The sequence below is a fragment of the Microbacterium sp. NPDC077663 genome (assembly GCF_044542795.1).
Lineage (GTDB): Bacteria > Actinomycetota > Actinomycetes > Actinomycetales > Microbacteriaceae > Microbacterium.
The window spans coordinates 562,450-618,210 of the sequence record NZ_JBITVE010000003.1 but is presented as its reverse complement, the minus strand read 5'-3'; the positions used below and the strand labels follow the sequence as shown (position 1 = coordinate 618,210).

The 55,761-nt window shown below is 70.1% G+C and carries 56 protein-coding genes and 1 tRNA gene (2 of these 57 cut by a window edge); 37 read left to right on the top strand and 20 right to left on the bottom strand.

Annotated elements, in window-relative coordinates; all coding sequences use genetic code 11:
- The 6 genes in view from ACIGEP_RS15640 to ACIGEP_RS15615 are tightly spaced (at most 37 nt apart) and all read right to left on the bottom strand, a layout consistent with a single transcriptional unit that may run on beyond the window.
- A protein-coding gene (locus ACIGEP_RS15640) for an NAD(P)/FAD-dependent oxidoreductase (RefSeq protein ID WP_396662548.1) crosses the window boundary here: on the bottom strand, positions 1-661 show its start. 776 nt of this gene lie to the left of the window's left edge; the window shows 661 of its 1,437 coding nt (coding positions 1-661); its start codon is at positions 659-661; its stop codon lies off the left edge, out of view.
- Entirely contained in the window at positions 658-2,316 is a 1,659-nt protein-coding gene (locus tag ACIGEP_RS15635) for an amidohydrolase (protein WP_396662547.1), read from the bottom strand. The genes ACIGEP_RS15640 and ACIGEP_RS15635 overlap by 4 nt, the downstream gene beginning before the upstream one ends.
- Positions 2,313-3,224, bottom strand: a complete 912-nt coding sequence (locus tag ACIGEP_RS15630) for an ABC transporter permease (RefSeq protein ID WP_396662546.1) — start codon at positions 3,222-3,224, stop codon at positions 2,313-2,315. Before ACIGEP_RS15630 ends, ACIGEP_RS15635 begins: the two co-directional genes overlap by 4 nt.
- On the bottom strand, positions 3,221-4,105 hold the full coding sequence (locus ACIGEP_RS15625; RefSeq protein ID WP_396662545.1) for an ABC transporter permease: 885 nt from the start codon (positions 4,103-4,105) through the stop codon (positions 3,221-3,223). The genes ACIGEP_RS15630 and ACIGEP_RS15625 overlap by 4 nt, the downstream gene beginning before the upstream one ends.
- Positions 4,098-5,285: a spermidine/putrescine ABC transporter substrate-binding protein gene (locus tag ACIGEP_RS15620; protein ID WP_396662544.1), complete on the bottom strand. Its 1,188-nt coding sequence runs from the start codon at positions 5,283-5,285 to the stop codon at positions 4,098-4,100. Before ACIGEP_RS15620 ends, ACIGEP_RS15625 begins: the two co-directional genes overlap by 8 nt.
- A 37-nt stretch (positions 5,286-5,322) precedes the next feature.
- Positions 5,323-6,474, bottom strand: coding sequence for an ABC transporter ATP-binding protein (locus tag ACIGEP_RS15615; RefSeq protein ID WP_396662543.1), 1,152 nt, complete (start codon positions 6,472-6,474; stop codon positions 5,323-5,325).
- A gap of 406 nt (positions 6,475-6,880) precedes the next feature.
- Between ACIGEP_RS15615 and ACIGEP_RS15610 the strand changes: the two genes are divergently transcribed.
- Complete coding sequence (locus ACIGEP_RS15610) at positions 6,881-7,489, top strand: hypothetical protein (RefSeq protein ID WP_396662542.1); 609 nt, start codon at positions 6,881-6,883, stop codon at positions 7,487-7,489.
- 132 nt (positions 7,490-7,621) lie between these two features.
- Entirely contained in the window at positions 7,622-8,464 is an 843-nt protein-coding gene (locus ACIGEP_RS15605; protein ID WP_396662541.1) for a sulfurtransferase, read from the top strand.
- Between the two features lie 3 nt (positions 8,465-8,467).
- On the opposite strand, the gene ACIGEP_RS15600 is transcribed toward ACIGEP_RS15605, so the two are convergent.
- On the bottom strand, positions 8,468-9,712 hold the full coding sequence (locus tag ACIGEP_RS15600) for an NAD(P)/FAD-dependent oxidoreductase (protein WP_396662540.1): 1,245 nt from the start codon (positions 9,710-9,712) through the stop codon (positions 8,468-8,470).
- Between the two features lie 52 nt (positions 9,713-9,764).
- Here ACIGEP_RS15600 and ACIGEP_RS15595 point away from each other — a divergent pair, with 52 nt between their 5' ends.
- From ACIGEP_RS15595 to ACIGEP_RS15575, 5 genes are all read left to right on the top strand, one after another.
- Positions 9,765-10,799: a zinc-binding dehydrogenase gene (locus ACIGEP_RS15595; RefSeq protein ID WP_396662539.1), complete on the top strand. Its 1,035-nt coding sequence runs from the start codon at positions 9,765-9,767 to the stop codon at positions 10,797-10,799.
- The gene (locus tag ACIGEP_RS15590) at positions 10,796-11,749 is read left to right on the top strand and encodes an aldose 1-epimerase family protein (protein WP_396662538.1); all 954 of its coding nucleotides are present in this window, start codon (positions 10,796-10,798) and stop codon (positions 11,747-11,749) included. The genes ACIGEP_RS15595 and ACIGEP_RS15590 overlap by 4 nt, the downstream gene beginning before the upstream one ends.
- A 29-nt stretch (positions 11,750-11,778) precedes the next feature.
- Positions 11,779-13,254: a serine hydrolase domain-containing protein gene (locus ACIGEP_RS15585; RefSeq protein WP_396662537.1), complete on the top strand. Its 1,476-nt coding sequence runs from the start codon at positions 11,779-11,781 to the stop codon at positions 13,252-13,254.
- A 39-nt stretch (positions 13,255-13,293) separates the two neighbouring features.
- Complete coding sequence (locus ACIGEP_RS15580) at positions 13,294-13,938, top strand: asparagine synthase (protein WP_396662536.1); 645 nt, start codon at positions 13,294-13,296, stop codon at positions 13,936-13,938.
- A 61-nt stretch (positions 13,939-13,999) separates the two neighbouring features.
- Positions 14,000-14,072 (top strand) — tRNA-Arg (locus ACIGEP_RS15575).
- Here ACIGEP_RS15575 and ACIGEP_RS15570 read toward each other — a convergent pair.
- Positions 14,038-14,349 (bottom strand): helix-turn-helix domain-containing protein, encoded by a 312-nt coding sequence (locus ACIGEP_RS15570; RefSeq protein ID WP_396662535.1) that lies wholly within the window; start codon positions 14,347-14,349, stop codon positions 14,038-14,040. The genes ACIGEP_RS15575 and ACIGEP_RS15570 overlap by 35 nt on opposite strands.
- A gap of 662 nt (positions 14,350-15,011) precedes the next feature.
- On the opposite strand from ACIGEP_RS15570, the gene ACIGEP_RS15565 reads away from it, so the two are divergent.
- From ACIGEP_RS15565 to ACIGEP_RS15485, 17 genes are all read left to right on the top strand, one after another.
- Positions 15,012-15,365, top strand: a complete 354-nt coding sequence (locus ACIGEP_RS15565) for a hypothetical protein (protein ID WP_396662534.1) — start codon at positions 15,012-15,014, stop codon at positions 15,363-15,365.
- Entirely contained in the window at positions 15,362-15,682 is a 321-nt protein-coding gene (locus ACIGEP_RS15560; RefSeq protein ID WP_396662533.1) for a hypothetical protein, read from the top strand. The genes ACIGEP_RS15565 and ACIGEP_RS15560 overlap by 4 nt, the downstream gene beginning before the upstream one ends.
- Before the next feature lie 481 nt (positions 15,683-16,163).
- Positions 16,164-17,807 (top strand): hypothetical protein, encoded by a 1,644-nt coding sequence (locus tag ACIGEP_RS15555; RefSeq protein WP_396662532.1) that lies wholly within the window; start codon positions 16,164-16,166, stop codon positions 17,805-17,807.
- Positions 17,808-17,863: 56 nt separating this feature from the next.
- Positions 17,864-18,943 (top strand): phage portal protein, encoded by a 1,080-nt coding sequence (locus ACIGEP_RS15550; protein ID WP_396662531.1) that lies wholly within the window; start codon positions 17,864-17,866, stop codon positions 18,941-18,943.
- Entirely contained in the window at positions 18,940-20,577 is a 1,638-nt protein-coding gene (locus ACIGEP_RS15545) for a hypothetical protein (RefSeq protein WP_396662529.1), read from the top strand. Before ACIGEP_RS15550 ends, ACIGEP_RS15545 begins: the two co-directional genes overlap by 4 nt.
- 18 nt (positions 20,578-20,595) lie before the next feature.
- Positions 20,596-20,940, top strand: coding sequence for a hypothetical protein (locus ACIGEP_RS15540; protein ID WP_396662528.1), 345 nt, complete (start codon positions 20,596-20,598; stop codon positions 20,938-20,940).
- A complete protein-coding gene (locus ACIGEP_RS15535; RefSeq protein ID WP_396662527.1) occupies positions 20,937-21,314 on the top strand; it encodes a hypothetical protein in 378 nt (125 codons plus the stop codon). Before ACIGEP_RS15540 ends, ACIGEP_RS15535 begins: the two co-directional genes overlap by 4 nt.
- A 1-nt stretch (position 21,315) precedes the next feature.
- Complete coding sequence (locus ACIGEP_RS15530; protein WP_396662526.1) at positions 21,316-21,729, top strand: hypothetical protein; 414 nt, start codon at positions 21,316-21,318, stop codon at positions 21,727-21,729.
- A 13-nt stretch (positions 21,730-21,742) separates the two neighbouring features.
- Positions 21,743-22,252 (top strand): hypothetical protein, encoded by a 510-nt coding sequence (locus ACIGEP_RS15525; RefSeq protein WP_396662525.1) that lies wholly within the window; start codon positions 21,743-21,745, stop codon positions 22,250-22,252.
- The gene (locus ACIGEP_RS15520; protein WP_396662524.1) at positions 22,252-23,487 is read left to right on the top strand and encodes a hypothetical protein; all 1,236 of its coding nucleotides are present in this window, start codon (positions 22,252-22,254) and stop codon (positions 23,485-23,487) included. The genes ACIGEP_RS15525 and ACIGEP_RS15520 overlap by 1 nt, the downstream gene beginning before the upstream one ends.
- Positions 23,484-23,852: a hypothetical protein gene (locus ACIGEP_RS15515; protein ID WP_396662523.1), complete on the top strand. Its 369-nt coding sequence runs from the start codon at positions 23,484-23,486 to the stop codon at positions 23,850-23,852. The genes ACIGEP_RS15520 and ACIGEP_RS15515 overlap by 4 nt, the downstream gene beginning before the upstream one ends.
- A complete protein-coding gene (locus ACIGEP_RS15510; protein WP_396662522.1) occupies positions 23,852-24,991 on the top strand; it encodes a hypothetical protein in 1,140 nt (379 codons plus the stop codon). Before ACIGEP_RS15515 ends, ACIGEP_RS15510 begins: the two co-directional genes overlap by 1 nt.
- On the top strand, positions 24,991-26,268 hold the full coding sequence (locus ACIGEP_RS15505) for a hypothetical protein (RefSeq protein ID WP_396662521.1): 1,278 nt from the start codon (positions 24,991-24,993) through the stop codon (positions 26,266-26,268). Before ACIGEP_RS15510 ends, ACIGEP_RS15505 begins: the two co-directional genes overlap by 1 nt.
- 5 nt (positions 26,269-26,273) lie before the next feature.
- The gene (locus tag ACIGEP_RS15500) at positions 26,274-26,822 is read left to right on the top strand and encodes a hypothetical protein (RefSeq protein WP_396662520.1); all 549 of its coding nucleotides are present in this window, start codon (positions 26,274-26,276) and stop codon (positions 26,820-26,822) included.
- 22 nt (positions 26,823-26,844) lie between these two features.
- A complete protein-coding gene (locus ACIGEP_RS15495) occupies positions 26,845-27,495 on the top strand; it encodes a hypothetical protein (protein ID WP_396662519.1) in 651 nt (216 codons plus the stop codon).
- Positions 27,492-27,803 carry a hypothetical protein gene (locus ACIGEP_RS15490; protein WP_396662518.1) on the top strand — a complete coding sequence of 104 codons (312 nt, stop codon included), beginning with the start codon at positions 27,492-27,494 and terminating at the stop codon, positions 27,801-27,803. Before ACIGEP_RS15495 ends, ACIGEP_RS15490 begins: the two co-directional genes overlap by 4 nt.
- Positions 27,800-28,066: a hypothetical protein gene (locus ACIGEP_RS15485; RefSeq protein WP_396662517.1), complete on the top strand. Its 267-nt coding sequence runs from the start codon at positions 27,800-27,802 to the stop codon at positions 28,064-28,066. Before ACIGEP_RS15490 ends, ACIGEP_RS15485 begins: the two co-directional genes overlap by 4 nt.
- On the opposite strand, the gene ACIGEP_RS15480 is transcribed toward ACIGEP_RS15485, so the two are convergent.
- The 3 genes from ACIGEP_RS15480 to ACIGEP_RS15470 all read right to left on the bottom strand — a co-directional run bounded on the left by ACIGEP_RS15480 (position 28,063) and on the right by ACIGEP_RS15470 (position 29,637).
- Positions 28,063-28,428: a hypothetical protein gene (locus ACIGEP_RS15480; RefSeq protein WP_396662516.1), complete on the bottom strand. Its 366-nt coding sequence runs from the start codon at positions 28,426-28,428 to the stop codon at positions 28,063-28,065. The two genes, ACIGEP_RS15485 and ACIGEP_RS15480, sit on opposite strands and share 4 nt — an antisense overlap.
- Positions 28,429-28,437: 9 nt before the next feature.
- Positions 28,438-29,277, bottom strand: coding sequence for a tyrosine-type recombinase/integrase (locus ACIGEP_RS15475; protein ID WP_396662515.1), 840 nt, complete (start codon positions 29,275-29,277; stop codon positions 28,438-28,440).
- Between the two features lie 81 nt (positions 29,278-29,358).
- Entirely contained in the window at positions 29,359-29,637 is a 279-nt protein-coding gene (locus ACIGEP_RS15470) for a hypothetical protein (protein ID WP_396662514.1), read from the bottom strand.
- Between the two features lie 313 nt (positions 29,638-29,950).
- Between ACIGEP_RS15470 and ACIGEP_RS15465 the strand changes: the two genes are divergently transcribed.
- The 4 genes from ACIGEP_RS15465 to ACIGEP_RS15450 all read left to right on the top strand — a co-directional run bounded on the left by ACIGEP_RS15465 (position 29,951) and on the right by ACIGEP_RS15450 (position 32,016).
- Entirely contained in the window at positions 29,951-30,358 is a 408-nt protein-coding gene (locus ACIGEP_RS15465; protein ID WP_396662513.1) for an ACT domain-containing protein, read from the top strand.
- Between the two features lie 215 nt (positions 30,359-30,573).
- On the top strand, positions 30,574-31,071 hold the full coding sequence (locus ACIGEP_RS15460; protein WP_396662512.1) for a DUF1990 family protein: 498 nt from the start codon (positions 30,574-30,576) through the stop codon (positions 31,069-31,071).
- 68 nt (positions 31,072-31,139) lie between these two features.
- Positions 31,140-31,580, top strand: coding sequence for a MarR family winged helix-turn-helix transcriptional regulator (locus tag ACIGEP_RS15455; RefSeq protein ID WP_396662511.1), 441 nt, complete (start codon positions 31,140-31,142; stop codon positions 31,578-31,580).
- 13 nt (positions 31,581-31,593) lie between these two features.
- Positions 31,594-32,016 (top strand): organic hydroperoxide resistance protein, encoded by a 423-nt coding sequence (locus ACIGEP_RS15450; protein WP_396662510.1) that lies wholly within the window; start codon positions 31,594-31,596, stop codon positions 32,014-32,016.
- A gap of 12 nt (positions 32,017-32,028) precedes the next feature.
- On the opposite strand, the gene ACIGEP_RS15445 is transcribed toward ACIGEP_RS15450, so the two are convergent.
- Together ACIGEP_RS15445 and ACIGEP_RS15440 are read right to left on the bottom strand one after the other, a co-directional pair.
- The gene (locus ACIGEP_RS15445; RefSeq protein WP_396662509.1) at positions 32,029-33,465 is read right to left on the bottom strand and encodes a DUF3459 domain-containing protein; all 1,437 of its coding nucleotides are present in this window, start codon (positions 33,463-33,465) and stop codon (positions 32,029-32,031) included.
- Between the two features lie 46 nt (positions 33,466-33,511).
- Positions 33,512-35,563 (bottom strand): prolyl oligopeptidase family protein, encoded by a 2,052-nt coding sequence (locus ACIGEP_RS15440; protein ID WP_396662508.1) that lies wholly within the window; start codon positions 35,561-35,563, stop codon positions 33,512-33,514.
- A 139-nt stretch (positions 35,564-35,702) separates the two neighbouring features.
- Between ACIGEP_RS15440 and ACIGEP_RS15435 the strand changes: the two genes are divergently transcribed.
- Positions 35,703-36,152, top strand: coding sequence for an Hsp20/alpha crystallin family protein (locus ACIGEP_RS15435; protein ID WP_396662507.1), 450 nt, complete (start codon positions 35,703-35,705; stop codon positions 36,150-36,152).
- A gap of 74 nt (positions 36,153-36,226) precedes the next feature.
- Here the strand turns inward: ACIGEP_RS15435 and ACIGEP_RS15430 are convergent, their stop codons facing one another.
- Entirely contained in the window at positions 36,227-36,655 is a 429-nt protein-coding gene (locus ACIGEP_RS15430; RefSeq protein ID WP_396662506.1) for a MarR family winged helix-turn-helix transcriptional regulator, read from the bottom strand.
- A gap of 36 nt (positions 36,656-36,691) precedes the next feature.
- On the opposite strand from ACIGEP_RS15430, the gene ACIGEP_RS15425 reads away from it, so the two are divergent.
- The 4 genes from ACIGEP_RS15425 (at position 36,692) to ACIGEP_RS15410 (ending at position 42,032) form a co-directional block, all read left to right on the top strand.
- On the top strand, positions 36,692-38,482 hold the full coding sequence (locus tag ACIGEP_RS15425; RefSeq protein WP_396662505.1) for a DUF2207 family protein: 1,791 nt from the start codon (positions 36,692-36,694) through the stop codon (positions 38,480-38,482).
- Between the two features lie 155 nt (positions 38,483-38,637).
- Entirely contained in the window at positions 38,638-40,443 is a 1,806-nt protein-coding gene (locus tag ACIGEP_RS15420; protein ID WP_396662504.1) for a phosphatase PAP2 family protein, read from the top strand.
- A 267-nt stretch (positions 40,444-40,710) separates the two neighbouring features.
- Entirely contained in the window at positions 40,711-41,451 is a 741-nt protein-coding gene (locus tag ACIGEP_RS15415; RefSeq protein ID WP_396662503.1) for an SDR family oxidoreductase, read from the top strand.
- Complete coding sequence (locus ACIGEP_RS15410) at positions 41,448-42,032, top strand: TetR/AcrR family transcriptional regulator (protein WP_396662502.1); 585 nt, start codon at positions 41,448-41,450, stop codon at positions 42,030-42,032. Before ACIGEP_RS15415 ends, ACIGEP_RS15410 begins: the two co-directional genes overlap by 4 nt.
- Positions 42,033-42,060: 28 nt before the next feature.
- Here the strand turns inward: ACIGEP_RS15410 and ACIGEP_RS15405 are convergent, their stop codons facing one another.
- From ACIGEP_RS15405 to ACIGEP_RS15395, 3 genes are all read right to left on the bottom strand, one after another.
- Complete coding sequence (locus ACIGEP_RS15405; protein WP_396662619.1) at positions 42,061-44,115, bottom strand: PhoX family protein; 2,055 nt, start codon at positions 44,113-44,115, stop codon at positions 42,061-42,063.
- 88 nt (positions 44,116-44,203) lie between these two features.
- Complete coding sequence (locus ACIGEP_RS15400) at positions 44,204-45,271, bottom strand: sodium:calcium antiporter (RefSeq protein ID WP_396662501.1); 1,068 nt, start codon at positions 45,269-45,271, stop codon at positions 44,204-44,206.
- A gap of 46 nt (positions 45,272-45,317) precedes the next feature.
- Positions 45,318-45,842, bottom strand: a complete 525-nt coding sequence (locus ACIGEP_RS15395) for a DUF2087 domain-containing protein (protein WP_396662500.1) — start codon at positions 45,840-45,842, stop codon at positions 45,318-45,320.
- 90 nt (positions 45,843-45,932) lie between these two features.
- On the opposite strand from ACIGEP_RS15395, the gene ACIGEP_RS15390 reads away from it, so the two are divergent.
- Both ACIGEP_RS15390 and ACIGEP_RS15385 read left to right on the top strand, forming a co-directional pair.
- Positions 45,933-47,642, top strand: a complete 1,710-nt coding sequence (locus tag ACIGEP_RS15390) for a long-chain-fatty-acid--CoA ligase (RefSeq protein WP_396662499.1) — start codon at positions 45,933-45,935, stop codon at positions 47,640-47,642.
- A gap of 118 nt (positions 47,643-47,760) precedes the next feature.
- The gene (locus tag ACIGEP_RS15385) at positions 47,761-48,648 is read left to right on the top strand and encodes an aldo/keto reductase (protein ID WP_396662498.1); all 888 of its coding nucleotides are present in this window, start codon (positions 47,761-47,763) and stop codon (positions 48,646-48,648) included.
- 105 nt (positions 48,649-48,753) lie between these two features.
- On the opposite strand, the gene ACIGEP_RS15380 is transcribed toward ACIGEP_RS15385, so the two are convergent.
- Positions 48,754-50,403, bottom strand: coding sequence for a RecQ family ATP-dependent DNA helicase (locus ACIGEP_RS15380; protein WP_396662497.1), 1,650 nt, complete (start codon positions 50,401-50,403; stop codon positions 48,754-48,756).
- A gap of 129 nt (positions 50,404-50,532) precedes the next feature.
- Between ACIGEP_RS15380 and ACIGEP_RS15375 the strand changes: the two genes are divergently transcribed.
- Positions 50,533-51,105: a cysteine hydrolase family protein gene (locus tag ACIGEP_RS15375; protein WP_396662496.1), complete on the top strand. Its 573-nt coding sequence runs from the start codon at positions 50,533-50,535 to the stop codon at positions 51,103-51,105.
- Positions 51,106-51,149: 44 nt separating this feature from the next.
- The gene (locus tag ACIGEP_RS15370; protein ID WP_396662495.1) at positions 51,150-53,234 is read left to right on the top strand and encodes a S9 family peptidase; all 2,085 of its coding nucleotides are present in this window, start codon (positions 51,150-51,152) and stop codon (positions 53,232-53,234) included.
- Between the two features lie 327 nt (positions 53,235-53,561).
- Here the strand turns inward: ACIGEP_RS15370 and ACIGEP_RS15365 are convergent, their stop codons facing one another.
- Both ACIGEP_RS15365 and ACIGEP_RS15360 read right to left on the bottom strand, forming a co-directional pair.
- Positions 53,562-54,461 (bottom strand): DUF1295 domain-containing protein, encoded by a 900-nt coding sequence (locus ACIGEP_RS15365; protein WP_396662494.1) that lies wholly within the window; start codon positions 54,459-54,461, stop codon positions 53,562-53,564.
- 19 nt (positions 54,462-54,480) lie between these two features.
- Positions 54,481-55,761, bottom strand: partial view of an AMP-dependent synthetase/ligase gene (locus ACIGEP_RS15360; protein ID WP_396662493.1) — the 3' portion only. 522 nt of this gene lie beyond the right edge of the window; the window shows 1,281 of its 1,803 coding nt (coding positions 523-1,803); its start codon lies beyond the right edge, outside the window; its stop codon occupies positions 54,481-54,483.

Below are 55,761 nucleotides of genomic sequence, written 5' to 3'. Positions count from 1 at the left end.
CGCCGCGCTCCTCGCACGCGCGGGCGAGTTCGGCCGCCATCAGACCGGGGTGCACGAGCGCCGTCGTGTCCTTCTCCCACACGGCGCCGAGATAGGTCGGCGAGTCGACCTCGCGCCGGGTGGCCGCCTCGTCGAGCAGCGTCACGTGCGGATCGTCGGCGGCCCACTCCTCGAGCCAGGGCAGCTGGTGCTCCTCGACCGCGGGGGCGAGTTGACCGGTGCGCTCGAACTGCACGTCGATGCCGTACTCGCCCTCGGCGGCGGCGATCGCGTCGAGGTTCTCGCGCCCGAGCCGGTCGAGCGTCGGCATCTCGTCGGGCCAGCGCGCCTGTCCGTTCTCGGGACCGTGGGTGAGGCTCGCCTCGCAGAACCCGCCGTTGCGTCCCGAGGCCGCCCACCCGACCCGGTTCGCCTCGAGCACGACCACGCGCAGGCCCGGGTCGCGGGTGACGGCGAGCAGCGCCGTCCACAGGCCCGTGTACCCGGCGCCGACGACCACGAGGTCGGCGCGGTGGGTGCCGCGCAGCGCGGGTCGGTCCGGGCGCAGGGTGCGGGGCACGTCCTCGGTCCAGAACACCGCATGACGGCTGCCGTCGAGGCTGCGGTCGAGGACGGATGCCGCCGGTGGCCGCCGCTCGAAGACCGTCGTGTGGGCGCTCACGCGTCCTCCGACGCGTACACGCGCGAGCCGTCGACGAAGGTCTGCAGGACGCGCGTCGCCCCGATGAGCTCGGGAGGCCCGGCGAACGGGTCGCGGTCGAGGACCGCGAGGTCGGCGGCCTTGCCGACCTCGATCGTCCCGGTCGTCTCGTCGAGGTGGTTCACCCAGGCCGAGCCCGCCGTGTAGGCCGTGAGGGAGGTGGCGAGGTCGATGGCCTGCTCGGGCAGGAACGCCTCGTAGTCGCCCTCCTCGTGGCCCGGTGCGGCCGTGCGGTTCACCGCCGTGTGGATGGCCGCGAGCGGGTCGGGTGTCGAGACCGACCAGTCGCTGCCCGCCGCGAGGACCGCCCCGGCGCGGAGGAGGTCGCCGAACGGGTACTGCCACGCGATCCGCGGGTCGCCGAGGAAGGGGAGGGTCAGATCGATCATCTGCGGCTCGTACGTCGCCCAGAGGGACTGCATGTTCGCGGCGACCCCGAGCTCGCGGAACCGGGCGACGTCGTCGGGATGCACGACCTGCAGGTGCGCGATGTGGTGCCGGCCGTCGCTGCGACCGTTGCGGGCGATCGCGTGCTCCACCGCATCGAGGCACTGCCGCACGGCGCGGTCGCCGATGGCGTGGAAGTGCACCTGGAACCCGAGCGCGTCCAGCTGCGGCACCGCCTCGTTCAGGATCTCGGGGTCGACGAACGAGATGCCCGAATTGTCGGTCGGGTGGCCGTGACCGTCGTGGTAGGGCGCGAGCATCGAGGCGGTGAAGTTCTCGGCCACGCCGTCCTGCATGATCTTGATGCTCGTCGCCTGGAAGCGGCCGTGGCTGAAGCGCTCCCGGCGTTCGACGAGCGAGGGGATCTGCTCGAGCCCCGCCGTTCGGTCCCACCAGAGCGCGCCGACCACCGTGCCCGTGAGCGAGCCGTCACGGGCGGCGTCGCGGTAGGTCTCGCCCTGGTCGACGAGGTCGCTGTAGGTCCCGACGATCGCGTCCTGCCAGGCCGTGATCCCGAACGAGTGCAGGTAGCGCTGGCCGGCCAGGAGCGCCTCGCGCAGGAAAGCGGGGGACGGGTCGTCGATCAGCCGGTTCACGAGCGACATGGCGCCTTCGTGGAGCGTGCCGGTCGGGTGACCGTCGGCATCCCGTTCGATCCGTCCGTCGTCGGGATCGGGGGTGTCGCGGTCGATGCCGGCGAGCCGGAGAGCGGCCGAGTTCACCCAGGCCCCGTGCCCGTCGCGGTTGGGGAGGAAGGCGGGCCGATCCGGCAGGACGCGGTCGAGCACGGCCGCGGTGGGGGTGCCGCCGGGGAAGGCGGACATCGCCCAGCCGCCGCCGAGGATCCACTCCTCATCGGGGTGGGATGCCGCGTACTCCGCGATCGTGGCGAGGTACTCCGCCTCGGCCGTTCCCTCGCCCAGGTCGCAGCGGAGCAGCTCGAGGCCGCCCGAGACGGGGTGCACGTGCGCGTCCTGGAAGCCCGGCACCAGCAGGCGTCCGGCGAGGTCGACCACCTCGGTGCGCGGTCCGATGAGGTCGGAGAGGTCGTGCCCCACCGCGACGATCCGGCTCCCCGAGACGGCGACGGCCGACGCGCGGGATCGGACGGTGTCGGCGGTGAACACGGGGCCGCCCGTAGAGACGAGATCAGCGGATGCCACGGTCATCCTCCTCCCATGGTGCGGGCGATGTCGGTGGCCGAGTCGCCGGCCCGGCGCAGGACGAGCGCGACGACGGCCAGGGCGACGAGGGTGAGCAGCAGCATGACGGTCGAGACCGCCGCGATCTCGGGACGCAGCCCCGACCGCACCGCGCTGAGGACGTACACCGGCCACGGCGTCGACCCCGACACCTGCACGAAGGCGGCGATGACGGTGTTGTCGAGGCCAAGGGTGAACGAGAGCAGGAAGCCGGCGAAGACCGCGGGCGCGGCCAGGGGCAGCGTCACGCGGCGGAAGGTCGTCAGCGGTGAGGCGTACAGGTCGCTCGAGGCCTCCTCGAGATTCGCCTCCTGCCCGACGAGCCGGGCGCGAACGAGGTACGACACCACCGCGGTCGAGAAGAGCGAGGCGCCGATCGACAGCCGCACGATGCCGTCGTTGAAGACGGCCAGGCCGGCATCCTGCCCGAGCATGACGAACCACGGGAGGAGGGCGACGGCGTCGACGATCTCGGGAGTGACCGAGACGAACAGCAGCAGCCCCAGGAACCACCACACCCACTTGCCGGGGTGGCGGGCCATCGCGATGCCCGCGAGGGTCCCGAGGACGGTCGCGATGGCGGCCGAGAAGGCGGCCGTCACGATCGACACCCGCACGGCGTTCTGCACCGCGGGCTTGTCGAGGATCGTCGCGAAGGCGTCGAGCCCGAAGCCGTCCCACGACACGAGCAGGCGACCCGTGTTGAACGAGTAGACGACGATCACGATGATGGGGGCGAACAGGAAGAGCACGACGAGCACGCCCCAGACGTTCAGGGCGACATCGCTCCAGGAGCGGTGGGGTCGGCGGTCGCTGCCGGGCAGCGTGCCCTCGCTGCGGCGGAGGATCGCCTCGGTCTTGGTGGTGACGCTCATGCCGGGATCTCCAGACGATTCCGCAGCCGCATCGGCAGTAGGACGAGCCACACGAGGGCGGCGGCGACGCCGATGCTCAGGGCGATGACGAGCATGAGGACGACGGCCATCGCCGATCCCAACGCCCAGTTCTGGGCGGTCTGGAACTGACTCGCGACGAGCTGGCCGACCATGTTGCCCTGCGCGCCGCCGAGGACGGTCGCGGTGATGTAGTCGCCCATGAGGGGGATGTAGACCAGAAGCACTCCCGCGACGATGCCGGGTCGCGAGAGGGGAAGCGTCACCCGGGCGAAGGTCGCGAACTTGCCGGCGCCGAGGTCCTTCGACGCCTCGCGCACGAGAGGGCCGACACGATCGAAGGCGACGAACAGCGGCAGGATCATGAGCGGCAGGTAGTTGTAGACGACCCCCAGCAGGACCGCACCGCGCGTGTAGAGCAGGTCGAGCGGTCCGTTCAGCAGCCCGAGCTGCTGCAGCGTGGACGAGAGCCATCCCTCCGGCGCGATGATGACCTGCCACCCGATGGTGCGGACGAGGAAGTTCGTCCAGAACGGGATGAGGATCAGGGCGAGCAGGATGCCGCGGCGCTGCGGTCGCACCTTGAAGGCCATCCAGTACGCCACCGGTGCGCCGATGACGAAACACAGCGCGGTGCCGAGCACCCCCACCCAGAGGGTGTTCTGGAAGGTCGTGAAGAACGTCGGCGACAACGCCTCGAGATATCGGTCGAATGAGAGCACGTCGTTCGCGTGCGTCCCGAAGATCCCGGGCTTGTAGCCGAAACTGAACCAGACGACCAGCAAGACGGGGGCGACGAAGAAGGCGACCAGCCATGCCCAGGCGGGCAGGGCGAGCAGGCCGCCGAGCGAGCGTCTACGCACCCGCAGCGGCCTTCATCTCGTTCCAGATCTCGACGCGCGTCGTCTGCGAGTCGTTGAGCTGCTGCTCGTGCATCGTCGCGAGCTGGGCCTCGGTAAAGAAGATGAGGTCGGTCAGCTCCATCCCGGCGCCCTCCGCCTCGGACTGCATGTCCTTGCCGCCGACGTTGTAGCCGATGTAGTCGAGCGACAGCATGAGCGACTCGGGGGTGAGCGAGTAGTTGATGAACGCGTGCGCGGCTTCGGGATGCGGGGCGCCCGCCGCGATCGCCCAGTTGTCCATCCACAGCTCGGTGACGGGGCCGGGGAGGACCCACTGCCAGCGGTCGGGCTCGCTCGATTCGAGCAGCCCCAACCGGGCATCGCCGTTCCACGCCTGCATCAGCACCTGCGTGCCCTGGGGGATGGCGTTCGTGCCGGGGTAGGAGTCGAAGGCCGAGATGTGGGGCGCGATCTCGTTCACGAGGAACGCGCGGCAGGCCTCGAGCTCGTCGGCGTCCTCCGTGTTCCAGTCGAGGTCGTTCGCCCAGAAGTAGGCGCCGATGATGCCCGCCGGGTCGTCCGACATGCTCGTCCGGCCGCTCGCCTCGTTCTGGGCGGCGTCGAAGAAATCCGACCAGGTCTTCAGTTCGCGGGTGATGACGGTCTTGTCGTACACGAAGCCGGTCGTGCCCCACGCCTTGCAGACCGAGTACTCGTTCTCGGGGTCCCAGGCGCGGCCGAGCGAGGACGGGTCGAGGTTCGAGAGGTTCGGCAGAAGGTCCTTGTTGAGCTCCGTCAGGAGGCCGTTCTCGATCATCTGCGGGATGAAGACACCGGTGGGGACCACGATGTCGTAGCCGCTGGTGCCCTTCGCCGCGACGAGCTTCGCGATGAGTTCCTCGTTGGAGCTGTACGAGTCGAGCGAGACCTTCGGTCCGAGGGAGCTCGTGAAGCCCGAGACGACGTCGGGGGAGTCGTAGTCGCCCCACGTGTAGACCGAGAGCGCGTCCTCGAGGGCTCCGCCGCTGGCCTGCGCCTGCGGGCCGGTGCTCGACCCGCCCCCGGGCGCGCACGCGGCCAGGAGGGCGGCCGCCCCGCCGAGGGCCGCGAGGCTGAGGACCTGACGACGGGAGATCTCGCGACGGATGAAGGGGATCGCATCGGCGTGGGCGAGGACGCGGATCGGGTTCGGCTCGGTCATCGGGTGCCTCCGGGTCGGTGGGGGTGCGGTGCAGGGGTCATTCGGTGGGAGGGGCGACGTAGCCGGCTTCGACGGCGGCGTCGTCGGACGGGAAGAGCAGCACGTCCTGCGGCCGCCAGCGGCAGACCACCGCGTCGCCGAGAGCGAGGCGTGGCGCCTGCGGCGTCGGGCGGCGGACGATGAGGCTCTGATCGTCGCCGAGCCGGACGAGGTACTGCATGGTCTCGCCGAGGTGCGAGACGCCGAGGAGCTCTCCGCGCACCTCGTTCGGCTGCGCCGCGGCATCCGCGTCACCCTCGATCGTGACGTTCTCGGGGCGCACGGCGGCGCTCCCGGTGCCGGACGGGAGCGCGCCGGCGGCCGCTCGGACGCGCACGTGCGCGGTGTCGATGCCCGCGCCGCCGTCGGCGACCGTGCCGCGGAAGAAGTTCTGCTGCCCGACGAACGCGGCGACGTAGGCCGTCGCCGGCCGCGAGTAGACCGTGTCGGCGTCCGCGAGCTGCTCGATCCGCCCGTCGCGCATGATCGCGATGCGATCGCTCATCGACAGGGCCTCGCCCTGATCGTGCGTGACGAAGACGAACGTGATGCCCAGGCGCGACTGCAGCAGCTTAAGCTCCAACTGCATCTCCTCGCGCAGCTGCCGGTCCAGGGCGCCGAGGGGTTCGTCTAGGAGTAGTACCGACGGGCGGTTGACGAGCGCCCGGGCGAGGGCGATGCGCTGCTGCTGACCGCCGGAGAGCTGCGTGGGGCGCCGGCCGGCGAAGCGGCGCATCTGCACCATGTCGAGGGCGGCCGTCACGCGCTCCTGCACCTCGGACTTCGGTGTGCGCCGCTGCGTCAGCCCATACGCGACGTTCTCCGCGACGGACATGTGGGGGAAGAGCGCGTACGCCTGGAACACGGTGTTGACGTCGCGCTTGTTGGGCGGCGTGCCCCGCACATCGGCGCCGGAGATGGAGATGAGTCCGGCGTCCGGGTGCTCGAAGCCGGCGATCATCCGCAGCGTGGTCGTCTTGCCGCATCCCGACGGGCCGAGGAGCGAGATGAACTCGCCGGGCTCGATAGTGAGCGAGAGCCGGTCGACGGCGGTCTGATCGCCGTAGCGCTTGGTCACGTCGGTCAGCACGACGGAGCCTTCTCGGGCGCTCGTCCGGGTCGCGTCCTGCGTGAAGGCTTCGGGTGCCATCGTCACGGGTTCTCCGCTCCTGCGCCGGTGGGGGCGCATTTCGCGTCATTCAATACGTCCGGATCGATGTCGTGCAATGGGCTCCGAAGGGAATCGGACGGATCCGGACGGTCGCGCACGCGGGCTGACAGTTTGTCCGGAGGTCGTTCACCCGTCGGTAACAGACTCTTCTCGCAGCGGTCGATCCCCGCGGCTCTGCGGCGCTCGAGCTCGGCCGCAGGCAACGGATCATCGCGTCACATAAGGAGTTTCCAGGTTTCCCCGGCAGCCCCGTAAAGACGCGGCTCTCGGGAGCGCTCGCGCCGTCGTCGACGTCGATCCGGCTGTTCTGCGCCAATCCGATTCACCGGTGGCTCCCGGATGACCCATCGTGCGAAAGCCGCACTGAAGGAAGGAAAACAGACACATGCGTACCAACCTGAAGCGGACCCTCGTCCTCGGCTCCACCGGACTCGCCGCGGTCGCCCTGACCGCCGGATTCGCTCTGCCCGCCAACGCGGCCGAGAGCAAGGACACCACCACCACGACGGCGACGGAGGCATTCACCGACGTCCTCAACATCAACGACCTGCTGAGCGGATCGATCAGCGGCGGCGACCTCGTCTCTGTCGGCGACATCTCGACGGGCGACATCGGCTCCGGTAACGACGCGCCCATCGGCTCCGGCAACAGCGTCGACGCACCGGTCGGCTCCGGCAACGAGACGTCGATCGATGCTCCCATCGGTTCGGGTAACGAGGTCGGCAACGGCAACGAGGTCGGCTCGGGCAACGACACGGATGTCTCGCCGAACACCGACGTCTCGCCGGAGACGGACACCGACGTCTCGCCCGACGTGAACGGTGAGGTGGGCGACGTCACGAACGACGCCACCACGGAGACCGGTGACATCACGAACGAGGTCACCACTGAGACCGGTGACCTCGTCGACGACATCACGAGCGACGTCGACAGCACCGTCGGCGATGTCTCGTCCGACGTGAACGACCTCGTCGACGGCATCCTGGGCGACTGATCGCCCGCGGGTCGGGCGCACCGTTCCGCGCCCGCCTCGACGGGGCCTCGAGCGTTCTTCGCTCGGGGCCCCGTTGCGTCGGTCGGGCTCGTCGGCACGGTGCCGGCCGGTCCGCGGTCGTAGGGTCGAGCCATGGCACGCGCGCGACTGATCGATCCCCACGAACTCGACCGGATGATCCGGGATGCCGCGCCCCTGACGGTCCTCGACGTCCGGTGGCGCCTCGACCGGCCCGACGGCCGCGCCGAGCACGAGGCGGGCCACGTTCCGGGGGCCGTGTACGTGAGCCTGGACGACGAGCTCGCCGCCCACGGCGCGCAGGAGGACAGCCGGCATCCGCTGCCGGAGGTCGCCGACCTGCAGACCGCGGCCCGACGTTGGGGTGTCGACACCGGCGACACGGTCGTCGTCTACGACGACTGGCAGACATTCGGCGCCGCGCGCGCCTGGTGGGTGTTGACGGATGCCGGTGTGCCCGACGTCCGGGTCCTGGACGGCGGACTGCGGGCCTGGCGCGATGCCGGGCTGCCGCTCGAGTCCGGCACCGTGCACGCGGCTCGCGGTGACGTCGCGCTGACACCGGGTCACCTGTCGCGTCTGGACATCGACGAGGCTGCGGCGCTCCCGGCATCCGGGATCCTCTTCGACGTGCGCGCGCCCGAGCGGTACCGCGGCGACGTCGAGCCGATGGATCCGCGCGCCGGTCACATCCCCGGAGCGGTCAACGCGCCCACCGGCGGCAATGTCGACGAGCGCGGGCGCTTCCGCTCGGCCGACGAGCTGCGCGAGCGTTACGCCGCGTTCGGCGTCACAGCCGACACGGCGGTCGGCGTGAGCTGCGGCTCGGGGGTCTCGGCCGCGCAGGCCGCATTCGCGCTGAGCCTCGCGGGCATCGACGCGGCGCTCTACGGCGGTTCGTGGAGCCAGTGGTCGAACCACCCCGACCGGCCGGTGGCGACCGGCGACCGCCCGTAGCGCTCAGCCGAGAACCGCCCGGGCGGCACGCTCACCCGAGACGAGCGCACCGGCGATCGAGGGCGTCTCGCGGTGATCCCCGGCGACGACCAGCCGCTCCGACAGGCGCGCGGGGGAAGGGTGCCGCAGGGGCGGGGGCAGGGCGGGCAGAGCGTGCGCGATGTCGTCGCGTCGCAGCAGCTCCCACCCGCGGGCTGCGCCGCCCCACAGCCGCTCCAGCTGCCCGCGCACGGCACGCTCATCGGCGCCGCTGTCGAGCAGGCAGCTCGCGGCGACCAGGTGGCGCCCCGGCGGCGCGTAGGCGGGGGCCGTGCGCGACATGACGACGCTGTTGACGATCGGCCCCGACCGGTCGCCGTCGACGACCAGCAGAGCGGATGCCGGTGCCCCTGCGTCCGTGCCGAACCACCACGTCTGTAGCCCGCGCATCGGCGGCGTGGGCAGGTCCACGAGCTCGCGCAGCGCCTCGCCGCCCACCGCGACGACCGCCTCGCGCGCCGCGATCACCTCCGCGCCGCGCAGCGCCACCTCGACGCGGTCGCCCCTCACGTCCATGCCGGTGGCGGCATGCTCGAGGCGGATGTCCGCGCCCGCCTTCCGAGCGAGATCGGCGACGCGGCGGGGGAGGGCGCCGACGCCCGCCGCGGGCACCCCCGGAGTCCCGAGCGCGAACAGGCGCACGAGCAGCGTGGCGTAGGCCGACGAGGTGGCACCCCCGTCGTCGGCGAGCACACCGGTGAGGAACGGCTCGAGCACCGACCACCGCAGCGGTCCCGTCAGCCCGAGACGATCCCAGGTGTCGTGCAGTGTCGCGTCGGGCCCGGCGGCGACGGATGCGGGGCCGACGAGCGCAGGCCCCAGCCACCGCAGGGCCGCCACGAGGTCGCGCGCCGTGACGAGCCCCGACAGGGCGCCCGCGAGGGTCGCCGGCAGCAGGGCCGGGTGCCGCAGCGGGTGCGCGAAGACATCGGACCGGCCGCCGCGCACGACCCTTACTCCGACCGGGAAGGCCCGCAGGTCGAGATCGGCGGGGTCGACCGCGCGGGCCAGGGCGTCGTAGCGCGGGTTCACGACCTGGAAGCCCCGATCGAGGAGGAACCCGTCGACGCGGTCGGTGCGCTGCCGGCCGCCGACCTCGTCCGCCGCATCCAGGACGACGACGTCTCGTCCGGCCTGCGCGAGCAGCGTGGCGCAGCGCAGCCCGGCGAGGCCCGCGCCGATGACGACGACATCGTGGAGTGAGGCCATGGCGACAGCCTCGCACAGCACCTCGCCGCCGCATCCGTAGTTGAATTCAGGGATGCGAGCTGCGTATATGTACGGCCCCGGCGACGTCCGCGTGATCGACGTCCCCGAGCCTCGGATCGAACAGCCCACCGACGCCGTCCTGCGCACGGTCGTCGCCTGCGTGTGCGGCAGTGATCTGCACCCCTACCACTCGATGGCGCCGACCGACGCCGGCCGGTCGATGGGGCACGAGATGATCGGCGTGGTCGAGGAGGTCGGTGCCGAGGTCCGCACGGTCGCACCCGGCGACGTCGTCATCGTGCCGTTCGTCTTCTCGTGCGGCGAGTGCGAGTTCTGCCGCGCCGGGCTGCAGACCTCCTGCCGTGTCGCGGGCATCTCGGTCCCGACCGGCGCGGGCGGTGCGCAGGCCGAGCGGCGGCGCGCGCCCTTCGCCGACGGAACGCTCTACCGCGTCGACGTCGCCGAGGACGACGAGCGGATGCCGGGCCTGCTGACCCTGAGCGACGTGTACGGCACCGGCTGGCACGCGGCCGTGACGGGCGGCGCCGCACCGGGACGGGACGTCGTCGTCATCGGCGACGGTGCGGTCGGACTGCTCGCCGTCCTGTCGGCGCGGCAGCTCGGCGCCGAGCGGATCATCCTCATGGGCCGCCACGAGGCGCGCACCGACCTGGGTCGCCGGTACGGCGCGACCGATGTCGTCGCCGAGCGCGGCGAGGAGGGCGTCGCGGCCGTCCGCGAGCTCACCGATGGGCTCGGGGCGCACGTCGTCATCGACGCGGTCGGTCACCTGCCCGCGTACGAGCAGGCGCTCGGCGCCGTGCGCGCCGGCGGCACCGTCACCCGCGTCGGTGTGCCGCAGTACTCCGACGCGCCGCTCCAGCGCCGGCAGTTCGAGCGCAACATCACGGTCGCCGGCGGGGTCGCTCCGGTCAGGGCGTACATCGACGCCCTCCTGCCGGGAGTGCTCGACGGTACAGTCGACCCCGGGGCCGTCTTCGATCGCGAACTGAGCCTCGGCGAAGCCGCCGACGGCTACCGCCTGATGGATGACCGCGCCGCCCTGAAAGTGATGCTCCGCCCGTGACCTCCGCCCCGCCGCTCTCCGGCATCCAGCACACCCTGCGACTCGGCACCTACGAGGCCGTCGTCGCCTCGACCGGCGCGTCGCTGCGCGTCCTCCGGCACGACGGCCGCGACCTCATCGTCCCGTTCGACGCCGATGAGGTGCGCCCCGATTACCGCGGCACCACCCTCGCCCCGTGGCCGAACCGCATCGTCGACGGGACGTACACGTTCGACGGGCAGCAGCTCGTGACCGCCCTGACCGAACCCGAGCGGTCGCACGCCCTGCACGGCCTGCTCTCGTGGGCGCAGTTCGAGAAGGTCGCGGGCACGGAGAGCACGGTCACCCTGGGCGCGACCGTCGTGCCGCAGTCGGGGTACCCGTGGCGCGTGCGCGTCGAGACGACCTACTCCCTCGGGACGGACGGCCTCACGCAGACGGTGCGTGCGCGCAACCTCAGCGACCGGCCCGCGCCGTTCGGCACCGGCCCGCACCCGTACCTTTCGGCCGGGCCGGCGCCGCTCGACGAATGGACGCTCGCGCTGCCCGCGGCATCCGTTCTCGAGGTCACCCCCGACCGGCTCAGCCCCGTCGCGCTGCACCCCGTCGCCGAGCACGATCCCGAGCGGTTCGACCGGCGCGCGCCGCGCCCCCTCGGCGATGTGCAGCTGGATCACGCGTTCACCGACCTCGAGACGGATGCCGCCGGCACCGCCGTCCTGCGCCTGACCGACCCGTCGGGGGTCGGGGTCGAGGTCACGTGGGGTGCGGAGTGCCCGTGGGTGCAGGTCTACACGGGCGACAAGCCCGACGGGCCGGCGAACCCCGCGCACCGCAACGGCGTCGCGGTCGAGCCGATGACGTGCGCACCCGATGCGTTCAACGCGTCGGCGTACGACTACGACACGGGCGTGCTCGTCCTCGAGCCGGGCGCGGAGTTCTCGGCGTCGTGGCGCATCGCCGCGATCTGACCGGCCCCGGTCATCCCTAGGATGGCGGCATGACGTCGACGTCCTCCTCCCTGCCCCGGTCCGCTCCGTCTGCGCAGGGGGTGGATGCCGCCGGTGTCGAGCGCCTGCTCGACGCGGTCGGGCAGACCGAGGCCGAGATGCACAGCATCATGGTGCTCCGTCACGGCGCTCTCATCGCCGAGGGCTGGTGGGCTCCGTTCGCGCCGGATCTGAAGCACCTCGTCTACTCGCTGTCGAAGACCTTCACCTCTGCCGCGGCGGGACTCGCCGTCGCCGAGGGGCGGTTCGGGCTCGACGACGTCATGATCGATCACTTCCCCGAGCTGGTGCCGGACGACGTCGATGAGAAGTACCGTCGCTACCTCGTGCGTCACGCGCTCACGATGTCGAGCGGGCACGAGCACGAGGCGCTCGACCGCGCGGCCGCCGCCGCCGAAGAGGTCGGTGGCGACATCCTCGCCGGCTTCTTCCGCGTGCCGCCGGAGCGCGAGCCGGGGAGCGTCTTCGCCTACAGCCAGCCGACGATCTACGGCGTCGGACGCCTCGTCGCCAAGACCACCGGCGGCACCATCCTCGACTACCTGCGGCCGCGCCTGCTCGAGCCGCTCGGCATCCACGAGGCGCAGTGGATGATGCTCGGCGACGTCGAGATGGGTTTCAGCGGCATCCACGTCTTCACCGAGTCGCTCGCCAAGACAGGACAGCTCGTCCTCGACGGCGGACGCTGGCGCGGGGAGCAGATCCTCGACCCCGAGTGGGTGGCCACCGCCACCTCGACGCAGACCGAGAACGACACCGCGCACCGCGGCCCCGGAGCGCTCGAGCCCATCGACTGGCAGCAGGGCTACGGGTTCCAGTACTGGATGAACCGGCACGGCTTCCGCGGCGACGGCGCGTACGGGCAGTTCATCATCGTGTGGCCCGAGGAGGACGCCGTCATCGTGACGACCGGCGAGACGATCGACATGCAGGAGCTGCTGAGCCTCATCACCGAGCATCTGCGACCCGCGATGACCGGCGCGGGCACGGCGGAGGCCGACGCGTCGCTCGCGGCGCGGCTGTCCGCGCTCGCGCTGCCGCTGCCCGAGGACAGCGGAGCGGGGTTCTCCGGAGTGTTCGACGCCGAGGTGGCGTCTCCGGTCGTCGGCCCGTTCTCATTCGGTGAAGCGGTGCCCGGCGCGCAGCGCGTCGAGGTGGCCGAGACGGGCGAGGGTTGGACCCTCCGCTTCCTCGGCGAGGGACTCGATGTGACCCTCCCCGTCGGACGGGGCGTCTGGGCACCGGGGGAGTGGCCCGCGCCCGCCGATGGCCTCGACGCGGTGCCGTTCCGCTCCGTCGGCGGTGTCGACGCCGACGGCACGTGCCATGCACGACTGCGAATGATCCAGACGCCGCACTCGCTGCTCGTCGATATCGCGCCCGGTGGTGCCGCGTCGATCGCGTGGCGGTTCCCGCCGCTGCGCGGCGACGGCCCCGCCGGTCACGCGCTGCCCTCGCTCGGCTGATTCGGCATCCCCTCGGTAGACTGGTTGCGAGGGGTGAGCGTGACGGACAAGGAGCGGGTCAAGACCCGGGACGTCGTCGCCGAGGGGCTCTACATCGCGTCCGCGGCGACACGTTTGGCGTTGAAGAACCGCATCCTCGTCGACATCCTCGTCGACGGCGACGACTTCGATCCCGAGCGGTTCGTCGGCGACGCCCGCGACATCCTCGTCTCGCTCGCCGAAGAGGCCGAAGCGGATGCCGCCCGCACCGATCGCGAGCGCAAGGCGGCGCGGACGCGCTACTCGGACTCGAGCGGCACGCACGACTACCGCAGTCGGGATGTCCGCAACCTCCGCCGCCGCCGCAAGCAGTCACTGCACGTCGCGAAGGAGCTGCGGGCGCGCGCGGAGGATCAGGAGGAGCTCCGCAAGCTGATCGTCGACGCGCGCGACGCGGCGTGGGCCGAGGTGTCGAAGAACATCGACCGGTCGCTGCGCATCACGGCCGCGCGCCCCGACCTCGACGCCGACTACGAGCGGATGCGGGTGGCCCGCATGCAGGCACTGCGCCTGGTCGACCTGCCCAAGCTCCGGGCCCACCGTCGCAGCGTCGCCAAGCAGCAGGCGCTGCGCGAAGAGGGCGCCGAACCCGAGCCGATCCTCGAGGCCGGCCCCGGCGGCATCGACCCGGGCGAGCTCGAGTAGCCCCGATTTCGGATGCGGCCCGCCGTGACGTATGCTGTTCCTCGGCCCGGAAACAGGCCATGCGCCCGTAGCTCAATGGATAGAGCATCTGACTACGGATCAGAAGGTTAGGGGTTCGAGTCCCTTCGGGCGCACACCACCCTCAACGGCCCTCGCTTCGGCGGGGGCCGTTGTCGTTTCTGCGTCGTTGCGGTAGCTCGCTGCGAGCCATTCGATAGACACGCCGGTCACGTCCGCCCACCGCACGAAGGCAGATGCGGGCGGTTCATTGATCCCGCGCTCCCAGTTGCTCACAGTGTTGCGAGCGACGCCGAGCGCCGCGGCCATCTGCGTCTGATCCAGGTCGGCCAGCATGCGCGCCTTCCGGAGGCGGTCGTAAGCCGTCCAGGTGGCGTTGTCGATGATCGTCATGCCTAGAGGCTATCGCGGCGCGCACAGAATTTGCGACACGCCGCCGCAAATGCAAGATGCAGTGTGTCGTGTCCTGAATTATCGACCGCATGCACAATATGCGGACACTCGCTCGACCACCACCGTGGCCCAGCGCCTAGAGAGGCGCGGGCACAACAGAATACGGCGGGCAGCAGCGCCACACCTACCGGCATCGAGCACGAGCCGGGGACACGCGGGGGACGGCCGCGAAATCGAACACTCGTCATCCCGAGCACGAGCCGGGGGAGCGGTCAAGGCATGACCGGGCGCTCACATACCCATCAGCATCCCGCCGTGCATATCCCGTCCGTGTCGGTCTAATCCACCGAGTCAGCACGACCGCCCAGGCTCCGCCCTGGCTCCGTCGAGCAGGCCCCTCCAAAGCGTCATCACACGTGTAGGGGGGCCAGTTCTCCCACCCTTCACCTTCCCTTCACCATCGAGCAGGACGAGCCGATGCCTAACGGATGCCGCACCTTCAGCCCCGGTCACGACTTCGACCCGGTGAGCGGGTGGTGCGCCCACGGATGCGGACACCGCGACGACGGGCGCATGTTCATCAACTCGCGCGGCGTCGTCGCTGAAGGCCCCGACTACACACCCGAGCAACTCCACGAATTCCGAACCAAAGGACAATCCCGATGAAGATCCAAGGCCGCCTCCCTGCCGGTGACCGTGATGGGCTCACAGCCCTCGAACCCGCCGTGACGAAGAACCGCTCGCCCCTCGTCGCCATTGTCATCCTCGACCCGAAGCGGATTGACGAGGACGTGGACACCGGTCATCGCGAGGCCGTCATGCGCATCCGATCCGTCGAGGCGTTGCTGCCCGACGACCTCGACGCCGCCCTGCGACTTCTCCGTCGCGCGTATGAGCACCGAACCGGCGCCGTGACCTTGCCCATCGACCTCGAAGACGAACTCCGAGACGTGTTCACGAACATCAACTTCGAGACGGGCGAGGTCAGCGACGACGACGAGGCGGCGAGCGAATGAGCACCGAGGGCGTCGCGCTCGGCATCCGCATCAAGGAACCGTCGAGGCCCTCCCACGCCGTCGTCGTGATGACCAGGCGGCTCAGTGACCTCATCGAGGCGGCCGCGCCGATCCGATGCGCCGCCGAGGATGGTGGCCTCGACGCGACGACCGCACAACTCGACCGCATCATCGCGCATCTCGACGTGCTACGAACGGTCCTCGTGGTCGAGGGCGACGAGCATGTCGAGGTCGCGCGTGCCTACGCCGACGTGTGCGAGGACCGGATGCTCGCTCACGCCGTCTACATCGGGAAGGCTCGCCGTGGTCGCGCCTGACTACATCGACCCGCTCGTCGCGATCCCGCTCGGCCTCGTCTTCGCCATCGTCGCCGTCTTCCTCGAATGGCGCGCAAGCCGTGGGCGCTAAGCACCGAACGCCCGAGTATCACCGCAACGCCCGCATCGTCCGAGCCCGCGTCAAGGTAGCTCACCGCCGACACGAGCCGGTGCCGTGCTGGCGAGGCGGTGGGCCGATCATGCCCGGCCAGCCCTTCGACGTAGGCCACCGCACCGGGGCCACCGGCTCGACGCTGCACGACCTCGCACCCGAGCACCGGCACGAGACGCCCGGATGCTGCAAGGGCAACCGAGCCCACGGCGGTGCAGACGGCGCAGCTCTAACCAACGCCCGACATCGCTCCACCATCAAGCCGACCAGCCAAGGGACATCGTGGCCGATCTGACCGAACACACGTCCGACTCTTCTTTGAGTGCGGCCGTTACAACTACCGCCTCCGGCAGCAAAATCCCCCCCCGGATGGACGAGACTAGCGACCCCATCGCATGTGCGTTCGAGAGTCCGCGCGATTGGGACGGCACGCCGATCCCGCACGACGTGGCGATGCACCCCCTCATGGAAGAGGCCGCGTGGGTCGCACTCCGCGACCGCGGCCGCGATCCCCTCGACATCACACCCACGGTCACGACCTACCAGTCGCGCGCCGAGTTCCTCGTCGGCGCGTGGGTTCTCGACAAGCTCGTGCCGCCGCGTCTCGGCGGGTCTCTCCTGGGCAACCTCCAACCGCAGATGCTCCTCACCAACGACGTGCTCGCCGCCGAGCGCTTCGCCAACGCGGTCCTCGAACCTCGCCGATCCTCGAAGACGACGAGCCTGTGGTGCGTCCTCATCGGGCGGTGCTACATGCGACCGGTCTACATGGCCGGATACACGATGCTCACGACCGCGAAGAAAGCGGGCGAGCGCTTCAAGCTAGATGTGCGCGACCCGATCCGCCGCAAGTGGCGCGACCCGAAGGCCATGCCGCTGAAGCTCACAGACGGCAACGGCAACCTCGGCATCGAGTTCCCCAACGGCTCCAAGCTTGCTGTCCTCTCGCCCAACGGCGACGACGTGCGATCCGGCGCGTATGACGCGCTCGTGATGGACGAGGGCGGCGAGGCCGAGCCCGAAATGTGGGATGACATCGTGGGCGCCGTCGTTCCGTCGTTCGACACCCGCGGCCCCGGCGCGCAACTCATCTACGCCGGGACCGGTGGCAAGTACCGCGACGGCTCGCACTTCTGGGCGACGATGCACGACCCCGCCGCGGGGCGCATCCGCTACGGCGTCCCCGACGACACGAGCGACGAAGACCTACAGACATGGGAGCAAGTCGGCCCCCTCATCGAGCGCATCCACCCCGGCCTAGACGGGCTCACGACCATCGAGAGCATCCGCCGCAACTTCCCGATCCTCGGATGGCTCCGCTTCGCGATGGAATACCTCGGCCACTTCGGTCGAGCCGCGGGCAATGACACCGTCATCGCATCGGCCGGCTGGATGCACACCACCCAGGACGGACCCGTGCCGAGCGGTGTCGAGCCCCAGGCCCTCGCGTTCGCCGTCCACCCCGGAGGGCTCTGGGCATCCATCGCCGTCGCGTGGTATCTCCCCGACGAAGATGGCGACCTCGCCCGCGCCGCGTGGGCGCTCGACGGCGACGACACCAACGCCGCCCCGCCTCGCATCGGCTTCAAACTCCTCCACCACCAAGAAGGCAACGCCCACCTCGACCGCAAGCTCTGGCAGTACGTCAAGCAGCTCCGACTGCCCATCGTGTACGACGGGGGCGCGGCGCAAGAGAAGTCCGTCATCCAAGACCTCATGCGCGTCGCGCGGCCGCGGCCGCAGACGCGACCTGTCACGTTCGGCGAGAAGGCCGTCTCGCACACCCGCCTCCTCAACGGCATCACGCACAACACCGTCGCCCACTGGGAGCAGCAGCCGCTCGACAAGGCGGCGAGCGGCGCGACCAAGCGCATGTCGGGCAAGTCGGTCCTCTTCGGCATCCCCGACACCGACCCGACCTTCGACATCACCCCGCTCGAAGCGGTGGCCATCGCGCTCTACGCCCTGCCCGATCCGAAGGCGAAGAGCCGCGCGCCGCTCGTCTTCGGCTGAGTTATCCACAGGCCCGGCTAACACTCCTGATCCACCCGACCGGAAAGTCATTCCCGATGTCGCTCATCTCTCGCCTCCTCTTCGGGTCCGCCAAGACCGCAGACAACGTGCTCTCGGTCGGCGCTCTCCCGACACTCTCGCCGTGGGCTGGCGCGTCGAAACTCGAAGGTCTCGTCTACTCGGACATCTACGGCCCCACCGAGACCGAGGCCGTCACCCGCGAGACGGCCATGACCGTCGCCCCGCTCGCCCGCGGCCGCGGCGTCATCATCGGCGCGCTCGGCGACCAGCCCTTCGAGCAGGGCGACTGGGACGGCGAGAACTTCAACGCCGACGACCAGCAGCCCGAATGGCTCACCCGCACGAACACAGAGCAGACCGCCTACCACCGGTTCACCCTCTCGCTCGATGACCTCATGTTCACCGGGTGGTGCCTCTGGGCCGTCGAGCGCGACGAAGCCGGGACGATCACCGACGCCGCCCGCGTGGACCGCTCTCGCTGGACGTTCGACTCGGCCGCCGAGGCGACCGGGCTCTCGCTCGACGGCCGCCCCATCACGGACCCGAGCACGGTGATGCTTTTCATGGGACCGCACGAAGGACTCCTCACCGTCGCCCGCGAGACGATCCGTGGATGGCGGCACATGGAACGCGCCTGGGTCGGCCGCGTCCGCAACCCCATCCCCGCCCTCGTCATCAAGGAAGACGTGCAGGGCCAGGTGAACGACGACGAGGCCGCCGAGATCGTCGGCAAGATCGCCGCCAACCGGTCGAGCCCCAACGGCGCCGTCATGTTCCTGCCCTACGGGCTCACCGCCGAAGCCCTCGGCCAGGTCGAAGCCGACCTCTTCAACGAAGGCCGCAACGCCGCCCGCATCGACGTCGCCAACCACATGAACCTGCCCGTCTCGGCCGTGGACGGATCGACCGCCACCGCGTCGCTCACCTACGTCACCCAGGAAGGCGACGCCGCGCAGCTGTCCGACGACCTCGACTTCTGGATCGCACCCTTCGAAGCGCGCCTCTCCAAAGAGGCCCCCGATGGCAAGCGCATCCGCCTGCGTCGCAGCAACCAGCCCGACGCCAAGCGCGGCGGCGACGCCGCACCCGCACCGGCACCGGAGGCCACCGCATGACCGAGCACGGCACCTACTCCTACGACCCCGCCACGCGCACCGTCCGCGGCATCCTCATGCCGTTCGGCGAGGCCACGAGCGCCGCCGACATTCGCAACGATGTCTACAGCGCCGACACGATCCACATTCCGGCCGACCCGGAAGTTCTCACGCTCAACCGGCAGCACAACCGCTTCGACCCCATCGGCCGTGCCACCGTGTGCGAGGTCCGCGACGCCGGGGTCTACACCGAGTACCGCATCGCGAAGACGCCCCAGGGCGACGCCTGGCTCGCCGAGCACGTCGATGAGTACGGCAAGCTCCGCCCCACCGGCAAGCTCCGCAAGCTTTCCGCCGAGGTCACCGACATCGTGCGCCAGGCCGGTCGCATCGTGAGCGCCCGCCTCACCGGCGCCGCTCTCGTCACCGAAGGCGCATTCGCCTCGGCCGCGCTCTACGAGGCCACGACCTCCGAGACGCACAACGACACCTACACCGACGAGGACGGCGTCACCTGGCGCCGCGTCGAAGAGGTCAACCGAGCGACCGACGACGACGGCACCACCGTCGTCACGTCCACCGTCGTGACCTCCACCGAACCCGCGCCCACCACCACCGACACCGACACCGACACCGACACCACCGACACCGACGCCGACGAGGCCGAGGAAGACAAGGAAGAGGAATACCGCATGACCCTCAGCCCGACCGGCGCCGCCATCGCGACGCCCCGCCCCACGCTGGACGGCCTCTACGCCGCCATCGCCCGCAACGACCGCGAGAGCCTGGACCCGTTCGCGAGCGCGGGCGAACTCTTCGCCCTGAAGACCGTCCAGCACTCCGGCACCGGAGACAAGACCATCGGCACCGACACCGCCGAGCCCGGCTTCCTCGGCGAGCTCTGGAAGCGCGCACCGTTCATGCGCCGCATCATCCCGCTCCTGAACGTTCAGACGCTCACGAGCTACAAGGCCACCGGCTGGCGCTGGGTGTCCCCGCCCGAGGTCGGCGACTACGCGGGCAACACCGCCGAGGTCCCGTCCAACGAACTCGACACCGAGTCCGTCGAGGTCACCGCGCAGCGCCTCGCGGGCGGTCACCGCATCGACCGTCGCTTCCGCGACTTCGGTGACACGAGCGTCATCGCGTCCTACATCGAGCACCAGACCGACGACTACAAGCGCAAGTCGGACGCCAAGGCGGGCGCCGCTGTCCTCGCCGCCGCGACCGTCACCGCGCCCGGTGCCGTCCCGGCCGGCATCTCGAAGGGCCTCGCCGCCATCGTGGACGGCGCCCTCGCCGTCATCGCGACGGAGAACAGCCCCTCGTACGCGCTCGTGGACCCGACCCTCTGGCGGGACATCCTCCTCACGCCGAAGGACGACATCCTCGCCTACCTCGAAGCCAGCTTCGGCTTCGAGCAGGGCAGCGGCCCCGGCTTCTCCATCCGCCCCTACGCGACGGGCGGCAAAGTCATCGTCGGCGCACGCGAGGCGCTGACGTACTGGGAGCTTCCCGGTGAGGCGCCCATCCGCGTCGATGGCCTCGTGCCCGGCAACGGCGCGGAGGACATCGCCGTCTTCGGCTACTACGCCTCGCTCGTCAACAACGCCGAGGCCATCCGCTCGGTCACCCCGGCCGCCGCGGGCGCCTGAGAGACGGGGGCGTAGGCAATGGCTCAATGGCTCACCGCCGAGGACGCAGACATCGAAGATGTCCTCGCGTACCTGTGGACCGACGCGCCGGTCGAAGAACCGAAGGTGCTCGGCATCTACCTCGGCGCCGCCAAGGCAGCGTGCATCGCCTACGCCCCCGAACTCCCCGAGGGGACCGAGGGCATTCCCGACGAATGGGTGCTCGCCCAGGCGATGCAGGCGCGCAACGCCTACAACGCCGGGGGCGCGCCGGTCGGTGGCGGCGACGCCAGCGGCGGCGCGTACGGCATCGCGACCTACCCGCTCGACTGGCACGTCAAGCAACTCCTCCGACCGCAGCGCGCCGTGGGAGGCATCTTTTGAGCACCGTCCCCAAGGCGCTCGAAGCCCAATTCAAGACCGACTTCGAGGCCATCCCCAGCCTCGCCAAGGTCAAGGTCATCGCCACCGAGAAGGTCATCGACGCGCCCCGCACGCCGACCCTCCTCATCCGGCAGACCAGCATCGGGCGATGCCCCACGGCGCCGCTGTCCCACCGCAACGTCGGCATCATCGCGACGCTCATCAGCCCGCACGAGGACATGGACCGCGCGGGCGAGCAGCTCGCCGACCTCGTCGCCGACCTCCTCGACTACCTCGACACCCGCTTCGCCCACGACGACGCCACACAGGTCGGCTACAACGACCGGCTCGCGTACGACCTCCCGCTCACCGTCATCGCTGCAAAGGACAAGTGACATGGCAGACATCACGCCCAAGCCCATCATCCTCAACGACATCACGCTCACGATCGGCGGCGCGAACGACTACGCCGCCACCGTCTCCCGCGCGGTGCTCACGCCCACCGTCCCCACCGCGAAGTGGAAAGGCATGCGCAAGGGATCCGACATCAACCTCGTCGGCGAGCCCGACTGGGTGCTCGACCTCAACTTCGCCCAGGACCACGAGACCGCCGCCAGCCTCTCGACCTACCTCCTCGCCAACATCGGGCAGGTCAAGGAAGTCAACTTCGCCCCCGTCCGCGGCGGCAAGGGCTACAAGATCAACGTGGTCATGGTGCCCGGCGCCATCGGTGGCGACCTCGGCTCCGCGGATGCCGCCACGTCGTCCGTCCAGCTTCCCTGCAACGGGCAGCCCACCGTCGTCGCCTGACCGGGGCGCGGCGATGCGCATTGACGCTCTGAAGTCGCGCGAGCTACTGGCGACCATCCTCGCCATCAAGTCGCTCGACAAGACCGTGCGGAAGATCAACCGCCAACAGACCAAGCGCATCGCCGCCCCCGAATGGCGCAAAGCCCTCGCCCAGCACGCCGACACCCGTCTCGAACACCGCGTGATCGTAGACACCGCCGTCGTCACCGTCTCCGACCAGAACGTCCGCATCCAGTCCGCGTCGAAGGGTCGCCCCCTCTCCGGAGGACTCAACCCGAAGACCGACTATCACGCCATCGAGTTCGGCGTCGACCAGTCCAAGCGCACCACCTACCAGCGCACCCGCAAGGGCAACCGCCACCGCGTCACCCGCCGCGTCGGCAACGCCCTCCGCGCCCGCCGCTGGCCCACCGGCTACGTCTTCTTCCCCACCGCCCGCACGTTCGTCCCCCGCATGGCGTCCCTCTGGGTGCAGACCACCGTCCGCACCATCGCCAACGCCCTCGAAGGAAAGCAAGAGTAATGGCCCTCACACTCGACGTAGGCGCGAACACTCGCGCAGCCGTCCGCAACGTGGGCGACGTGGGCGAAGCCCTCGGCGAAGTCGCCGACTCGCTCGATGACCTCGCCCGCGAGTCGCAGCAGAGCGGCACCCGCGTCGAGCGCGCCTTCGATGACGCCGCCGACGCGGGCACCGAACTCGGCCGCGATGTCGAGCGCGCGGGCGACAAGATCGAGCGCACCTTCGAGGCCATGGTCCGCGACGCCAAGAAGGCCGACACCGCCGTCGAGAAGGTCGGCGACGGCGGAAAGCGCGGCTTCGGCAAGGCCAGTGAAGCCGTCAGCGAGTTCAAGGACGAAGCGAACTCGAACCTCTCCGAGGTCGTGTCGTCGTTCGACGGCTCGATGTCCTCGGTCCAAGACCTCGTGCAGGGCACCCTCGGCGGGCTCGCCGGTAGCCTCCCCGGCCTCGGCGTCGTCGCGGCCGGTGCCGCCGCGGGCGTCGGCCTCATCGGCGCCGCATTCGTCGCGGCCGACGAGGAACGGCAGCGCTTCCAGGACCGCGCCAACGACCTCGCCTCGGCCTACATCAACGCCGGGCAGCAGGTGCTCGACGCCATCACTATCTCGTCGCGGCTGGGCTCTGTGCTCACCGAGGACGAGACGCGCAAGCAAGCCGAGGCCCTTGTGCAGACGCTCGGCGTGGACCTCCCCGACGCGGCCCGGATCATCGCGGGGGATGCCAACGCTCTCGCGGCCGCGTACTCGCTCCTAGACGAGCGGCAGGCATCGCTCCGAGAGCAGATGAGCGCCACCAGTCAGGTCGGCGAAGAGCAGATGATCGAGTTCGGTCGCGCCGAGGGTGGCATCGCCGCGGCGCGCAAGGAACTCGACAAGTACTCCGAGAGCAACGCCAAGGCCCGCGAGGCCGCAGACGCTTACTCGCAGGGTCTCAAAGACCTCATCAGCGAGGCGGGCACCGCGACCGAGTACGTCGATGACCTCGGAAACAAGCTCGTCCAGCTTCCCGAGGGCGAAACCATCTTCATCGACGCGAAGACCGGCCAAGCCTCCCTCAACATCGACCGCTTCCAGGGCGACGTGGACAAGCTCCGCGGCCGCACCGTCAGCATCAGCGCCGACACCTCATCCGCGTACGCCGCCATGGACCGCTTCCGCCGCGACGCCGCCCGCGGCATCTCCATCAGCGTCATCGGGAAGTACGACTCAGGACGTAGCGGGAGGCCCTTCCAGTGACCACCACCATCACCTACAGCGGTGGCCCCGACATCACGCCCACGCTCGCGCTCATCCAGACCAGCAGCATCCGCTCCGAGCCTCGCACAGTCGTGCACCCCATCCTCGACGGCGCACCCATCCACACCCTCCGCAGCGCCTCGCCGCGCCGCGGCGTTCTCACCCTCGGCTTTCTCAGCAACGCGGACGCGCGTGACTGCTTCGGTGCCCACGAGGTCGCGGCCATCTTTCGTATCGAGTCCGACGACGACCCGCTCGTCAACTTCCGCTACGTCGTCACCGGCGGCGACATCGAGATTGCACCGGACGAAGAGACCGTCGCGGGATGGGTTGTGCGCGTCCCCTTCGAGGCGGTGATCGGGTAATGCCCACCGTTGCCGAGCACCGCGCAACCGTCGAAATCGAGAAGACCGGCGAAGTCTTCCGCATCATCGACATGAGCCTCGGCATGGACCTCGAATGGACCCCGTTCATCCAGGCCAAGCTCACCGTCCCCCTCACGCCCGACATCGACAAGCTCGACCCCACCGCCGAAGTCCTCTGGGTCACCGTCCGTCTCGACCGGCGCCTCGGACGCACCGACACACTCGCCGACTTCACCCGCCGATACCGCGGCCGCAAGGTCAGCGCCGTCTCCTCCGACTTCAACGGCGACCGGCTCAGCGCCGTCACCGCCGCGACCTATCACGACTACGACACCCCCGGCGTTGAGCAGACTCGCACCTTCCGACTCATCATCGAGACGAACGAGGTCGACCGCGCCGCCGCGCGCGCAACCCTCACCCTCGCGAGCGCCGAATCGCTCCTCCTCACGGACGGCAACCACGGCCGCGACATCACCATGGGCGGGCCGACATGGGGCGACGTGCTCACCACCGTCGTCGCGCGATCCGGGCTCACCCGCGAGCCCCTCGGCCCCTTCTACGACGACCCCCTCACCACCACAACGCCCGACAACGTGAACGCCCGGTGGCTCGGTGGCGCGTCCGCGTGGGACTTCCTGCAGCAGCAGTATCGCCAGCGGTGGGACCTCTTCATCTACGCGGATGAGCAAGGCGTCATCCGTCTCCGCAGGGACCGGAGCACCGGCAACAACCGCACCCTCAGATCGGCCGGCCCCGAGCGATCCGTCATCAACGAAGTCTTCACCGCGTCCCGCGAAGACAACTGGTACGAGGCCGTGCACGTCATCTGGGAGAACGCCCGCGGCATCGCATACACCGGCAAGCGTGGACCCGTCCTCGAGATCCGCCGCCCCGGCGTGGGCGCTCCCGAACCCATCCCCGAGCAGCCCGACATCTACGCCCGCAAGTTCCTCGACAACATCAAGCGCCGCGGCGACGCGCTCGAGCTTCTCGCCGTCAGCGACTACAGCCTCACGCCGGGCGACCTCGGCTACTACACCACCCCCCGCACCAACCGACGCGGCCGCATCGTCGCCGTCGAGTGGCAATGGCCGCAAGACGAGATGAGCGTCCGACTCCGAGAAGTGGAAACGATCTAATGGGCTACATCGACGCCAACGGCGCCTACATCTACGAAGAGACCGACATCGCTGACCCCGGCGCCGGATTCAGCGAACTCCTCAACCAGGGAACACGACGAGTCCCGGCCCTCGTCCGCACCCGTGTGGTCGCCGAACTCAACGACGACGAGAACATTCGCCAGGTCGCCGCCGAGCGCGTGCAGGAAGAGGTAGACGGCCTCCGCATCGTCACCGAGGAACCGGCGCCCGACTGGTACTGGCGCATCAAGTACGAGAACGGCGAAACCGCTATCGGCCGCCGCGGCGACAAGAGTGTCGTCTTCCCGGGCGGCGAGCCCACCGTCGAAATCGACGCCGACTGGCTCTGGCGCATCCGCTACCAGGACGGCGAGGTCGCCATCGGACGCAAGCGAGACGGCACGGTCGTCTTCCCCGGCCTCGGCTCCTCCGCGCTGAGCGGACTCTGCCTCGTCGGCGACTCCCTCACCGCCAACCGCAGCGCATCCGCCAACGCCGAACTCGCAGCCGCCACCGGAGGGCGACCCACCACCGTCGTCGCCATCGGTGGGCAATCACCCAACCAGATCGTCGCGATGTACGGCGGAGCACCGGGCACGCTCACCGTATCCGGCGGCGTCATCCCCGCCAGCGGAACCGTCACCGTCACCGCAGACAGCGCCAACATGGGCAACCTCGCATCGGCCGGTGTGCGGAGCTTCGACGGCGTGCTCGGTGGCGTCCCCGGCGTCTATCGAGTCGAAACCCTCGGCGGCGGCGCATACGCCCGCAGCTTCACCCGCACCACCGCAGGCATGGCCGTCGCCATCCCCAACGGCGCACCCTTCCAAACCGGTTTCAACTACCGGCGAAGCAAGCTCGTGATCCGCGTCGGCCGCAACGGCGTCCGCACGCAGACCGCCGCGGCCATCGTCGAGAAGATCGGCCGCGCCCTCGACTGGGCAGCCTCCCCGTCCGACGCGATCGTTCTCTCGGTCCCGGCCTTCCCCGGCGACGAGAAGGGCACCGCCAACCGGGTGCAACTCGACGCTCTCAACGCGGCCATCGCCGCCGCGTTCCCCACCCAATGGCTTGACGACTCCGCAGCGCTCACCAGCACGGCAGCGCTCGACGCGGCAGGCATCACCCCCACCACCCAGGACCAAACAGACCTGGGCAACGGCATGATCCCGACCAGCTTCCGCGTCTCCTCCACGGACGGCCACTGGAACGCCGCTGCATACGGCATCTCGAACCGACTCATCGCCGCTCTCGGCAACGCGAAATGGAAGGACTGACCTAAATGGGCATCGACATCATCATCCGAGGCAGCGGCCCCGGCGACGGACCGAAAGACCCGCCCACCTGGACCCCCGGAACCCTCGGCGGGCTCATCAAGACCGGCGGCGTCGAAGCGACCCTCGCGAAGCTCGCGACGACCGACCCGGCCGGGCGTCCGCTCATCCGACTGGATCGCACCGACACCGACGAGACGCAGGCTTATGCGTTCGCGACGGTCACCGCCGCCGACCGGCCCGCAGGCTTCAGCATCCTGACCGGGCAGCGACTCCGCATCTTCGGCTACGTCCGCGCCAGCCGTGCATGCGACCTCGTGGCGCCGCAGATCGTGGACGTCTCCAACGGCAACAACAGTGTCCACTCCGTTCCGGCTATCGCCATCACCTCCGGGTCGAGCAGCTACACGCGATTCGACTTCGAGGCCACCGCCGTCCGCGACTTCGGCTCGACGCAGGGGGTGCGCTGGGGCGCGCGTCCCTCCGGCCAGGCCAACGGTCCTCACGCCGCACCGCTCCGCCTCGACATCGGCTTCTCGATCCAGTCCCTCGCCTGAGGCCCAGAAAGGAACCCCTCACATGCGATTCTTCGAACACTCCATCAGCGGCGACCGCGCCGCCCACGCCGCCCGAGGCGTCGGTCCCGCGACCGACTACGAGACCCCCATGCGGACGGTCATCGACGCGCCCTTCGCGGGCTCGCTCAGCCGCCGCGACGGCGCCGACGTGGGCTTCGGACTGAAGCTCACCGGAGACAAGTACATCTTTGTGGGCGCGCACCTGGACGACGCCGTGCGGCCGGGGCGCAAGGCGTGGCGAGCCGACATCGCCCGGTCGGGGAACACCGGCCAGACGACCGGCCCGCACTTCCACTGCTACATCATCATCCGCGCGACGGGTGAACGCATCAGCTTTAAGGAATGGCTCGACCAGTACGTCAACGGTCCCAAGAGCGCGCCGAAGCCCGCGGGCAAGCCCACCAAGACCCTCGTGGGCAGCACAATCGTGCTCGGCTCGTGGTACTGGTACGCCACCGCAGCCAACGCCGACAAGTTCATCGACAAGCAGGGCAAGAAGGCCGGGCAGAACATGCTCAGCGGCCCCTACACCGTCCTCGCCGTCGCGGCCAACGGGTCCATTCAGGTGCAGTCCAACGGGAACCGCACCAAGCGGAATCCGAAGGGCCTCGTCTGGGTCCACGAGTCCGCAGCCGGGCACGTCAAGCGATGACAGAACCCGTCCTCCTTGCGCTCATCTCGTCCGCGGGGCTCATCGGTGTCGCGCTCGTCACGGCGGTCCTCGCGCCCGTCGTGCTCGCGCGGCTGAAGTCCATTGAGCAGCAGGTCGCGAACGATCACCGCAAGCCGGACGGAACCCCGCTCAACCTTCGCGACGACCTCGACACGAAGCACGACGAGAACAAGGGCATCATGCTCGCGATCCAGCGTGACGTGGCGTGGCTCATGCGCCAGCAGGCCGAGACGGACCACCGGCTCGACTCCGTAGAAGACACCCTCCAAGGAAAGAGGAAGCAATGAACGAAGACATCCCCGAGACCCGCGCCGAGGCGCGAGCGATGATGGACGAGCCTGTCACGTACGAAGCGGAACTCGTGGGGGAGGGCGACGCGTTCCTCCCGCTCGCCTTCCGACGCGCGCTGTATGTCGCCAGCCTCGTCGGCGCCGTCGTCGCGCCCGTCCTCGCAGTCAGTCAGCCCGACTACGCCGCGGCCATCGCGACCGGGTCGGGCGTGCTTGCCGCGGCCGCGGCCGGTGCCGCACTCGCCAATCCTCGACGTTAGGGGCAGACCTCGGCGAGGTAGGCCAGCACGACCTCGGGCTCGTAGTTCACCTGTAGCCCAACCGATTCGCTGATTTGCAACCGGCCGTTCAGGTCCATCGGGCAGTACAGGTCGAGCACCGGACTACCCTCGCCGCCGAAAGTGCCCTTCAGCGTCGCGCGCGCCCCGTCCGTCAGTTCGCTGACGAGCGGGGCGCTCGCCTCTGTCTGTTCGGGGGCGGGAGGCTCCACCGTGATCGTCACCGGGGGAGCTTGCACCTGCACCTCGCGCGTCACGGTGACCGTGGGAGAGGGCTGAGCGACCGCGCAACCGGTGAGTGCCACGGTGAACGCCACTGCGGCTGAGCAGGCGAGCTTCCTCATGCCTCGACCTTAGAGCAGCGACGGGACGCGGCTAGCCGCTTCGAGGATGCGGCGCTTCCGGTCGTCGGGGAGCTTCACGTATGTGCGCACCATCGCGAGGCTCGCCCAGCCCATGAGGTCGGCGACGACGTACGGGTCACCCTCGGCCGCGACCCAGAACCGGGTAGCCGCCCGGTGCCGCAGTTTGTGAATCGTCCAGTCACCTTCGAGCAGACGGTTGACCCGCTTTCCAAGCCACCGCGCCGAGACATGGCCGTCCTCGTCGCCGGGGAAGAGGTAGCCGCCGAGGCGTCGCGAGCGGTCCATGAGGGCGCGTGCCATGGCGCCAGTGAGAGGCACTTCCCGCAGCTTGCCGCCCTTGCCGTGAACGACGAGGTCGTACCCGAGCAGCGTTTCCACGAGGTCGTGGGCGTGGATGACGGCTATCTCGCCTCGGCGTAGGCCGTGCTCGGCCGCGAGGTCGATCCATAGCCGCTCATCGTCGTCGGCGCGCGCGAGGGCGGCGAGATAGATGCGTTCGGGGACCGGACGGGGGTTCGGGTCGCCGGGACGCACCTTGTCGAGTGCCGCGGTCGGATCGTTCAAAGTGCGGCCGCACTTCACCGCCCACGACCAGAACGCCCGGTAGGTGGTGAGGCGGCTCCGGCGAGTCTCGCGCTCCCAGTTCTGCGAGGCGAGGAAGCCCGCGAGGTCATCGGTGGTCACCTGCCACGGGCTGTACGGCACCCGGCGCGCCAGGTGCTGCAAGTGCTGTCGGCGCGTGTACGCCGACGTGCGAGCGATGCCGCCCGCGAGTTGTGAGGTTATGAAGGCCGCGATGGCATCCGGCCAGCCGTCAATAGTGTGCAATGTCGTCCCAGTGTGATGGTGCTCCCCAGCACCCTATGAAGCCGCTATTACCGAAGGGTTACGGTGTAAGCCGTTCCGTTGTCACGATTCAGTCACGGCATCCGGGCCGGGGCGCCATCGCCACTCAGCCCTCTCGCCCGGTATGTAACTCCACACGTCGGTGCAGAGGTGCCCGCGCCAGCGCTGAACCTCGGTTGTGCGCCATTGGTCATACTGAGACAGATTCGCGCGGCGGGCGCGGCGTGTGGCCACCTTGGCGGCCGACAGCGAACCGTAGACGCCCCATACCTCCAAGCTCTCTTCATAGTCCTGCACAGGGTCCACGAGGAGAAAGACGGATGCCGCGTGGCGCATCTTCATGCGAGCACGCCTTCGAGGGCGGCGTCCCAGTCGAGCAGGGGGGCGACTACAGACCAGAAGGTTAGGGGTTCGAGTCCCTTCGGGCGCACACTGTGTTGAGACAGTAACGACGAAGGCCCGCGGATTACCGCGGGCCTTCGTCGTTTTCTGTGCTCGAGACCTCACGCGGCCGTCGCCCGGAATGCCCGGGTGAGCGAGGCGGCGGCGGTGAACGCGGCGCAACGGTCGTACGCGATGTCACAGGTCCTGCACAATGGAAGGGCGAATGGCGCGACGGCACCTGCCCGTCTTCCGCATATGGTCGGGAGTCTCCATGACCTCTCCAACCCTGCCCACCGTCACCCTCAGCCGTCTGGCCGGAGAGTACGGGATCACCCGCTTCGGTGCGGAGGACCCCGTTCCGCCAGGACTGCTCGATCGGGTCGCAGCCGCCACCTTCGTGTCCGTCACGCGCACCGCGAGCGAACTGTCCATCGTCGCGCCTATCGAGTACGCGCTGGCGTCGGACACCGACGGTCCGTGGGTGGCGTGGTACGTCCAGGGCCCCATCCCGTTCGGGTTGACAGGAATCATCGGTTCCCTGGCCGCGCCTCTCGCCGAAGTGGGGTGCCCGGCATTCGTCGTTTCCACCTTCGACAGCGATGTGCTGATGACCCCCTCGGGGGACGCCCCCAGGGCTATCGAAGCCCTCACGGCCGCTGGTCACGTTCTGCGCGGGTGACGCCGCTCGGCACAGGCGTCACCGAGTTCCGCGCCGCGCATTCTTTCGACACTGCCGGGGATGTGCGCGGATCGCTGACCTTGCTGCGCTCTGATCCGGCGCGGCAAGAGGTCAGGGGCTCTGCTCGAACATCTGCCACCGGAGCACCGACGGCGGGGCCACCGCCCACGCAGTCCCCATCATCGCGTCGGTCGCTGTGTCAGGATCGCTTCGTGATGAGCGCGGCGTGGACGACGTTGACCCGCCCCGCCGACGAGGTGTGGTCCGAATCCGGTTGTGGCTACCGGCGGTGGGAGACGACGGTCGTCCTCGGGACTCGCGCCGCGCTGTGGGAGCGGGCTGCCACCGAGGTACTGCGGTGGGGAGTGAAGACCCGCAGTGGCTTCTCCGTCGACCCCGCCTCGAAGGTGACCGCCGGGCATCGTCCCGTCATCACGGCGCATCCGTTCGGCGTGTCCATCCGGGAGCCTGTCGAGGTGGTCGATGTGGTCGAGACGCCGGTCCGTGTCGGGTTCGCCTATCGCACCCTCCCCGGTCACCCGGTCTCGGGCGAGGAGGCATTCAGCGTGCACCAGCACGGTGACATGGTGCTGCTGACCATTCGTTCGCTGACCCGCCCAGCGCAAGGCGCGGGTTGGCGGTTGCTCTACCCCGCCCTCCTCATCGCGCAGATGGTCGCCCGCCGCCGGTACCTCAGAGCGCTCCGCCTCTGAGGCATCCGCGAGGTTGCACGTCTGCCTGATGAGTTGTGCACAATTCAATTGCGTGCAACCATGATCACATGAGAGCGATCGAGCAGATGGTGTGCTTCGGGGTGTACTCGGCAAGCCACGCGTTCGGGCAGGCGTATCGACGTGTGCTCGCACCGTGGAAGCTGACCTACCCGCAGTACCTCGTCATCGTCGCTCTCGGCGATCAGGAGCCCCGGTCGGTCAAGGAGCTGGGCGAAGAGCTCTTCCTCGACTCGGGCACCCTGTCGCCGCTCCTCCGTCGCCTCGAGGCGCGCGGCATCGTCTCCCGCACGCGCAATCCGCATGACGAGCGTGTCGTCGAGGTCGCGCTGACGGATGACGGCCGCACGCTCCGCTCGGAGCTGTCCGTCGTGGGCGCGGAGATCGCGCGCTGCACGGGCCTCACCGAGGAGAAGGCGCGGATGCTGCTCGACGTGGTCCACGACCTGAACCGCGTCATGCGCACCACCGACGAGGCGATCGCCTCCTGACGAAAGGACCCCCATGGAAGCCCTCTACACCGCAGAAGCCCTCGCGACCGGAGGCGGCCGCAACGGCCACGTCCGCACCGTGGACGGGATCCTCGACACCGACGTCCGCGTGCCGAAGGAGATGGGCGGATCCGGCGGCGCCCCCAACCCCGAACTCCTCTTCGCGGCCGGTTACGCCGCGTGCTTCCACGGCGCGCTGCAGGCCGTCGCGCGCAGCCAGAAGGTGACGCTCGAGGACACGAGCGTCGGTTCGCGCGTCCACATCGGCTCCAACGGCGAGGGCGGGTTCCAGCTCGCCGTCGAGCTCGAGGTCGTCATCCCGAACCTGCCGCACGACGAGGCACAGGCGCTCGCGGATGCCGCGCACCAGGTCTGCCCCTACTCGAACGCGACGCGCGGCAACATCGAGGTGACCGTCACGGTCGTCGAGGACTGACCTCCGCCGGACTCAGACGACAGGGCTCACGCGCAGCCAGCGGAAACCGCAGGCGGGCAGCGTTAGCCCTTCGTCGATCTCCAACCCGGTTCCTTCGATGAGATCGAGAGCCGTCGAGGCGAAACCCGACAGCGTCACGGCGGGGATGAGAACCGGCTCGTCGGCGACGTTGGCGAGAACCAGCACGACGCTGTCGTCGCCGGGTCGCTGATATCCCACCACCGACGGTGCCGGCACGCCGAAGCCGATCAGCCGGGAGCCGTCGAGCTCGGGCGTCGTGTGACGCACGGCGATGAGCTTCGTGAGGTTGCGATGGATGCGGCCGGCTGAGGTGGCGGCATCCATCTTCTGCGCGTAGCGATCCCGCGGCCGCTGGCCCCGGTGCACCCACCGCACGTCGTCGCGACGCTCGGGGTCGTCGCGGAAGGTCGGGTCGTTGAGCTGCCCGACCTCGTCGCCGAGCCACAGCATCGGCAGGCCCGGCAGGCTCAGCATGAGGGCGTGAGCGAGCGCGACGCGCGCCTCGCCGAGCGGGTCGCCGGACTCGACGCCCGCCAGCGACGCGGTCGTCCCCGCCACGCCGTCCTCCGTCGCCAGTCCGCGGCCGAACGACGACGGGTCGGTGAAGCGCGCGGTGAGCTCGGCGGCATCCGACGGCCACACGACCGCCTCGGCGTCGCGGACCGCGATGACGTCGGTGCGGCCGTCGCGGCGCTCCACCGCCTGCTGCAACGCTCCGGCATCGCCCGTCGCGAACGCCTGCCAGAGCGGCGCCGAACCGGGCGATGCCGGCAGCACCTCGACCCCCGGCGCGCCGATCGCGAGGACGGGGGCGACGATCGCGGCGACTTCTCGGTCGGGGAGGAGGAAGACCTCGACGCCGCGCCCGGCGAGGAAGAGCAGGTCGTCGACCAGTGCGTTCGCCTCGCGGCCCGGGGGGATGTCGACGGCGAGGGAGATCCCGGACAGGCGCAGTGCCGCCGCGAGATCCGACAGCCTGTCGATGGAGCCGAGCCCGGGATCGCCGCGGCGCAGGTCGACCGAGCCGTCCTCCCGCCGGGCGAACGGCGACTGGACGTGCAGGACGCTCACGCCCAGATCGCGCAGCATCCCGATCTCGTCGCGCAGTCCCGCGAGGTTGCCCGCGTACCGGTCGGCGAAGCACGCCGCGCCGAGGGCGAATCGCGAACGGGTGGCCGTCTTGTGCGCGGCACGCTGCTCGCCGTGCACCTTGAGATCGAGCGAGCGGCCGTTCGCGGCGACGACCGCGGCCGTCACGAGCTCGACGAGTGTCTCGTTCGTCGTGACTCCCCGGTGCCCGAGCGCGGCGCGGAGATCGGGAAGGTGCCGGCGGATGCGGTCGGCCGCGGCATCGTCGTCGCGTGTGCGTTCTGCGACGGCCGCCAGCGTGGCAGCGAGTCCGTCCTCGACGGCCCCCATGGTGCTCATGCGGTGGACCTCCCGCCCCCAGCGTAGAGGGCCCGGCGATCCCGCCTCAGTCGGCGCGGCCGACCGTACTGTCGAGGAAGGCGTGGATCGTCGCGTGGAGTGCTGCGGTGGCCGCCGCGTCGATCGTGCCCGCGTGACCGCCTTCGACGGGCTCGAGGTAGTGCACCTCGGCATCCGTCTCGTCCGCCATGCGGGCGGCCATCTTGCGCGCCTGCACGGGTCCCACCCGATCGTCGCTGGCCGCGGCGTAGATGAGGGATGCCGGGTACCGCCGCCCGGGCTCGATCAGGTGGTACGGCGAGAACGTCTTCACGAACTCCCAGTCGGCCGGGTCGTCGGGGTCGCCGTACTCGGCGATCCAGCTGGCGCCGGCGGACAGGCGCGTGTAGCGACGCATGTCGAGGAGCGGGACGCCGCAGACGATCGCGCCGAAGTCGTCGGGGTACTGCGTCAGCATGTTGCCCACGAGCAGACCGCCGTTGCTGCGCCCGTGGCAGGCGATGCGGTCGGGGGTGGAGACGCCGCGGGCGACGAGGTCGCGCGCGACGGCGGCGAAGTCCTCGTAGGCGCGGTGCCGGTTCTCGCGGAGTGCGGCGAGATGCCACTCCGGCCCGAACTCGCCGCCGCCACGGATGTTCGCGACGACGTAGACGCTGCCTCGCTCCAGCCAGGCCGGTCCCACGATCGTCGGGTACTCGGGGGTCAGGGCGTGCTCGAAGCCGCCGTAGCCGTTCATCAGCACGGGCAGTGCGCCGGCGCGCTCGCGGGGGCCGACCTCGAAGTACGGCACGCGGGTGCCGTCGGCCGACGTCGCCCAGTGCTGCTGGGCGACGAGCCCGGTCGTGTCGAAGGTCGCGCGGCTGCGATCGACCACTCGCGGCGCGGCGCCCGGATCGAGCACGAGGAGGGTCGGCGGGGTGAGGAACCCGCGCGCGACCACCCAGATCTGATCGTCCTCGTCGTCGTCGGCGGTCGCGACGTTCGCGCTGAAGAGGTCATCGTCGCCGAGGCCCAGGTCGAGATCGTCGCCCATCAGCGTCGCGGGGTCGAGCGACACCAGCCGGCTCTGCACGCGGTCGAGCACGGTCAGGACGAGCCGGGTCTTCGTCCACGTCCAGGACTCGAGGACGGCGGTGTCGGTGGGGGTGAAGGCCACCCGCAGGTCGGACCCGTCGCCGCTCGTCACGGTTTCGACCGGTTCCAGCAGCAGGGTGCCCGACGGATGCGTCGTGTCGCCGATGCGCCATGGTGTGGTGGTGCGCACGGCGATGACTTCGCCGTGCACGTCGGCGTGGGCGTCCTGCGGGACGGCGATCAGGCGCGGTTCGCCGCCGGCCCAGACCCATGACTCGGAGTGGAAGAAGTCGTGCGCGACGACGACGATCGGTGTCGCCGTGCCCGCGGTGCGGTCGACGTGCACGAACACCCCGACGTCGGAGGACGAGCCCGTGACGATCGGGGACGCGTCGTCGAGGCGCTCGCCGCGACGCCAGGCGCGGGCGCTGATCGGGTACCCCGAGTCCGTCATACCGCCGCCGTGCAGTGCCGTCGCGACGAGCAGGGTGTCGCGATCGATCCACGAGACGCGATGCTTGTCGGCGCCGAGGGTGAAGGGGGTCTCCTCGACGAACCGCCGGGACTCCAGGTCGAACTCGCGCACGACGGCGGCGTCACCGCCGTCGGGGCTGAGGCGCACCAGTGCGCGCCCGCTGCCGACGGGCCCGTGGGTCGCGCCGGCGAACGCCCATGACCGGCCTTCGTCGCGCCCCAGCGCGTCGATGTCGAGGAGCACCTCCCAGACGGGGGAGCCGTCCGCGAAGTCGGCGAGCGGGGTCCGGCGCCAGAGACCGCGCGGGTTGTCGGCATCCCGCCACAGGTCGTACATGAGGTCGCCGTGACGACTCGGTACGACGAGTCGATCGGGGTCCTGCAGGATGCCGGTGAGCCGGCTCTCGAGCGCGTCCCGGGTGGCGCCCGCGTAGGCGGCTTCGGTCTCCGCCGTCCGTTCGGCGGCCCAGGCGAGGGCCTCGGCGCCGTCGATCTGCTCCAGCCAGAGGAAGGGGTCGGCGGGTTCGGGGGCGGTCTCGGCAGCGCTCATCACGTCAGCCTACGGGCACGCTTCGACCGGTCGTTCGCCCTGCGAGAACCGTTGGCACTCGACATGCCAGAGTGCTAATCTTTTCTTACTTGAGCCGCGAAGGCTCAACTTTGAGACCACATGAACAAAGGAGAGAATCATGGCGACCTACGACCCGTTCCGTGACATCGACCGCCTGGCGTCGACGCTCTTCGACACGCGCCGCGGCCCGCGACGGATGCCGATGGATCTGTACCGCGACGGTGACCACTACGTCCTCAACGCGGACCTCCCCGGCATCGACCCGGGTTCGGTCGACATCGACGTCGACGGCCAGCTGCTGACGATCCGGGCGGAGCGCACGCTCTCGTCGGGCGAGGGTGTCAAGTGGATCACGCGCGAGCGCGAGACCGCGAGCTTCCTCCGCCAGCTGAACCTCGGCCAGGGCATCGACACCGACGCGATCACCGCGACCTACAACAACGGCGTCCTGACCGTCACCATCCCGGTGAGCGAGAAGGCCAAGCCGCGCAAGGTCGAGGTCGTCGCCAACGGTTCGGCGCCGACCGTCGCTGCCCGCGAGAGCGAGCCGCAGCCGATCGACCAGTGATCCCGGCGCCGTCACGGCGATGAGATGACGATCGCCCCGCACCCCGTCTCGGGTGCGGGGCGATCGTCGTTCCGTCAGACGCCGCGCAGGCGTGCGGTGAGCTTCTCGAGCTGTGCGAGTTCGTCGTCGGTGAGCACCGACATCCGCTCGGCGATCGTGCGCCCGTGCGTCGTCGCGAGTCGGCGGAACATCGTCGCGCCCTTCTCGGTCGCGCGCAGCAGAGCCCCCCGGCCGTCCTGCGGGTCGGGGCACTTGGAGATGAGCCCGCGCGCGACCATCCGGTCGACGAGCCGCGAGACGCTCGGCTGACTGATCAACATGTTCGCCGTCACGTCGCGCAGCCGGGCCGTGTGCTCAGCGCACCGCGTCACCGTGAGGAGGACGTCGTACTCGGCGCTCGAGAGATGCTCGTCGTCGAAGTCCTGGGAGATCTCCGCCAAGACCTCGTGCTGCGCGCGGAAGAGGCTCTCCCACGCGGCGATGGCGAGGCGGCGGTCGGTCATGGCGTCAACTGTAGCGTCGCTCATAGGGTTGACCGCGTGCAGCCTTGGTCCCGTCGTCTCGCCCGTGCTGGAGCCGTCGTCGCCGTCGTCCTCGGCGTCCTGATCGGGGCGCCGCAGGCGGCGAACGCCGACGTCGAGGACTTCTCATTCGACAGTCTCGACGTCGACTACACCCTCACTCGCGCCGACGACGGCACGAGTCGGATGCAGGTCGTCGAGCGGTTCGTGGCGGTGTTCCCCGAGACCGATCAGAACCGCGGCATCCGACGTGTCATCCCGGGTGAGTACGACGGTCAGCCGTTGCGGCCGAGCTTCGAGTCGGCGGTGGACGCGAGCGGCGACCCGTGGGAGGTCGTCGAGACGGACGAGGGTGAGGACGGATTGGTCGTGACCGCGCGATCCGAGGACTACGTCCACGGCCGCCAGACCTTCGTCCTCACCTACGCGCTCGACAACGTGACGCGCGAGTTCCCCGACACGGGACTCGAGCTCTACTGGGACGTGAACGGGTTCGACTCGGCGCAGTCGTTCGGTGAGGTGACCGCGAGGCTGCACCTCGGTGGCGAGATCGCGGATGCCGTGGGTGCGCTCGCGTGCTACGCCGGGCCGTTCGGCGCCGAGACGCCGTGCGACGGCATCAACGTCGACACGTCCGGCTCGAGTGCGACGGTTGTCGCGCGGCAGGCCGGGCTGGGTCCGCATGAATCGCTGACCTTCGCGGTCGGCTTCGCCGACGGCACCTTCGAACCGCTCGACACCTCTTACCTCGGCACGCTGCTCGGCTGGGGCCACGCGGCTGCCGGTGCGGGTCTGGTCGGGGTCGCGGGCTGGGCGCTGTGGCTGCGCCGCCGCCACCTCTCCGACGGCGCCGGCAGGCCGACGGTGATCGCGGAATCGCAACCGCCCGCGGGGGTCGATGCGCTGCACGCGGCGGTGCTGCTGCAGAAGACCGGCAAGGCCATCCCCGCCGAGGTGCTCGAGCAGGCGATCGTCGGATCCATCCGCATCACCGAGGGGGAGAAGCCCCGATGGGGGTCCGCGAAGCTCGTCGCCGAACTGGTCGACGCCTCACGCGCCGACGCCGATGGCCGGGCGCTCCTGCAGGGACTGTTCCCCGACGGCAAGGCGGGGGATCGTTTCGAGTTCGGCACCTCCGACACGCGGCTCTCCGCGACAGCGCAGCGCATTCTGAAGGAGGCCGAGTCGGCCCTGCGCGATCGCGGCTGGCGGCGCGACGTCCCCGCGTGGGTGCGCGCGGTGCCGGTTCTCGTCGCCGCCCTGCTCGTGGCCGTGGTCGTCGTCGCGACGATCGTGCTGACCGATCGGGCGGTCGATCCGCTGTGGCCGTTCATCGGACTCTTCGGCGGGATCGTCGTCTTCATCGCGGTGATCGGGATGATCGCCCGCAAGCCGCTCACGGAGAGCGGTGCAGAGGTGCGGGACCATCTCGCGGGGCTGCGTCAGTTCATCGAATGGGCGGAGGCCGACCGCATCCGGATGCTGCAATCACCTGGAGGTGCGGAGCGCCGCCCCATCGACACGGGCGATCCTCGCGTGATGCTCGACCTGTACGAGCGACTGCTGCCCTACGCGGTCGTGTTCGGGCAGGAGAAGCAGTGGGCCGGGCACCTCGCCGTGCTGTACGCCTCTGCGGGCGTCGCTGCGCCGGTCTGGTACGCGGGCTCCGGCGGTTTCGACGCGGCGTCGTTCTCATCGAGCATCGGATCGCTGTCGGCGGCCTCGACCTCGTCGGCGTCGACGGGCGGGTCCAGCGGCGGCGGAAGCGCCGGTGGTGGCGGGGGAGGCGGCGGCGTCGGCGGTGTCTGACCGATCGGATGCCGGTGGGTAACCGCGTCGTCACACTCTGTTCGCGTGTCGAGGAGAGAATTCTCACGAAGACTCTTGTTGCTATGTCCTGACAATTAGGGCGAGCGTCGATAGTCTGCGACAACCCCACCAACCGACGGAAGTGAGGCGCGCCCGTGAGCGTGAAGAGACAGACGAGCAGATCCGGTGTACGGACCGGCGCAGCGATGGGTGGCCTCGGCATCCTCGTCGCCTGCACCTTGACGGCGGGGCCTGCATTCGCGGCCACCGGATTCACCGCAGAGCAGAAGAACGCGACGTACACGTCGGACGCCGCGGCGTCCACGGGCGACTCGAGCGCACCCAGCGCCGACAACTGGTCGGTACAGATGATGGACGTCTTCGATGACCTCCGCACCGACCGCGGCGAGGGCGGCAACGCCGCCGTCATGGACTACAACGACGAGATCACGAGCCGCATCAACCTCACCGCGTCCGACGAGCAGGTGCAGCGCGCGATCGTCGACCAGTACGACGACATGTCGATCAGCATGGCCGACGCATTCGGTGAGGAGCTCGGCGCGATCTACACCGAGGCGGCACTGGCCGGTGACCTGCCGAAGACGACGTGGCTGCTCAGCAAGGAGAGCGGCAAGCTCGGCTCGACCTCCTCGAGCAACCCGCCGAAGAACTACTTCGACTACGACCGTCCCTACCTGCGGCTCGACACCACGACTCAGCTCGAGTATCGCGACAAGGAGGGCGGCGACGCGTGGGGCTCGACGAGCGGATCGTATCCGTCGGGCCACACGTCGCAGGCCTACTGGCAGGGCACGGCGCTCGCCGAGATGCTGCCGGAGCTCGCGCCGCAGATCCTCGCGCGCACGGCGGAGGCGGGGGACAACCGCATCGTCATGGCGGCGCACTATGCGCTGGACGTCATCAGCGGTCGCATGATGGGCCAGAAGATCATCGCCCTCCGGCTCGCGGACCCCGAGATGCGCGCGCTCGTCGATGAAGCGGGCCAGGAGATCCGCGACGTCCTCGAGGCGGGATGCGGTGACACGCTCGAGAAGTGCATCGCGCACGACACTCCGTACAAGTCCACCGAGGACGCCGTGGCGTACTACGAGGAGCACCTCGGCTACGGCTTCCCCGACGTCGGCCCGAAGGGTGAGCCGGTCGTCGTCCCCGAGGGGGCGGAGGAGCTCCTCGTCTCGGCACAGCCCGACCTGACGCCTGAGCAGCGCCGACAACTGCTCGCACTGACGGCGGCCGACTCGGGTCATCCGCTGGACGTGGGCGAACAGGAGAGCTGGCAGCGCATGAACCTCGCCGCCGCGATGGCCGCGGAGGTCACCGTGAAGGACGACGGCTCGATCGTCATCGGGGATGCCGGTGGTGAACCCACTCCGACCCCGGAACCCACCCCCGGGCCCGACCCGGAGCCCACGCCCGAGCCGACTCCGTCGCCGCAGCCCGAACCGACCCCCACGCCCACGCCCGAGCCGACTCCGGCTCCGCAGCCGTCTCTGCCGTCGACCGGTGGTGCGCTGAGCGCTCCCGTGGCGAACGGCGACGACCTGCCGGCGGCAGCGGAGGGCGGCATCCAGGCATCCGTCCGTGGCGACCGCGTCGTCGTGTCGGGCCTGACCGCGGGCGAGCGGTACTACGGGTTCCTCTACTCGACGCCGACCGCTCTCGGAGGGGTGACGGCGGATGCCGCCGGCTCAGCGACGTTCGCATTGCCGGCCGATGTCGAGCCCGGCGCACACCGCGTGGCGGTCGTCGACGCGTCGGGTGAACTCGTCGGCTGGGCGTCGGTGACGGTGGGAGCTGAAGAGGCTGCGGTCGTCGACGACGAGCTCGCCTCGACCGGTGGCCAGTCCGCTCCGCTGTGGATCGCGGGTGGTGCCGGGGTGGCGTTGCTCGCCGTGGGTGTCGTGCTGATCATGCGTCGTCGTCGGACCTCGACCGTCTGACGCGCAACGCAGTAAGGGCCGGCTGGAGAGGCATCCAGCCGGCCCTTGTCCCTTTGCACCAAGAGTGTCCTGCAATCACATGTCGGTAGCTGCCACAGCAAAACATCTACCGTGCAATGAATGTATAACGGCGAGATAACGGTGGCAAGGGTTTCTTGTTATCAATTTGTGATGCGCCACCGAGGGGTGCGCTGAAGTCACTCGCCTGGGACGGATCTCCCTCTAATCGACAGGCGTAGATTAGAGGGAGATCGAAAGGAGTTCCCCATGGGACGAATCACCGGAAAGGTCGCGCTCATCAGCGGAGGCGCGCGCGGCATGGGCGCCGAGCACGCCAAACTGTTCGTGCAGGAAGGCGCGCAGGTCGTCATCGGCGATCTGCTGGATGAGGCGGGCGAGGCGCTCGCCGCCGAACTCGGCGACGCGGTGCGCTACGTGCACCTGGATGTGACCACGTACGCGGACTGGGAGAAGGCCGTCGCCGTGGCCGAGCAGGAGTTCGGCCGACTCGACATCGTCGTGAACAACGCGGGTATCGCCAACTTCGCCACGATCGAGGAATACTCCCTCGAGCAGTGGGACCAGATCATCGCGATCAATCTGACCGGCGTCTTCTACGGCATCAAGGCGGCGATCGAGCCGCTCAAGCGCAGCGGCGCCGGCTCGATCATCAACGTGTCGTCGACGGCGGGACTGCAGGGTTACGAGGCGCTCCCCGGCTACAACGCGTCGAAGTTCGGCGTGCGCGGTCTCACGAAGAACGCCGCGCTCGACCTCGGGCGTTACAACATCCGCGTCAACTCGGTGCACCCGGGAGCGATCCGCACCCCGATGACCGAGGGGCTCGACGCCTCGCAGAACCACGTCGCCCTGCACCGGATGGGGGAGGCCGTCGAGCTGTCGCGGCTCGTCCTGTTCCTTGCCAGCGACGAGTCGAGCTTCTCGACGGGGGCCGAGTTCGTCGCCGACGGCGGAGAGACGGCCGGTCTGGCACGCTACGGGGCGTGACGATCGACCCTCGGCAGGCACGCACCAGCGCCGCTCTGCGCGCGGCGCTGGTGCGCCTGCTGGCGGACCGACCCCTCGCGGCGGTGTCGGTCGCGGAACTCTGTCGCGAGGCGGGGGTGCACCGCACCACCTTCTACAAGCATGCCGCTGGCGTCGACGAGTTCGCTGTCGCCATGCTGACGGAGGAGATCGACACGATCGCCGCGATCGAGGGAGATGTGCGCACTGAAGCGGACGCGGCACGCGTGTACCACGCGGTGACCCGTCGCCTGCTGGAGTGGCTCGCCGGCCAGCGCGAGCTGTACCGAGCGCTCCTCGAGTCCTCGGCCCGAGGCGCACTCCGCTCGGCGTTGAGCGATGTGCTGCGCCGGCGCGCGCACACGGCGCTGCAGCAGCTCGCCGACGCGGGCATCTCCGGCGCACCGAGATCCGCGCGGGACCGCGACGAGGCCGCCGCGTTCATCGCGGGGGGTCTCGTCGGCGCCATGGACGTCTGGATCCGTGAGGACGACGTGGATGCCGCGGCCGCCGAGGCCCGCATCTTCCGTCTGATGCCGGAGTGGTGGCCCGGCGTCCACTGAGCGCCGTGCGCCGCGCCGCCTCCCCGGCTCAGGCCGGGTACACCTGAACGACCGAGGGCCGCGGCGCGTTCGGGACGTCGCCCGCCCGCGTCGATCCGTAGTCCGGGAACAGTGAGGTGGGAGTCGCGACGGTGCCGTTCTCGCCGGGATGCTGCACGGCGACGAACACGAGCTTCTCGCGCGCGTGGATGACGGGACCGCAGGTCTCGGCCTCGCGGGGGACTGAGAGGAACTGCTGCACGTGGCCGCGTTCCTTGCCGGTCAGCGGCACCCGGAACAGGCCGTCGTTGAACCCGATCGTGCTGGGCGCGCCGTCGGTCGAGATCCACAGGGTGCCGTCCTCGTCGAAGGCGAGGTTGTCGGGGCAGGAGATCGGCGACACCTTGTCCTTGGGGTAACCCGCGAAGTAGGTGCTCGGGTCGGAGGGGTTGCCGCACTGCAGCAGGATGCTCCAGCCGAAGCTCGTCCCGGCCTGCCCGCGGCGCTCGGTGAGCTCGATCACGTGACCGTACCGGTTGCCCGTGCGGGGGTTCGCCTCATCCACCATCGACGTCTTGCCGCGATCGGAGTTGTTCGTCAGTGCGACGTAGACCTTGCCGGTCCGCGGGCTCGGCTGCACGTCCTCGGGGCGGTCCATCTTCGTGGCACCGACCTTGTCGGCGGCCAGTCGCGTGTAGACGAGGACCGCTTCCGTCGTCATACCCGGCACGACGCTCTTGCCGTTCCGGGTCAACGCCACCCACTCGCCGGTGCCGTCGAACGCGCCGTCCGCCGGCAGCGTGCCCGAGCCGTCGATCTGCGCGGCGGGCGAGTCGCCGCGGAACCGGGCGACATAGAGGTCGCCCTCCGACAGCAGCGTCATGTTCTTCTTGCGCCACCCGCTGATGCGGTTCTTCGAGACGAACTTGTAGAGGTAGTCGTTGCGCTCGTCGTCACCCATGTAGGCGACGACCCGGCGGTCCTCGGCGACGATGACGTTCGCCCCTTCGTGCTTGAAGCGTCCCATGGCGGTGTGCTTCCTGGGGGTGGAGGTCGGGTCCTCCGGGTCGATCTCGACGATGTACCCGAACCGATTGGGCTCGTTGACGTAGCCGGCGTCGAACGAGTCGAACCGGGGGTCGTACTGCTCCCAGCCCGTCGAGGTCGTCCGCGAGGCGCTCGCCTGGTAGCGCTTCTGCCCCGCTGTGTCGGCCGCCCACGCGAAGTATCCGTTGAAGTTCTCCTCGCCCGAGAGGACGGTGCCCCACGGGGTCGTGCCGCCGGCGCAGTTGCCCAGCGTGCCCTTGACCCAGCGGCCTTCCGGGTCGGCGGCGGTGGTCACGAGGTCGGAGCCGGCGGCGGGGCCGGTGAGCTCGAAGACGGTCTCGACCGTGATGCGGCGGTTGCGGCGGCCGTCGACGACGTACTGCCACGGCGCACCGCGGCGACGACGCTTCAGCTCGACGACGGACATGCCCTGCGCCGCCTTGTAGACCTCGCCGCGGCGGCGGAGCTCTGCGGCATCCGTCGTCGGGGCGAACATGATGTTCGGGTTCACGTACTCGTGGTTGTTGACGAGCACTCCGGCCTTGCCGCTGCGGTCGGCGAGGATGTCGAGGTAGTCGCAGTTATACCCGAACTGGCGCGCCTGCGCGGCCGGGCTCTGGGCCTCGAGCGAGAACGTCGGCGCGTCGGAGAAGAGCCGGTCTCCCCAGCGGATGATGGGCGACCAGGTGTAGCCCTTCGGCACGGTCAGCGCGTCGACGGATGCCGGGACCGGAGCGATCGGCTGGAACGGAAGACCGTGCCCGCCGTGGCTCCGCGCGGCCTCGAGCAGTCCGCCGGTCGTCGCAGACGCGGCAGGCGGGTTCACGAGGCCGAAGGCGTCGGTCGCGACGACGACGGCGCCCGCTGCGGCGGCGCCGATCAGCGTGCGGCGCGAGAGGGCGAGCTCGGCGATGCTGCGGAATGTCGGATTGTCGGATCCATTGCACTCCGGGCCGAGGCAGGCGTTCGCGCACTTGAATCGGCAGGTCACGGCCGATCGCTTGCCGACGGCGTGCGTCGCGAGCGGGAGGGACGTGCGGGTCGTGGGGGGTTGCAAGGTCGTCACCGATCCAGCATCCGTCGCCGTTCCTGCGACGGGGTGAATCGCACGTGAACTCCGGGTGACGGTCGACCCGGGAGGGCGGCTAGCCCGCGGCGACCGCGAGAAGCCCGGCCACCCCGACCCCGTAGAGGACGAGGACGGTCAGCGAGTCGACGCCCATGCCGAGCACGCGCCGCGACGGACGGAAGACGAGCCCGACGACGTAGACGAGGGTCAGCAGCGCCGCCAGTGCGGTCAGGTAGATGTCCGTCGCGCCCGCCCGCGGCAGCACCGCCTGGCCCGAGATCACCGTCGCGACGAGGAACAGCACCGGCAGGAACGCGTTGCCGCCGAAAATGTCGCTCATGGCGAGGTTGTCGTCGCCCTGCCGGATGGCCTGGAGCCCAGTCGAAATCTCGGGCAGCGCGGTCGCGAGCGCCAGGAAGGTCGCGCCGAAGAGCACACCCGACAGCCCGATGTCCTCGGCGATGGCGTCCCCGGCGCGCTCGAGCACCACGCCGGCGCCGAGCGTTGCCGCGGCGGCGATCACGAAGATCGTGACGACCAGCCACGTCGGCCGTGCCTTGTGCGGGTGCTGCGGTTTCGCGCGGCGGTGACCGGGGGTGTGCGGCGACGCGTCCTCGGCCGTCCCGTTGCGGTGCCACGGGAGGTGGCTGCCGGCGCGCTGCACCAGCAGCAGCCCCAGGATCCAGAGTGCTGTGATGAGCACGACGTCGGGCGTCAGCCGGGCGAACACGAGACCCTCGGGCAGCTGGCTGCCGGCAACGACGGCGGCAAGCACCGCGACCACCACGATGCCCTCGAGCACGAGCACCAGGGACGCCGCCCGGTAGGTCAGCGGCTTCACTGCGCGTCCGCGTCGCCCGAACGCGTCGAGGACGACCAGCACGACGGTCTGCAGCGCGATGCCACCGAGGATGTTGCCGACCGCGACGTCGAGGTTTCCGGCCGCGGCCGCGCTGACGGTGACCGCGATCTCGGGGAGGTTGGTCGCGACCGCGAGGATGATGAGCCCGCCGAAGGCGCTCCCGATGTGCCAGCGTGCATCCAGCACATCGGTGGTCTTCGACAGCTGGATGCCGGCGATCCAGACGACGGCGGCGGCCGCGACGAAGATCACCACAACGAGCCAGAACGGGAACGAGTTCACCGCCCCAGTGCACACCCCGTCGGGCTGATGCGGAAGGAGGAGCGTCTCAGGTCGTCGGCGCGTCGGTCACGAGCACGTACTCGGCGCCCGAGCGGGTGCGCTCGACGAGCTCGTGGTCGACGAGGTAGCGGCGCAGGACCGCGACGTCGTCGACCACGGTCGCGAGGCGTTCGTTGATCGCACGCTCGTCCAGGACCTCGCCGGGATGGAGGATGCGACCTGCGACGAGTTCGAGCAGTGCCCGTCGCTCACGGGCCTGTGCCGGGTAGCCCCGCAGGCGTCCGTCGGGGGAGAGGAACCGGTCGGGGCCGGTCGGTCGCGGCGTCGCCGGGGTCGCGGCCAGGACCCGCGCGAACACGCCCCCGTCGGCGCGGAGGTCGTCGCCGTCGCCGGTCACCAGGCCCGCTCCGCGCAGAGTCTCAATGACGTGCCGGCGCCGGGACGGCGAGAGCCCCTCAAGGGCGGCGTCGGCCGTCTCGCCGACGGTCAGCCGCGCGAACACCTCGCGCGCGCGGTCGTTCGCGAGCGCGGCGACGATCCGCCGCCACTGGTCGTTCGGCACAGTCGTCATGGTCAGCACGCTACTCGCGGCCCGCGTCAACCCACAGCGGACCCATCACCCACCCGGCCTACGCTGGCGGGACACCGAGGAGGACATCCCATGAGCCCGACACCCCCGGCATCCGATCTGCAGGACCGTCCCTGGCTGGCCGCCTACGCGCCCGGCGTCCCGACCGACATCGATCCGGTCGACGAGACGCTGGTCGATCTGCTCGATCATGCCGTGGAGCGCTACGGCAGCAGGGTCGCGACCGAGTTCTTCGGATCCGAGACCACCTATGCCGAGCTCGGCGAGCAGGTCTCCCGAGCGGCGAACGCGTTGCGCAAACTGGGCGTGAGCGCGGGCGACCGGGTCGCGCTCGTGCTGCCCAACTGCCCGCAGCACATCGTCGCGTTCTACGCCGCGCTGCGGATCGGCGCAATCGTCGTCGAGCACAATCCCACCTACACCGCGCGCGAACTGCGCCACCAGTTCGAGGTGCACGAGGCGGTCGTCGCCATCGTTTGGGACAAGGTCGCCGACATCGTCGCCGAGTTCCCGAGCGACGTCGCCCCCGCCGCGATCGTCGCCGTCGACATGACCGATGCGCTGCCGTGGGCGATGCGGACCGCGCTGCGCCTTCCCGTGCCCGCGCTGCGGGAACGTCGAGAGGCGATGACCTCGAAGCCGACCGCGCGGGGTGTGATCCGCTGGGCGCAGTTCGTCAAGGCGCGGCGCCTGCGGGCCAAGTACCCGCGCCCGGTCCTCGACGACACGGCCCTCCTGCAGCTGACGAGCGGGACGACCGGGATGCCGAAAGCCGCGATCCTCTCGCACCGCAACCTCCGCTCGAACGCGGCGCAGGGGCGTGCGTGGGTGCCGGGGCTGCGGGAGGGCGAGGAGACGTTCTACGCCGTCCTGCCGATGTTCCATGCGTACGGGCTGACGCTCTGCCTCACCTTCGCCGTGTCGATCGGTGCGCGCGTCGTGCTGTTCCCCAAGTTCGACGTCGACCTCGTCGTCGGCGCGCTGAAGAAGTCGCCGCCGACGTTCCTGCCCGGCGTCCCCCCGATCTACGACGCCCTGTCGCGGGCGAGCACCCGCAAGGGCGTCGACCTGTCGACCATCCGGTTCGCGATCTCCGGCGCGATGAGCCTGCCGGTGCCGACGGTGACGCGCTGGGAGGAGGCGACCGGCGGCCTGCTCGTCGAGGGCTACGGCATGACCGAGACCTCACCGGTCGCCCTCGGCAACCCGATCGGTCCGACGCGGCGGCCGGGCACCGTCGGGGTGCCGTTCCCGAGCACGTGGATCCGCGTCGTCGACCCCGACGACCCCACGGTCGACCGTCCGGCGGGAGAGGCCGGGGAGCTGCTCGTCCGCGGTCCCCAGGTGTTCCAGGGGTATTGGCGTCGGCCCGAGGAGACCGAGGCTGTCCTGCTCGACGGGGGCTGGCTCCGCACCGGAGACATCGTCACCGTCTCCGACGACGGCTTCGTGACCGTCGTCGACCGCGTGAAGGAACTCATCATCACGGGCGGCTTCAACGTCAGCCCGAGCGAGGTCGAGCAGGTGCTGACCCTGCACCCCGACGTCGAGGCCGCCGCCGTCGTCGGCGTCTCGCGGCCCACCGGCGGCGAGGACGTCGTCGCGGCCGTCGTGATGAAGGACGGGGCGGTGTTCGAGGCATCCGCCCTGAAGGACTTCGCCCGGTCGCATCTCGCGCCGTACAAGGTGCCGCGCAAGGTCGTGCAGCTCGACGACCTGCCGCGCTCGCAGATCGGCAAGGTGCTGCGCCGTCAGGTGCGGGAGCAGCTGACCGCGCGCTGATCCGGCCGCGCTGATCCGGCCGCGCTGATCCGGCCGCGCTGAGCTGTCAAGGGTCGCCGCCGGGCCGCCCAGGGTGGCAGGGTGGATGCCGCAGCCCCCATCCCGTCGAAGGAGACCCATGTCGTCGCAGCGCACCCTCGGACCGTTCACCGTCTCGGCCATCGGACTCGGCGCGATGCCGGTCTCGATGAACAGCAACGGCATCCCCTCGCACGAGGACGCGGTCGCCACCGTCCGCGCGGCGCTCGACGCCGGTGTCACCCTCATCGACACCGCCGACATCTACGCGCCCAGCTGGGACACGATGGGCCACAACGAGCGGATCGTCGCCGACGCGCTCGCCGGGTGGGATGGCGACCGCTCGTCGATCGTCGTCGCGACAAAGGGCGGCATCACGCGAAGCGAGGAGAAGGACTTCGGTCGCGACGGCTCGCTGGACTACCTCCGCAGCGCCGTACAGAAGTCGCTGCGGAACCTGAAGGTCGACGTGATCGACCTGTACCAGTACCACCGCCCGGACCGCTGGATGGTTTACGGCGAGATCATGCAGAACCTCAAGACCCTGCAGGACGAGGGTCTCGTGCGTGCGGTCGGCATCTCGAACGCGAGCGTCGAGGAGATCCAGATCGCCGAGGAGGTACTGGGCGAGGGAGGGCTCACGAGCGTGCAGAACGAGTTCTCGCCGCGGCATCCCGGCAGCTACGGCGAGCTGAAGTATTGCGTCGAGCACGGGATCGCCTTCCTTCCGTGGAGCCCGCTGGGCGGCATCGGCGGTGCCGGCACGGTCGGCGAACGCTTCACCGCCTTCGCCGAGATCGGGCAGGCACACGGCGTGAGCCCGCAGCAGGTCGTCCTCGCCTGGGAGCTGTCGCTCGGCGAGACCGTCATCCCCATCCCGGGGGCGAGCCGCCCGGCATCCATCACGGATTCGTTCCAGGCGCGCACCCTCGAGCTGTCCGCCGACGATCTCGCCCGCTGCTCGGCCGCGGTCGGCATCGACATCTGACCCGGGCCGGGATTCGGGGCTCGGCCGCCGTGCCGAGTGCAGGTTCAGTGCGCGCGGCGGCTCCCCGACGAGCGCGCAGCCGCCATCTGACCTGCATTCGGCACGTCAGCCGGCCTTGAGGAGGTGCTCTCGCTCGACGATCTCGAGCGAGAGCACTTTGTAGCCCTCGCGCTCGAAGAACACCCGCACGCGGTCGTCGTCGATCGAGACGATCGTGCCGGCGCCCCACCGGCGGTGCGAGACCCGCTCGTCGATTTCGAACGGGGCGGATGCCGCGGCTCGCGACCCCGCGCCGGCCGCCCCCGCCGCGCACGTGTCGCAGTTGCCGCAGGGCTCGTCGAGGTCCTGACCGAAGTAGCCGAGGAGCACCTGCCGACGGCAGCGCCGGGTCTCGGCGTACTCGCGCATCGTCTCGATGCGGGAACGCTCGATGCGCTCGCGCTCCTCGACCCGTTCGAGCGCGGCTTTCACGGCGGCGCGCTCGTCGAGGTTGCGGACCAGCGAGACGCCCGACTTCGAGGCGCGTGCGGATCCGGTGTCGACGAGCAGGCTGAGCAGCGCCGCGACGCGCCGGGGTGACAGTCCCGAGTCCTTCGCGAGCGCGGACTTCGTGCGGGCACGCGTAGACATCGCGCGCATGAGGGTGCGCAGTTCCGCGGCATCCGGGTTCTTCGTCGCGAAGTAGCGGCGCAGGGCGAGGTCCTCGGACCGGTAGTGCAGTGTGCCGTGCGCCTCCTCGCCGTCGCGGCCCGCGCGACCGAGCTCCTGGAAGTACGCGTCGATGGACTCGGGGACGTCGGCGTGGATCACGAAGCGCACGTTCTCCTTGTCGATCCCCATCCCGAAGGCGCTCGTCGCGACGACGACGTCGAGCTCGTCGCAGAGGAACTGCCGGTGCACCTCGGCGCGCACCTTCGCGGACAGGCCCGCGTGGTAGGCCCGCGCGCGACGGCCCCTTTCGGTGAGATCGTCGGCGTACTGCTCGGCGGAGCGTCGCGTCGACGTGTAGAGCAGCCCCGGCACGGGGAGCGACGCGATCTCGTCGACGACGGCGGCACGCTTCTCGCGGTCGTCGCCGTGACGGCGCACGCCGAGACGGATCGACGGGCGGTCGACGTCGCCGATGTGCACGGACGGGTCGTCGAGGCCGAGGCGAGCGGCGATCTCCTCGCGCACGGGAGTGGATGCCGTAGCGGTGAGCGCGAGGATCGGGGGCCGCCCGAGCCGCGCGGCGACCTCCCCGAGCCCCAGGTAGTCGGGGCGGAAGTCGTGTCCCCACGAGGCGATGCAGTGCGCCTCGTCGACGGCGAGCAGGGCGATGTCGAGCGTCGCGAGCTCGGTCACCACCTCGTCGTTGGCGAGCTGTTCCGGTGCCAGCAGGACGTAGGTGGCGTCGCCATCGTGCAGCCTGCGCCACGCCTCGTCGCGGGCGCGGTCGCCCCGTCCGGAGTTCAGCGCGACCGCCTTCGGGGCGTCGGGGGCGTGTGCGAGGCCCGCCAGCTGGTCCTCCTGCAGGGCGATGAGCGGCGAGACCACGACGGTGACCCCCGGGCGCAGCGCTGCAGCGACCTGGTAGACGGCCGACTTGCCCGATCCGGTCGCCCACACCACGAGCACATCCCGCCCCGCGGCGGCCGCCTCGATCGCGTCGAGCTGTGCGGGACGCAGCTGAATCAACCCGAATCGCTCGGCGGCGACGCGCTCGACCTCTGCGCGATCGGGGGCGGACGGTGCAGAGGTGGAGCGGCGTGGCATCCCTCCACGGTCGCTGACGCCGCGACCTCCGAGGACACCCTTGACAGCGGATGCCGCGGCGCCCCGACCTGGCAGGATCCCGCCGCATCCTGACCGACGCCGGGGCGTGCACCGTGTCAGGCTCGGACCGTGCAGATCCCGCCGCGTGACGTCCAGCTCGACCGTGCCGCCCTCCTCGTCGTCGACGTGCAGCACGGCTTCGACGACACGGCCCACTGGGGGCGCCGCGACAATCCGGCGTGCGAGGCGAACATCGCCGCGCTGATCGAGCGCTGGCGAGAGCGCGAATGGCCGGTCGTCTTCGTCCGCCACGATTCGACGTCGGAGGTGTCGCCGCTGCGACCGGGGCAGCCGGGCAACGACCTCAAGCCCGAGATCACCGGCATCCCGGATCTATTAGTCACCAAGAGCGTGAACTCGTCGTTCCACGGCGCGCCCGACCTCGATGCGTGGTTGCGAAGGAACGGCGTCCGGCAGCTCGTCGTGACCGGCATCTCGACCAATCACTGCTGTGAGACGACGGCCCGCGTCGGCGGCAACCTCGGGTACGACGTGTACTTCGCACTCGATGCGACCCACTCCTTCGATCGGACCGCACCCGACGGCACGGTGATCCCGGCCGAGACGCTCGCGGCGATCACGGCGACGAACCTCGACGGCGAGTTCGCGACCGTCGTCTCGACCGCCGACCTGCTGCGCTGAACCGGGCCTGTCGCCCGCGACGGGTCCGCGGTTAGCGTGGAGGGATGCCGCAGAACCCCTTCGCCTCGCTCGAGGACTACATCGCCCTGCCCCGCATCGACGCCGTCGCGCTCTCTCCGGACGGCACCCGCGCCGTTCTCACCGTCGCAACCCTGAACAAGGACAAGACGGGGTACGACCGCGCGCTCTGGGAGGTCCCGGCGACCGGCGGCGGCACGCCCCGGCGGCTGACCCGTTCGGCGAAGGGCGAGCAGGGCGCCGCGTTCACGGCGGACGGCGACCTGCTCTTCGTCAGCGCGCGCCCCGACGCTGAGGGCGACGGTGAGGACGAGGCGGCGCAGCTGTGGCTGCTGCCCGCCGCGGGCGGCGAGGCTCGGGCGATCACACGGTTGGCCGGGGGAGTGTCGGCAATCACGGCCGTCGCGGACGCGGCACCCGTCGCCGTCCTCGCCGCCGACCTGCTGCCGTCGGCCGACTCGCTCGAGGCCGACGCGAAGCTGCGCGCGGAGCGCAAGAAGCGCAAGCTGTCGGCGATCCTGCACACGACCTACCCGGTGCGGTACTGGGACCACGACCTCGGCCCCGCCGAGCCGCACCTGCTCTCGCTCGACCTCGGCGACCTCGCCGACACGATCGGGTCGCTCGCCGCCTCGGACACGGCGGAGGACGAACCGGATGCCACGACCCCCTACCCCGCGTCGCTTCCGCGCCCGCGCGACCTGACGCCCGCACCCGGCCGCACGGCCGACACCGCCGGTGCTGCTCTCACGCCCGACGGGCGCACGCTCATCGCCGCGATGCGCTTCCCGCAAGGTCGCGCCGAGCGCTTCGCGATCGTGTCGATCGACGTCGCATCGGGCGAGCGGACGACTCTCTTCGAGGAGCGTTCGACCTACTTCGAGTCGCCGACGATCAGCCACGACGGCACGCTCATCGCCTACGGTCGCGCGGCGTTCTCCGACCCGACGGGGCCGGCCGATCAGGAACTGTGGGTCGCCGGCATCGACGGATCCTCGCCCCGCCGCCTCGCCGAGGGGTGGGACCGCTGGCCGACCGGCATCGCGTTCGCGCACGACGACACCGCGCTCATCGTGACCGCCGATCAGGACGGCCGCGGGCCGGTCTTCCGCGTACCACTCGACGGCGGTGCCCCCGAGCAGCTGACGACCGACGACCACGCCTACTCGAACGTGTCGGTCGACCGCGCGACGGGTGCACTCGTGGCGCTGCGCTCGTCGTGGATGGTGCCGCCGCATCCGGTCCGCATCGAGCCCGACGGCACCGTCACCGTCCTCGCGACGCCGGCTCCGCTTCCGACGCCGGCGGGCACGATGACCGAGGCCGAGACGACCGCCGAGGACGGCGCGCGGGTGCGCGGCTGGCTGCTGCTGCCGGAAGGGGCGGATGCGGCATCCCCCGCACCCCTGCTCCTGTGGATCCACGGCGGGCCTCTGAACAGCTGGAACGCATGGAGCTGGCGCTGGAACCCGCAACTTGCCCTCGCGCGCGGCTATGCGGTGCTGCTGCCGGACCCGGCGCTGTCGACCGGTTACGGTCTCGACTTCATCGCCCGCGGCTGGAACAGTTGGGGCGGCAAGCCCTACACCGACCTCATGTCGATCACCGACGAGGTCGTCGCGCGTGCGGACATCGACGAGACGAAGACCGCCGCGATGGGCGGCTCGTTCGGCGGGTACATGGCGAACTGGGTCGCCGGGCACACCGACCGGTTCCGGGCGATCGTGACCCACGCCAGTCTCTGGGCGCTCGATCAGTTCGCGGGGACGACCGACAGCTCGTCGTACTGGCAGGAGATCTTCACGCCCGAGGCGATGGTGGAGAACTCGCCGCACCGGTACGTCGAGGACATCTCGACGCCGCTGCTGGTGATCCACGGCGACCGGGACTACCGCGTGCCGATCGGCGAGAGCCTGCGCCTGTGGTCCGAGCTCAACGAGCACTTCGGTGAGGACGACGGCTCGACCGTGCACCGGTTCCTGTACTTCCCCGACGAGAACCACTGGGTGCTCAAGCCCCAGCACGCCGTCGTCTGGTACGAGACCGTGTTCGGATTCCTCGGCGAGCATGTCCACGGCGAGCCCGCGCCGAGGGTCGCCGGGCTCGGCTGAGCGGGAGAGCGTCGCGACGTTCGCACGATCGGGGTGCCGTGTGGCACCTCGCGCGCCACAGAGGCGCTCACCCGCACCATCGGTCGTGCAGGCGTCACGCCCCGGCTCGGCTGGGTGGTCGGTTCCGGGGACGCGACGTGCCGCTTCGGATGCCGCGGCGCGGCAGCTCGCGTCCCCGGAGCGCCCGCGCCGCTCCTCCATGATGCGGAAGAGCGGGTACGCCCCCACGTACCCGCTCTCCGGACGTCGGGCACACACCCGTGCCGTCTCGTCCCCCGGGGCGCCCGAGCCCCGGTCGTCTGCGTGCGGCCCTGGGCCGCACAGGTCTCACCGCGAGGCGGTCTTCACCGACTTCGGTCGCACGAGCAGCGGCACGAGCACGGGAGTCGACGTCTTGTACGCCTCGTAGTCGGCGTCGCCGCCCCACCGCTTGTCGGCCTTCTTCTCCAGCAGCGGCACTCCACTCACCCGGGTGAGGAGCAGGATCACGAAGACGGGGGAGAGTAGACCGATCCACTGCCAGCCCTCGAACACGGGTGCCGCGACGATCGCGACCCCGACCCAGGCGAGGATCTCGCCGAAGTAGTTCGGATGCCGCGACCGCGACCACAGGCCGGTGCGGATGAAGCGGCCCTTGTTGGCGGAATCGGCCTTGAACGCGTTCTTCTGCACGTCCGCGACGACCTCGATCAGCAGGCCGACGAACCAGACGACGATGCCGATCACCGCGAATACATCGAGCCCGCGCTGGTCGCCCGAGGCGATCGCGATCCACGCGGCGGCGGCGGTGATGCTCACCCACAGGCCCTGCATGATCCAGACGCGCAGGAAAGGGAGCGGCGCGACCTTGATCGCGTCGAAGCGGTCGTCGCTGCCGGAGCGGTGGATGCGGATGAAGAGGAACGAGCCCAGTCGCACCGCCCAGACGATGACCATCGCCGCGAGGGCCAGCGACCGCGCGTCGGGGGAGGGCGAGAGCAGCACGACGCCGAGCGTGACGAGGACGAAGGTGGCGCTGCCCGTCGCGTCGAAGAAGCGCTCGGTGCGGGCGATCGCCGACGGGATCCAGACGATCACCTGGACGAGGAACGCCGCCGCGACAGCGAGGCCGAAGACGGGGACACCGCCGACGGTGGCGCCGCCCTGGCTGCCGGCGAGGGCGACGAGCGCGCCGATCACTAGTCCCACGACGACGGTGATGAGTGCGGAGCGGTTCTGCGAAGACATGGGGGCCTTTCGAGGTGAGTCAGCGGTAGAGGGCGGCGACGACGTCGGAGCCGCGCTCGAGCAGCACGCGACGCTTGATCTTGAGCGTCGGGGTGACGATGGTCGTATCGGTGAGGTCCGCGGCGACGAGGACGAACTGCCGTACCTGCTCGCTGCGCGAGACGAGGGCGTTGGCGGCATCGACGGTGCGCTGGATGCGGCCGCGTAGGTCGTCGTCGGCGACCTCGCGCAATTCGCCGTCGGCGGGTGTCCCGCCGCGGGAGGCGACCTCCTCGGGGTCGAGGAGGATCAGCGCCGACAGGTACGAACGGCCCTCGCCGACCATGACGGCGTGCGAGACGAGCGGGTCGGACTCGACGGCGAACTCCCACGGCGCCGGGACGACGGTCTTGCCGGTGGAGGTCACGATGACGTCCTTCGCGCGACCCTCGATGATGAGGCGCCCGTCGTCGTCGAACCGGCCGAGGTCGCCGGAACGGAAGAAGCCGTCGACGAACGCATCGGCGTCGTGGGCGGGATCGCGGTAGCCGCGGAAGACGCCGATCCCCTTCGCGAGGATCTCGCCGTTCTCGTCGATGCGCACCGTCGACCCGGGCAGCGGCCGTCCGACGGTCCCCGCGCGGATGTCGCCCGGCAGGTTGCCGGTGAGCGGCGCGGTCGTCTCGGTGAGCCCGTACCCCTCGATGACCGGGACGCCCAGGCCGCGGAAGAAGAGCGACACCTCCGGGTCGAGTCGCGCCCCGCCCGACAGGATGTAGTCCACGCGCCCGCCCATGACGGCGCGCAGTCTGCGGTAGAAGAGCAGGTCGAAGAGGCGATGCCGGACGGATGCCGGTACCCGCCCGTCGGCGCTGCGCTCGGCTTCGCGCCCGGTCGCGACGGCGGCGGCGACCGCCGCGCGCCAGACACGGGTGAGCCGCGCCGCGTCAGCCTTCTGCCCGGCGGCCGCCTGGATCCGCTCCAGCACGCGCGGCACGACGACGAGGAAGGTCGGTCTCAGCACCGGCAGGGTCTCGACGACGGTGCTCGGCTCGCTGAGGTGCGCGATCCGCATCCCGTTCGCCAAGCAGATCAGCTGCAGGCCGCGCGCCAGGACGTGCGCGAGGGGCAGGAAGATGATGGTGTTGCCGCGCTCGTGGACGACCTCTCCGTAGGCCGCGGCGATGTTGAGGACCTGTCCCAAGAAGTTGGCATGGGTGAGCACCGCGCCCTTGGGTTCGCCCGTCGTGCCCGAGGTGTAGACGATCGTCGCGGGGGAGTCGGGGTCGGCGGCGGTGCGACGCCGCTCGAGGTCGGCATC

Excerpts from the sequence above, each read along its gene's own strand:
- ACIGEP_RS15635 (WP_396662547.1), bottom strand. The coding sequence starts at position 2,316 with ATGACCGTGGCATCCGCTGATCTCGTCTCTACGGGCGGCCCCGTGTTC.
- ACIGEP_RS15630 (WP_396662546.1), bottom strand. The coding sequence starts at position 3,224 with ATGAGCGTCACCACCAAGACCGAGGCGATCCTCCGCCGCAGCGAGGGC.
- ACIGEP_RS15620 (WP_396662544.1), bottom strand. The coding sequence starts at position 5,285 with ATGACCGAGCCGAACCCGATCCGCGTCCTCGCCCACGCCGATGCGATC.
- ACIGEP_RS15615 (WP_396662543.1), bottom strand. The coding sequence starts at position 6,474 with ATGGCACCCGAAGCCTTCACGCAGGACGCGACCCGGACGAGCGCCCGA.
- ACIGEP_RS15610 (WP_396662542.1), top strand. The coding sequence starts at position 6,881 with ATGCGTACCAACCTGAAGCGGACCCTCGTCCTCGGCTCCACCGGACTC.
- ACIGEP_RS15605 (WP_396662541.1), top strand. The coding sequence starts at position 7,622 with ATGGCACGCGCGCGACTGATCGATCCCCACGAACTCGACCGGATGATC.
- ACIGEP_RS15600 (WP_396662540.1), bottom strand. The coding sequence starts at position 9,712 with ATGGCCTCACTCCACGATGTCGTCGTCATCGGCGCGGGCCTCGCCGGG.
- ACIGEP_RS15595 (WP_396662539.1), top strand. The coding sequence starts at position 9,765 with ATGCGAGCTGCGTATATGTACGGCCCCGGCGACGTCCGCGTGATCGAC.
- ACIGEP_RS15585 (WP_396662537.1), top strand. The coding sequence starts at position 11,779 with ATGACGTCGACGTCCTCCTCCCTGCCCCGGTCCGCTCCGTCTGCGCAG.
- ACIGEP_RS15570 (WP_396662535.1), bottom strand. The coding sequence starts at position 14,349 with ATGACGATCATCGACAACGCCACCTGGACGGCTTACGACCGCCTCCGG.
- ACIGEP_RS15565 (WP_396662534.1), top strand. The coding sequence starts at position 15,012 with ATGAAGATCCAAGGCCGCCTCCCTGCCGGTGACCGTGATGGGCTCACA.
- ACIGEP_RS15560 (WP_396662533.1), top strand. The coding sequence starts at position 15,362 with ATGAGCACCGAGGGCGTCGCGCTCGGCATCCGCATCAAGGAACCGTCG.
- ACIGEP_RS15555 (WP_396662532.1), top strand. The coding sequence starts at position 16,164 with ATGGACGAGACTAGCGACCCCATCGCATGTGCGTTCGAGAGTCCGCGC.
- ACIGEP_RS15550 (WP_396662531.1), top strand. The coding sequence starts at position 17,864 with ATGTCGCTCATCTCTCGCCTCCTCTTCGGGTCCGCCAAGACCGCAGAC.
- ACIGEP_RS15545 (WP_396662529.1), top strand. The coding sequence starts at position 18,940 with ATGACCGAGCACGGCACCTACTCCTACGACCCCGCCACGCGCACCGTC.
- ACIGEP_RS15540 (WP_396662528.1), top strand. The coding sequence starts at position 20,596 with ATGGCTCAATGGCTCACCGCCGAGGACGCAGACATCGAAGATGTCCTC.
- ACIGEP_RS15530 (WP_396662526.1), top strand. The coding sequence starts at position 21,316 with ATGGCAGACATCACGCCCAAGCCCATCATCCTCAACGACATCACGCTC.
- ACIGEP_RS15525 (WP_396662525.1), top strand. The coding sequence starts at position 21,743 with ATGCGCATTGACGCTCTGAAGTCGCGCGAGCTACTGGCGACCATCCTC.
- ACIGEP_RS15520 (WP_396662524.1), top strand. The coding sequence starts at position 22,252 with ATGGCCCTCACACTCGACGTAGGCGCGAACACTCGCGCAGCCGTCCGC.
- ACIGEP_RS15510 (WP_396662522.1), top strand. The coding sequence starts at position 23,852 with ATGCCCACCGTTGCCGAGCACCGCGCAACCGTCGAAATCGAGAAGACC.
- ACIGEP_RS15505 (WP_396662521.1), top strand. The coding sequence starts at position 24,991 with ATGGGCTACATCGACGCCAACGGCGCCTACATCTACGAAGAGACCGAC.
- ACIGEP_RS15500 (WP_396662520.1), top strand. The coding sequence starts at position 26,274 with ATGGGCATCGACATCATCATCCGAGGCAGCGGCCCCGGCGACGGACCG.
- ACIGEP_RS15495 (WP_396662519.1), top strand. The coding sequence starts at position 26,845 with ATGCGATTCTTCGAACACTCCATCAGCGGCGACCGCGCCGCCCACGCC.
- ACIGEP_RS15490 (WP_396662518.1), top strand. The coding sequence starts at position 27,492 with ATGACAGAACCCGTCCTCCTTGCGCTCATCTCGTCCGCGGGGCTCATC.
- ACIGEP_RS15485 (WP_396662517.1), top strand. The coding sequence starts at position 27,800 with ATGAACGAAGACATCCCCGAGACCCGCGCCGAGGCGCGAGCGATGATG.
- ACIGEP_RS15480 (WP_396662516.1), bottom strand. The coding sequence starts at position 28,428 with ATGAGGAAGCTCGCCTGCTCAGCCGCAGTGGCGTTCACCGTGGCACTC.
- ACIGEP_RS15470 (WP_396662514.1), bottom strand. The coding sequence starts at position 29,637 with ATGAAGATGCGCCACGCGGCATCCGTCTTTCTCCTCGTGGACCCTGTG.
- ACIGEP_RS15465 (WP_396662513.1), top strand. The coding sequence starts at position 29,951 with ATGACCTCTCCAACCCTGCCCACCGTCACCCTCAGCCGTCTGGCCGGA.
- ACIGEP_RS15460 (WP_396662512.1), top strand. The coding sequence starts at position 30,574 with ATGAGCGCGGCGTGGACGACGTTGACCCGCCCCGCCGACGAGGTGTGG.
- ACIGEP_RS15455 (WP_396662511.1), top strand. The coding sequence starts at position 31,140 with ATGAGAGCGATCGAGCAGATGGTGTGCTTCGGGGTGTACTCGGCAAGC.
- ACIGEP_RS15450 (WP_396662510.1), top strand. The coding sequence starts at position 31,594 with ATGGAAGCCCTCTACACCGCAGAAGCCCTCGCGACCGGAGGCGGCCGC.
- ACIGEP_RS15445 (WP_396662509.1), bottom strand. The coding sequence starts at position 33,465 with ATGAGCACCATGGGGGCCGTCGAGGACGGACTCGCTGCCACGCTGGCG.
- ACIGEP_RS15440 (WP_396662508.1), bottom strand. The coding sequence starts at position 35,563 with ATGAGCGCTGCCGAGACCGCCCCCGAACCCGCCGACCCCTTCCTCTGG.
- ACIGEP_RS15435 (WP_396662507.1), top strand. The coding sequence starts at position 35,703 with ATGGCGACCTACGACCCGTTCCGTGACATCGACCGCCTGGCGTCGACG.
- ACIGEP_RS15430 (WP_396662506.1), bottom strand. The coding sequence starts at position 36,655 with ATGACCGACCGCCGCCTCGCCATCGCCGCGTGGGAGAGCCTCTTCCGC.
- ACIGEP_RS15415 (WP_396662503.1), top strand. The coding sequence starts at position 40,711 with ATGGGACGAATCACCGGAAAGGTCGCGCTCATCAGCGGAGGCGCGCGC.
- ACIGEP_RS15395 (WP_396662500.1), bottom strand. The coding sequence starts at position 45,842 with ATGACGACTGTGCCGAACGACCAGTGGCGGCGGATCGTCGCCGCGCTC.
- ACIGEP_RS15390 (WP_396662499.1), top strand. The coding sequence starts at position 45,933 with ATGAGCCCGACACCCCCGGCATCCGATCTGCAGGACCGTCCCTGGCTG.
- ACIGEP_RS15385 (WP_396662498.1), top strand. The coding sequence starts at position 47,761 with ATGTCGTCGCAGCGCACCCTCGGACCGTTCACCGTCTCGGCCATCGGA.
- ACIGEP_RS15380 (WP_396662497.1), bottom strand. The coding sequence starts at position 50,403 with ATGCCACGCCGCTCCACCTCTGCACCGTCCGCCCCCGATCGCGCAGAG.
- ACIGEP_RS15370 (WP_396662495.1), top strand. The coding sequence starts at position 51,150 with ATGCCGCAGAACCCCTTCGCCTCGCTCGAGGACTACATCGCCCTGCCC.
- ACIGEP_RS15365 (WP_396662494.1), bottom strand. The coding sequence starts at position 54,461 with ATGTCTTCGCAGAACCGCTCCGCACTCATCACCGTCGTCGTGGGACTA.